This is a genomic window from Delftia sp. BGA-UO-ETr-SB1 (assembly GCF_059567865.1).
Genome location: NZ_JCAQOW010000005.1, coordinates 111,054 through 167,343, shown reverse-complemented (window position 1 = coordinate 167,343; position 56,290 = coordinate 111,054). Strand labels below are relative to the sequence as shown.

Genomic DNA, 56,290 nt, shown 5'->3' with positions numbered 1-56,290 from the left:
TGCTGACAGCGGGTTCTCGGGAAGATCGGGCCTGAGAGCCATGTTCAGCGGTTGGTCCCCGTCAATAGTTAACTAGTATTGGCCGACGGGGCAATTGCCAGCAAAGCGGGCGATTATACGCGAGACGAAAGCGATCTGACAAATCACGCACAAGGCAAGGCCTGCGCGCACGCATACCCGCTGGCCCAGGCCCATTGGAAGTTGTATCCGCCCAGCCAGCCGGTGATGTCCACCACCTCGCCGATGCAGTACAGGCCGGGCTGTGTCTTGCATTCCATGGTCTGTTGCGAAAGCGCACGCGTGTCCACGCCGCCCAGCGTCACTTCGGCCTTCTTGTAGCCTTCGGTGCCGGTGGGCACGATCTCCCAGCGCGACAGGCGCTCGGCCAGCTGGTTCAGGGCCTTGTCCGAGGCTTCGGCAATGGGGCGCTGCCAGGCCGCGTCCTGCTGTACCCAGGCATCGGCCAGGCGCGAGGGCAGCCACTGCGCCAGTTCGTTGGCGATGAGCTTGCGCGAGCGCGACTTGGCCTTGAGCAATTCGTCCTGCAGGTCCACCTCGGGGGCGAGGTTGATGCACAGGGGCGTGCCGGGCTTCCAGTAGCTCGAGATCTGCAGCACGGCGGGACCGGACAGGCCGCGGTGCGTGAACAGCAGGTCTTCCATGAAGGCCATGCGCTCTTTCTTGCTGCCGGTGCTGATCTCCACGGGCAGGGCCAGACCCGCGAGCTGGGCGTAGGGGGCCCAGGCATCGCCGTCGAAGGTCAGCGGCACCAGGCCCGGCGTGCGCTCGACCAGGGGCAGGTCGAACTGCTGGGCCAGGCGGTAGCCGAAGTCGGTGGCGCCGATCTTGGGAATGGACAGCCCGCCCGTGGCGATGACCAGGCTGGGCGCCTGCACGGCGCCACGGCTGGTCTGCAGGCGGTACTGGCCTTCCGCATGCGCGACGGAATCGACCTTGCAGGGCTGCCAGCGCTGCACGCCGCCGGCCTGGCATTCGGCCAGCAGCATGGCGATGATGTCCTCGGCCGAGCGGTCGGCGAACAGCTGGCCCTTGTGCTTTTCATGGTGGGCAATGCCGTGCCTGTCCATCAGCGCGATGAAGTCGGACGGCGTGTAGCGCGACAGGGCCGAGCGGCAGAACTGCGGGTTGCCGCCCACGAAGTGCTTGTGCGGCGCACGCACGTCCAGATCGCGGTTGGTGAAGTTGCAACGGCCGCCGCCCGAGATGCGGATCTTCTCGGCCACCTTCTCCGCGTGGTCCAGGAGCAGCACCGACAGGCCCCGCTGTCCGGCCTGGGCCGCACAGAACAGACCGGCCGCGCCAGCGCCGATGACGATGGCGTCGAAAGAGAGGGAAGAGGTCACAAAAACGTCACTCGGGGGGCAAAAGGGCGCCCATTCTCGCGCACTTGTGCCAGCCCTTCGCGTGCCCTGTGAAACTGGCGTGTCCTGAAGCCAGGGACACCGAGGAAGGGCCTATGCCGGCCGCGCCGCCCCGCACCGAGGGTGTCGTCCCCCTCTGGGGGAAGGCGCGCAGCGACTCAGGGGGACCTAAAATCCAGCGATGAATTTCCCATCGCACCAGCTGAGCATGACCGTGCTCATGTCGCCCGACATGGCGAACTTTTCGGGCAACGTCCATGGCGGCGCCGTTCTCAAGCAGCTCGACCAGGTGGCCTATGCCTGCGCCAGCCGCTACGCGGGCCGCTATGTGGTCACGCTGAGCGTGGACCAGGTGATGTTCCTGCAGCCCATCCACGTGGGCGAGCTGGTGACCTTCCTGGCCAGCGTCAACCACACGGGCAAGTCGTCGATGGAAATCGGCATCAAGGTGGTGGCCGAGGACATCCGCACCCAGGTGGTGCGCCATGTCAACAGCTGCTTTTTCACCATGGTGGCGGTGGACGAGAACAAGCAGCCTGCGCCCGTGCCCACGCTGGTGCCGGCCACCGACGAGGAAAAGCGCCGCTGGCAGGCCGCGCTGATCCGCAAGGACCTGCGCCGCGAGCTGGCCCAGCGCTTCGAGCAAAGCCGCGTGACGGCCAGCAGCTCGGTCAAGCCGGGCTGAGCGTGGAGGGGGCGGCCGGTGGCCGATGCCAGGTGCCGGGCGCGCTGCCCTGCAACTCGTCCCGCACCTGCTCGATGACGCGCCTGAGGTCTTCCATGGAAGCCGGCTTGGACAGCACCTCGTCGGCACCGGCCTGCAGGTAGCGCAGGGCTTCGGAGGCCTCGGGACTGGCGGTCAGCGCAATCACGCGGCAGCGGCGCAGCTGGTTTTCGGCTTCCCGCCGACGCAGGCGCCGGATGAACTCGAAGCCGTCCATGATCGGCATGCGGCCGTCGGTGATGATGAGATCAAAGGACTCGACCAGGCAACGCGCCCAGGCCTCCTGTCCATCGCCGGCCAGCGAGATGCCGTGGCCCAGCGCGGTGAGCTGGCTCTTGAGCAGCTCGCGATTGAACATATAGTCTTCCACGGCCAGGATTCTGAGTTCGGGCTCGGCTGGGACTTCGGGCTGGGGCTCGGTGCCTGTATCGGCCTTTGCACGCAGCTCCAGGGGCGCGGGCATGAGCCGGGGCAATACTTCTTCGGCCGACGGCCTGTCGTCCGGCTCCACCAGCGGCAGGCTCAACCTGACCGTGAAGCGTGAGCCCCGGCCCGGCACGCTCTCCAGGGTGATGGTCCCCCCCATGTGCTCCAGCAGGCGGCGCGTGATGCTCAGGCCCAGGCCGCTGCCGAAGGCCTGGTCCTGATGGGCGCCCGGCACCTGCGAAAAGGGCTTGAACAGCCGGGCCTGGTCCTGCGGGGCAATGCCGATGCCGGTGTCCTCCACCTCCATCTGCAGCAGCAGGCGGTCATGGCGGGGGGTGCCTTGCGCGCGCAGGGTGACGCTGCCGCGTTCGGTGAATTTGATGGCATTGCTCAGCAGGTTGAACAGCACCTGCTTGAGGTGCAGCGGGTCGGCCGTCACGCTGTGGTCCACGCCCTTGCCAACCTGGGTGCGCAGCGACAGCCGCTTGCCGTGCGCCAGGCCCTGCAGCAGCGGGGCCATGTCTTCGATCAGAGGCCGCAGCGCCACGGGCTGGGGCGTGGAGTCGATGTGGCCCGACTCGATGCGGTGCAGGTCCAGCACATTGCCCAGCAGCAGCAGCATGCCCTGTGAGGCCTTGTGGGCCGCGGCCAGCGTATCGCGGTGGGGCAGGCCGAGTTTTTCGCGGTCCTGAGCCAGCTCCAGCAGGCCGATGATGGCGCTCAGGGGCGTGCGTATCTCGTGGCTGGTGGTGGACAGGAACAGGCTTTTGGCCCGGTTGGCGGCCTCGGCGCGCCGCTCGGCACGGCGCGTCCTGCGCATCTGGCGGCTCAGGTAAAAGCCCCAGACCAGGGAGGTGGCCGTGGCCAGCGCCAGCGCTGCCAGCAGCAGCAGCAGGCGCTGGCGGTGCTCGCGCCAAAAGCGCGTGCCGCTGCCGCTATCGCGCGGCGCCCACAGGCGCACGATTTCGGCCATTTCTTCGGGTGAGATGGACAGTTGGGCCTTCTCCAGAATGCTCAGAAGCTCGGGCTCGGCGGCATGCACGGCCAGGCTCACGGGGCGGGTGTAGTCCTCCAGGATCCCGGTGAGCTGCAACTGGTTGCCCAATTGCTGGGCGTTGGCATAGCGCGCTGCGTAGTCGTTGCCGACGAAGGCATCGCTGTCATCGGCCGCCACGCTGGCCAGGGCCTGGGCCAGGTCGGGATACAGCTGCAGCCGTATGCGCGGATGCTCGCGGCGCACCGTGTCTTCCAGGAAGAAGCCAGCCACCATGGCCACGCGCTTGCCCTCCAGTCCCTGCAGGTGGTGTATGCCCTTGTCGCGCTGTGTGCCCGCATTCGCCTCGGGCCGGGCCAGCACCACCACCGCGCTGCGCAGGTAGGGCGGCAGCAGCTTGATATCGGGCGATGCAATCGGCGGCGAGGTGTAGACGGGAGTGAGCAGGGCCTTGCCCGAGCCCAGAATGGCCTCGAGTTCGGTGTAGTTGCGTGCGGTCACGTAGTCGAACTGCAGGCCGGCTCGGTGGCTGATCAGGTCCAGGTAGTCGGGTCCTATGCCCTCGGCCTGGCGGTCGGCATTCAGCTTTCCCAGCGATCCCAGCGAGCTGTTGAGCACCACGGGAATGCGGGGATGGGCATCCAGCCACTGCTTTTCCGAGGGTGTCAGGGCCACGCGGTCGCTTCCCAGCAGCGGACGGCGGCTGCCGCTCCAGCTGTGCAGAATGTCGTCGCCATGCTGCAAGGTGATGGCGGGCAGTGCCTGGTCCAGATAGGCCTTCAGCTGCGTATCGTCATGCCGCACCAGCATGCCGAAGCCCCGGCTTTCTATGGGGGCAAAGCCCTGCACGCGCAGGTTGAGCAGGTAGTTGGCCTGGATCAGGTAGTGCACCGTGACCGTGTCGCCGACGAAGCCGTCGATCTCGCCCAGGCTCAGCGCCTCCAGCGCGCGGCGGGGTGTTTCATAGGTCAGCAGCTCGCTGAGAGGATAGGCGGCCGCAACCTGGGAGCGCAACAGCTGGTCGGGCGTCATGGCCAGCCGCGCGCCCCGGCGCTCCGCGTCGAAGGGCGCATGCGAGAGCGACACCAGCACGGGCTGGCTGGGCAGGTAGGGCACGCTCAGGGCCAGGTCGGCGCGTTCGGCCTCCAGCTCGGTGCCCTCGCAGGCCAGGTCGATCTCGCCGCGCCGCAGCGCATCGAGCACGGCCACGCGCGATCCATAGGTCTTGAAGCGCACCGGCGTGGGAAACAGTAGTCCCAGGTGGTCGGCCGTGATGCCCTGGAAGCGCTCGCCATCGATCATTTCCAGGGGAGGATGGTCGGGCAGGGAAATGCCCACGGTCAGCGGCCCGCGCGCCTGCAGCCACTGGCGGTGCGCGGGTGTGAGCCAGGGCTTTGCAGCGGCCGTGACGCGCGTGGCCAGCACCATTTCGGCGCCTCCAGCCAGGCCGGGCATGAGCAGGGCCATGCCCAGCGCGCAGCCGGCCAGCAGCGGCGACCACGTGCGCCGCCATGCGGACAGCCGTATCTGCGCAGCTGTGGAAGTGAAAATAAGGCCTGGTGTTTTCATGGAATCCCCCGATGGCGCTACCGCCGCCTGGCGGAGCTGACGGTCTGCCAAAACGGTCTAAACGCCGTTTCGGCAGCCAACAGGGGATTTTTAATGAAAACTAATGACTTTTATGAATCGATAGATTTTTGATTGCAGCAATCTCGCACTCAGGCGGCTGCAACCGCAGCGGTGAGCTGCGTCTGAGGTTCGGCCATTGCCCGTACGCCATGGATCACATCGCCAACGACGATGACGCTGGGGCTGCCCAGGCCCGTGTCGGCAATGCACTCCACCAGCGCGCCCAGCGTGGTCAGCGCGTGGCGCTGTTGTGGCAGGCTGGCGTGCTGGATCACGGCCACGGGCGTGGCTGCGGGCAGGCCATTGAGCAGCTCGGCGCGGATGTGCTCCACGCTGCTCACGCCCATGTAGATCACCAGGGTGAGCCGCGCATCGCGCGCGGTGGCGGCCAGCTGGCGCCAGTCGGTGCCGCTGTCGCCGGGCTTGGCGTGGCCCGTGATGAAGACCACGCCGTGCGCGCGGTCGCGGTGCGTGAGCGGGGCGCCCAGGCTGGTGAGCCCGGCCAGGCCAGCGGTGATGCCGTTGATGACCTGGACCTCGACGCCCGCTTCGCGCAGGTGCTCCACCTCTTCGCCGCCGCGCCCGAAGATGAAGGGGTCGCCGCCCTTCAGGCGCACCACGGTCTCGCCCTCCTGCACGGCGCTCAGCATGAGCTTTTCGATGAAGGCCTGGGGCGTGCTCTTGCAGCCGCCGCGCTTGCCCACGTAGACGATGCGCGCCGTAGGCGCGGCATGGGCCACGATGGCGTCGCTGACCAGGTCATCGACCAGCAGCACGGTGGCGGCCTGTATGGCCTTGAGGGCCTTGATGGTCAGCAGCTCCGGGTCGCCGGGGCCGGCGCCGACCAGGGTGCAGGTGCCGCGCCGGGCGGTGTTCGCGGGGGTGTGGGACGGGGTCGTCATGGCGGGGCTCCGTTTTTTCTGGGGTATTCAGCGAATCTGATCGGCAAGGTGGACGATGTGTTCCACCTGGCGTGTGAGCGCGGGCGGCACGGGCAGCCGGCCCGCGAGCACGTCTTTGGTGTAGCGCGCCGTGGTGTCCACGTCGATCTCGGCGGGCAGGCCCGGCACGTCGGAGGCGGTGCCGCTTTGCTGCTCGGCCAGCAGCTGGTGGGCGCCTGCCACAAAGCCGTCGTAGCGCGGCAGCCGGCGCGGGTCGGCCGCGACCTCGCCTTCCAGCCCGCGCGAGAGCAGGACATTCATGCCCAATGTCCCGAAGGTGCCGTGCAGCATGGGCAGGTACTCGGGATGGGTGTAGGCCGTCACCAGCAGGCAGGGGCCGTCGCAGGGCGCCAGCAGCTTGACCACGCTGTGGCCCGGGTTGCGCAGGCCGATGACCTCGCGCACGGACAGCAGGCGCGCCAGGGACGGGTGCAGATGTTCGGTATGGATATGGGCCACCTGGCCGCCGGCCAGGGCCTGGGGAGATGGCAGCGGCGCAATGCCCAGGGCCTGCAGCACATCGCTGGCCAGGATGCGGCGCGCCTCGGTGCGCATGCCGTGCAGCAGCACGGGCAGGCCTTCGCGTGCCAGCAGCAGGGCCAGCAGGGGCGTGAGCACGGGCAGGCGGCGCGCGCCGTTGTAGCTGGGCAGCACGATCACGGGGCGGCCATTGGCCGAGGCGGGAAAACGGGCGGCGCGCGCATGCACGGCGTCCAGGAAGCCGCTCATCTCCTCGACGGTCTCGCCCTTGATGCGCATGGCGATGCAAAAGGCCCCGATCTCCAGGTCGCTGACGCCGCCGTCCAGCACCTGGCCGAACAGGTCGGCCGCCTGCGGGCGCTCCAGCGCCTTGGCTCCGCGTGCGCCGCGGCCTATTTCCTTGATGTATTGGCTGATGCCCATGGCGTTGCAATCGTGGGTGGAATCCTGTGGGGGCATATTTTCCCGCAGGTTTCATTACTTTTCGCTATATATGCAAACCCGTTGTTCAATCGCCTCTTTCATGCGGCCTCCTGGCTCTTCGCCAGGGGGATGTGGCGCACCAGGCGCTTGAGCTCGGGCAGGCAGGAGCCGCAATTGGTGCCGCAGCGCAACTGGCCCTGCAGCGCGGCCAGGCGCGCGTCGTCGCTGCCCTCGCAGCGCGCAAGCGCGCCTGCGATGGCGGTCTCGTCCACATCGAAGCAGGTACAGACCTGGCGCGCACGCGGCTGGATGGCCAGCGGCGCCGAGCCCGAGGGCATGAGCAGCAGGCGGCCATAGTCCTGTGCCGGCACCTGGTCCTGCAGCAGGGTGGACAGCCAGCTGCCCGCGCGCGTGTCGCCGGCCAGCAGCAGGGCCGCGACCGTGGTGGACAGGCTGTGGCGGTCCAGCCGCAGCGCGCGGCTGTGCTGGCGGCGGCGGTCGGTGTAGCGCAGGGTGTCGGCGGCATCCAGGCCCAGCAGGGATTCGATCCGTGCGAGGACGGCCTCGCCCGGCGCCTCATGCGCGGCGGCGCGCAGCAGCACGCCGTGCCGGGCCCGGGCGGCGTCCTGCAGCGGGACGGCATTGCCGAAGGGCACGCAGCTGGCAAAGCCGAAGTGCGGCATGAGGGCGGACAACTGCTCGCGCACGGCCAGCACCCGGTCCTCGGGCAGCCAGGCCATGGCCAGCAGGGTCCAGGGCAGTTCGGCCTTTTGCAGCTTCACGGCCGTGTGCTTGAGTTCGGGCTGCTTGGAGCCGGGGCACAAGGCCGGTGTGGTCAGGGCGTTGATGCCGCCCATTGAAGTGCCGCCCAGGTACTCGCCGCCCCAGTGCATGGCCATGAAGAGCTGGGAGGGCGTCAGCGTGCCATCGGGCTGCACCGGCACCAGCAGGGCGCCGCGCCGGCTGCTCATCTGCACCAGGTCGCCCGCGCGCAGGCCGCGCTCGGCCATGTCCCGCGGGTGCATTTGCAGGCAGGGCTCGGCGGCATGGCCGAACAAGCGGCCCAGCTGGCCCGTGCGGCTCATGCCGTGCCACTGGTCGCGCAGCCGGCCCGTGGTCAGGCTGAAGGGATAGTGCGCATCGGGCGGCTCGGCCAGCGGCTGCCAGGGCAGCAGGGCAAAGCGTGCGCGGCCATCGGGCGTGGGAAAGCGGCCGTCTTCGTAGAGCCGTGCGCGGCCCTGGGCTGCGCCTTCGGGCAGCGGCCATTGCTGGGGGCCTTGCGCGTCCAGCAGATCCCAGGACAGGCCGGTGATGTCCAGGTCACGCCCGCGCGTGCTCTCGCGGTGCTCGTTCCAGATGGCCTGGGCGCCGGCAGCGGCGTCTTCGGTGTCGTAGGGAAAGAGGCTGGGCCGGCCCGGGCGCAGCCGTGCCTCCATGCGCCGCGCGCAGTCCACGGCAATGCGCCAGTCATGGCGCGCGGCGCCGGGTGCGGCCACGGCGGGGCGCACGCGCGAGATGCGCCTTTCGCTGTTGGTCACCGTGCCGATCTTCTCGCCCCAGGTGGTGGCAGGCAGAAGCAGGTCGGCGTAGGCGCAGGTGGCGGTGGTGGCAAAGGCCTCCTGCACGATGACGAATTCGGCCCGCTGCAGCGCGCGCCGCACCAGGGCCTGGTCGGGCATGCTTTGCGCAGGGTTGGTGCAGGCTATCCACAGCGCGCGGATCTCGCCCTCGGCGGCGGCCTCGAACATCTCCACGGCGGTCTTGCCGGGGCGGGGCGGCACGGCGTCCACGCCCCACAGTGCGGCCACTTCGGCGCGGTGGGCCGGGTTGGCCAGGTCGCGGTGGGCCGACAGCAGATTGGCCAGCCCGCCCACCTCGCGCCCGCCCATGGCATTGGGCTGGCCCGTGAGCGAGAAGGGTCCCGCGCCTGCGCGCCCGATCTGGCCCGTGGCCAGGTGCAGGCCGATCAGCGCGGCGTTCTTGGCCGTGCCGTTGCTGCTCTGGTTCAGGCCCTGGCAGTACAGGCTCAGCGTGGCGCCACGGGCGGCGCCGTCGCGTGCATCCCCGCCCAGCGCAAACCATTGCGCGGCCTGGAACAGATCGTGCCGGGGCAGGCCGCAGAGCTCGCCCACGCGCTCGGGCGTGGCCTCCCGCACCAGGGCCTGCAGGTCGGCAAAGCCGCTGGTGTGGCGCGCGATGTAGGCCTGGTCCAGCCAGCCTTCCAGTTCCATGATGTGCAGCATGCCGTGGAACAGCAGGGTGTCGCTGCCGGGGCGCAGCGGCAGGAAGAGGTCGGCCATGCCGGCCGTGTCGGTGCGGCGCGGGTCGGCCACGATGATCTTCATCTGCGGCCGCGCGGCACGCGCCTGCTCGATGCGCCGCGTGAGCACGGGATGCGCCCAGGCCGCGTTGCTGCCCGCGATGAAAAGGCAGTCCGCATGGTCCACATCCTCGTAGCAGGCCGGTGGCGCGTCGGCGCCCAGCGTGAGCTTGTAGCCGGCCACGGCGCTGCTCATGCAAAGGCGCGAATTGGTGTCGATGTTGTTGGTGCCGATCAGGCCCTTGGCCAGCTTGTTGAAGACGTAGTAGTCCTCGGTCAGCAACTGGCCGCTCACATACAGGCCCACGGCGTCGGGGCCGTGCTCCTGCACGATGGAGGCCAGCCTGCCGGCGGCCAGGTCCAGTGCGGCATCCCAGCCCACATCCTGGGGCGCCGCGCCGCGCGTGGCACGCAGCGCGGGCTGCAGCAGCCGCGTCTGCTGTGCCAGGGCGGGCGAGGCCGTCAGGTGCAGGGTGCTGCCCTTGGTGCACAGGCGGCCGTGGTTGGCGGGGTGCGCCGGATCGCCACGCACGCCCGTGATGCGCGCACCATCGCTTTCGATGAGGACGCCGCAGCCTACGCCGCAATAGGGGCAGGTGGATCGGGTTTCTTGCATGGTGGGCCTGGGGTGGATGAGGGAAGGGCAGGGCACGGGGGCGGGCGCCGTCACGCGCCGCTGGCCGGGTCGGCCTGGCTGGCCTTGCTGGCTTGGCTGGCTTGGCTGGCTTGACTTTCGCCGAACATGAGGCGGTCGCGCAGTTCCTGCACTGCCACGCCATCGCGCAACAGGCGGAAGTACCAGCCACCGTCCTCGGTGTCGCCATACAGGCAGGCGCCGACCAGCCTGTCACCGCGCAGCACCAGCTTGCGGTATACGCCCGCGCCGGGGTCGCTGAGCACGATTTCCTCCGTGCCCTCGTCGCCGCGGAAGTCGCCCGCGCTGAACAGATGGATGCCCGTGACCTTGAGCTTGGCCGAGGTCTGCGAGCCCGGATAGCGGCCGATGCCCATCTCCGCCAGGTGGTTGGCCAGCACCTTGCCCTGCTCGAACAGGGGCGCCACCAGCCCGTAGGCCACGCCCCGGTGCGCCGCGCACTCGCCCACGGCGTAGATGCGCGGGTCGGTCACGGTCTGCAGCGTGTCGCTGACCACGATGCCGCGCTGCACGTGCAGGTGCATCTGCTCGGCCAGCGTGGTCTCGGGCCGGATGCCCACGGCCATGACCACCAGCGAGGCCGGTGCCTCGCGCCCGTCCTGCAGGTGCACGCAGGCCACGCGGCCCTGGCCGTCGCCCGTCAGCGCCCGGGTCTGGGCCTGCATCAGAAAGCGCATGCCGCGCTCGGCCAGCGAGGCCTGCAGCAAGGCGGCGGCGGTCTCGTCCAGCTGGCGGTCCAGCAGGCGCTCGCCCGCATGCACCACGGTAACGTCCATGCCGCGCTTCATGAGTCCGTTGGCGGCCTCCAGGCCCAGCAGGCCGCCGCCGATGACCACGGCATGGCGGTGGCTGGCGGCCGCCGCGATCATGGCCTGGGTGTCGGCAATGTCGCGGTAGCCCAGCACGCCTTCCAGCTCGCGCCCGGGCACGGGCAGCATGAAGGGGCGCGAGCCCGTGGCCAGGATCAGCCGGTCGTACTCGGCGCTCACCGGCTGTCCGGCCGCGTCCACGGCGTGCACCACGCGGCGCGCCCGGTCGACTGCGTGCACGCGGCAGCCCGCATGCAGGGTAATGCCGTGCTGCGCATACCAGGACCAGTCGTTGAGGATGATCTCGTCTAGCTGCTGCTCGCCCGCCAGCACGGGCGACAGCATGATGCGGTTGTAGTTGGGGTGGGGCTCGGCCCCGAATACCGTGATCTCGTAGAGGTCGGGCGCGATCTTGAGCAGCTCCTCCAGCGTGCGCACGCCGGCCATGCCGTTGCCCACCATCACCAGCCTGGATTTTTTCATCGTGCCCCCGTTGCGGTTCGGAAAACAAAAAAGACGTCCCCACGCTGCGCGGCCGATGGCTGCGCGCGGGGTGACGCCTTTGTCCCGGGCCGTGGCACGTCGTTGCGCCTGGCCCTGCGGCCCTCCATGGCCACGCCCGGGATTTAGCAAGCTGCGTGCCAGGCCTGCTGCCCTGTGGCGACTGATCGCCCGGGGACGCGAGCCCGCGCGGCCGTGCCAGGCTGGTGCGCCGCATGCATCAAAGCGGTGCGCGTGCTATCGATACGGTCCTATCAGATGTCTGAATCCAATGGAGGTTTTGTTTTTATTTGTTTCAAATGTGGCGATTCGGGGTAAAAACTGTGAACTCCGGCCAGCGGTTCGCTGGGCCGGATGGGGCACGCAGGATTTTTCTTCTTCAAGGGAGGATGCCTATGAGAGTGAATCTGCCGGTCAGTACGCGCGAGTACTCGTTTCCCAAGGGCCAGACCCTGGTCTCCACCACGGACCTGAAGGGCCGCATCCTCTACTGCAACCCGATGTTCATCGAGGTCAGCGGCTACGAGCGCGAAGACCTGCTGGGCCAGCCCCACAACATGATCCGCCACCCCGACATGCCGGAGGAAGCCTTCCGCGACATGTGGGAGACCATCTCGGCGGGCCTGCCCTGGTCCGCCCCCGTGAAGAACCGGCGCAAGAACGGCGACTTCTACTGGGTCATGGCCAATGTCACCCCGCTGATGGATGGCGACCGGCCCTCGGGCTACATGTCCGTGCGCACCGAGGCCACGCGCGAGCAGACGGATGCGGCCGAGCGCCTCTACGCCACCATGCGCGCCGAGAAGGACGCCGGGCGCCGGGTCCACGTGCTGCGTGCCGGCCACCTGTTGCGCAACAACCTGCGCGGCCGCCTGGCCAACGCATTGAGCCTGGGCCTGGCCGGCAAGCTGGTGCTGATCTTCTTCATGGTGGTGGCGGCGGCCTTTGGCGCGGCGCTGGCGGGAGGGCATACGCTGGACGCATGGTCTGCGCTGGCCTGGCTGGCGGTCTGCATCTTCACGGGCCTGGCCGGGGCCTGGGCCTACCGGCTGACCGTGGCGCCGCTAGCGCAGATGGTGCTGCTGGCCAACCGCCTGGCGGCCGGCGACCTGACGCAGACCATACGCATCACGCGCAAGGACGTGGTGGGCGATCTGCAGAAGGCGCTGAGCCAGCTCAACGTGAACCTGCTGTCCATCGTGCGCGATGCGCGCGAGGAAAGCGACAAGATGCAGATCTCCAGCCGGGAAATCGCGCAGGGCAACCATGACCTGTCCGCGCGCACCGAAACCCAGGCGGGCAACCTGCAGCAGACGGCGGCCTCCATGGAGGAGATCACGGGCACCGTCAAGCACACGGCCGACTCGGCCCGCCAGGCCACGGACCTGGCCGCCCAGGCCAGCGAGGTGGCCGAACGCAGCAGCGGCGCCGTCGATGGCGTGGCCGCCACCATGAAGCAGATCCAGGCCGCGTCGGGGCGCATCGGAGAGATCACGCAGCTGATCGACTCCATCGCCTTCCAGACCAATATCCTGGCGCTGAACGCTGCGGTGGAGGCCGCGCGCGCAGGCGACCAGGGCCGGGGCTTTGCGGTCGTGGCGGCCGAGGTGCGCAGCCTCTCGCAGCGCACGCTGGCGGCGGCCAAGGAGATCCGCGAGCTCATCGACGACTCCGCCGCCAAGGTGCTGGACGGCAACCAGAGGACCGAGGTGGCGCAGAAGACCATGATCGAATCGCTGGATCTGGTGCGGCGCGTGAGCCTGCTGATCGGCGAGATCCACAGCGCCTCCAGCGAGCAGCTCAGCGGCATCTCGCAGGTCAACGCGGCCGTGGCGCATCTGGACAGCATCACGCAGCAGAACGCGGCCCTGGTCGAGCAGAACGCGGCATCGGCCATGGCCTTGCAGGCCCAGGCGCAGACCGTGTCGGAAACCGTGCAGGTGTTCCGGCTGGACGCCACGGGCCGCTCGCCTGCCGCAGCGGGCGATGCCGTGGCCCTGCGCCGCTCCATGAAGGCCCAGGCACAGAGCCCGGCAGGCGGCCAGGCACGCAGCCAGGCACGCAACCAGGTGCAGAGCCCGCCACAGATGCGGCAGGCGCGCGCGCAGCCGCAGAGGGTGCTGACCACGAGCTGACCCCTGCGGGTTCCTGCGGCCGCTGGAAAACATCGTTGACACTTGGACGCGGCGCCGTCATGTGCGCTGCGCAGGCTTGCGCATACCATGTGGCTTTGTGTTGACCGGGCGACCGGATGAAGGAACGACCATGAACTCCAGCTCTTCCCTGGCCGCCGAACTGATGGCCCAACTGCAGGGCGCGCCCATGCAGCAGATGGCGGACCAGATCGGCGCCAGCCCCGCCCAGACCGAAAGCGCCGTGGGCGCGGCCTTGCCCGTGCTGCTGGCCTCGCTGGGCCGCAATGCGGCCGATCCGCAGGGCGCGGCCAATCTCTTCGGCGCTCTGCAGCGCGACCATGGCGCGGCCAGCGGCGGCGCCGGTGGCGGCCTGGACCTCGGCGGCCTGCTGGGCTCGCTGCTGGGCGGCGGCGCAGGCGCGGGCGGCAATGCAGGTGGCGGGCTCGATGGCGCAGCCATCCTGGGCCACATCCTGGGCGGCAACCAGCAGCGCGCGCAGGACGGACTGGGCCAGGCCACGGGCCTGGGCAGCGGCGGCGCGGCCCAGCTGCTGCAGCTGCTGGCCCCCATCGTCATGTCCTTTCTTGCACAGCGCGTGAGCGCAGGCGGCATGGATGCCGGCGGCCTGGGCCAGGTGCTGGGCCGCGAGCATGCGCAGGCGCAGCAGCAGGGCGGCCTGGGTGGTGGTTTGCTGGGCAGCCTGCTCGATCAGGATGGCGACGGCCAGGTAGGTCTCAGCGATCTGATGAAGATTGGTGGCAGCCTGCTGGGCGGCCGCCGCTGAAATGATGCAACACCCCCTGAGCCGCTTCGCGGCTTCCCGTTGCACGGCGCCCCTCTCTCGCTTCGCGGGAGGGGAACGACGCCGTCGGCTAGGCGCCCCCGCCGCGAGGCGGCTCTTGCTCGGCGTCTCTCGCTTAGGTAGCGCCAGTCGTATGCGCTGCAGGCGGCTCTATTGCAGGACCAACGGATAGGTTGGGATCAGGGGAACGGGCAGGGCCGGTGCGTGTGCATACACGCGCTGGCCCTGTTGCTTTTTGGGCGCAGTTCGGATGACACTAGAACCGAATTGGCGAACGACTGAAAGGCACCCATGACAGCAGTTGCAGACATTCTCAAGTCCAAGGCCAGCGGCGCGGTGTACAGCATCGCGCCTACCGATTCCGTGCTCGACGCGCTGCGGCTCATGGCCGACAAGGGCATTGGCGCCCTGCTCGTGATGGAGGGCAGCGAGATCGCAGGCATCGTCACCGAGCGCGACTACGCGCGCAAGATCGCGCTGCTGGGGCGCACCTCGGGCGCCACCCTGGTGCGCGACGTGATGACGCGCGACGTGCTCTTCGTCGGCCCCACCCAGACCACGCAGGAATGCATGGCGGTGATGACCGAGAACCGGCTGCGCCACCTGCCCGTGGTGGACGAGGGCGGCAAGCTGCTGGGCCTGATCTCCATCGGAGACCTGGTCAAGGACATCATCTCCGAGCAGAAGTTCATCATCGAGCAGCTGGAGCACTACATCTCGGGCCGGCACTGAGCCGGGGCTCGGCCGGCCCGCAATGTGCAGGGCCTGGAAGGCGGCAGGACCGGCGAAGGTTCAGGCCGCCTTTTCCACATGCCCCTGGCGCGTATAGAGGAAGTCGATCACCGCCTTGCGGCACTCGCGGTAGCGGTCGTCCTCGGCCAGCGCCACGCGGTTGCGCGGCCGGGCGATGCCGACTTCCAGCACCTCGCCGATGGTGGCTGCCGGGCCGTTGGTCATCATCACGATCTTGTCGGACAGCAGCACGGCCTCGTCCACGTCGTGGGTGACCATGACCACGGTGCTTTGCGTGCGCGCCACGATCTCCAGCAGCTCGTCCTGGAGCTTGGCGCGCGTGAGCGCATCGAGCGCGCCGAAGGGCTCGTCCATCAGCAGCACCTGCGGCTCCATCGACAGCGCGCGCGCAATGCCCACGCGCTGCTTCATGCCGCCCGAGATTTCACCGGGACGCTTGTGCGCGGCATGGGCCAGGCCCACCAGCTCCAGCGCGGCCAGGGTGCGTGCCTTGAGCTGGGCGCGGCTTTCCGTGCGGCCATAGACGCGCTCCACGGCCAGGTGGATGTTGCCCTCGCAGGTCAGCCAGGGCAGCAGCGAGTGGTTCTGGAAGACCACGGCGCGCTCGGGCCCGGGGCCCTTGATCTCCTTGTTGGCGCACAGCAGCACGCCCGTGGTGGGCGTGGTCAGGCCCGCGATCAGGTTCAGCAGGGTGGACTTGCCGCAGCCCGAGTGGCCGATCAGCGAGACGAACTCGCCCCGCGCAATGGTCAGGTCGATATTGCGCAGCGCCGGAAACAGGCCCTTGGCGGTCTTGAAGCTCTGCTCCACGCCCTGGACCTCGATGAACTTGGACGATGCATTCATGCCTTCACCTCTTCGAACGTAAATGCCGTTGCCAGCTTGACCAGGGCCATCTCCAGCAGCAGGCCCACGATGCCGATCACGAAGATCGCGATGATGATGTTCTTGACGTTGAGGTTGTTCCACTCGTCCCAGACCCAGAAGCCGATACCCACGCCGCCGGTGAGCATCTCGGCCGCGACGATGACCAGCCAGGCCGTGCCCACGGCCAGGCGCACGCCAGTCAGCATGTAGGGCAGCACGGCGGGGAGCAGGATGGTGGTGGTGATCTTCCATTCGCTGAGGTTGAGCACGCGCGCCACGTTCATGTAGTCCTGGGGCACGCGCTGCACGCCCACGGCGGTGTTGATGAGCATGGGCCAGATCGAGCAGATGAAGATGGTCCAGATGGCCGCCGGGTTGGCGCCCTTGAAGACCAGCAGGCCGATGGGCAGCCAGGCCAGCGGCGATACCGGGCGCAGCAGGCTGATCAGCGGGTTGAACATGCGCGACAGGAAGTTGAAGCGCCCGATCACGAAGCCGGCCGGAATGCCGACCAGGGCCGCCAGGCCAAAGCCCACGGCCACGCGCTGCAGCGAAGCCAGCACATTCCAGCCCACGCCCTGGTCATTGGGGCCGTTGCGGTAGAACGGGTCGCTGAAAATCTCCACCGCCTGCTGCCAGGTCGCCAGGGGCCCCGGAATGCTCTGGCCCGAGCCTGCAGCCACCAGGGACCACACGCCCACCAGCAAACCCAAGCCGCACAGCGGCGGCAGCACGGCCAGCCAGAAGGCACGCGAGAGCGCTGCCCAGTCGCGCGGGGCGGCGGGTGCCCGGGCCTGGGGGGCCGGCGCGGCTGGAGCGGCGGGCCCTGAGACCTGCGCGGAGATCGGTGTGGAAGCGGCTGCCGGTGCGGCAGCGGATTCGGCCGGGAAGTGGAAGACGGCGCTGACCATGGTGTGTTCCTCTGTGGGGTGGGGCTTCAAAGGGGATCTCTCAGGCCTTGATGGCAAAGCTGTCTGCGTACTTGCGCGGGTCCTTGCCGTCCCAGACCGTGCCATCCATGAGCTTGCTGCTGCGCATCTCCGCCTTGGGCAGCGGGGCCTTGGCGGCGGTGGCGGCCTGCTGGTAGATGTCCAGGCGGTTGATGGAGCGGGCCACGCCCAGGTAGTCGGGGTGGTCCTTGAGCAGGCCCCAGCGCTTGTGCTGGGTCAGGAACCACATGCCGTCGGACAGGTAGGGGTAGCCCACGCTGCCGTCGCCGTAGAACTTCATGTGGTTGGGGTCGTCCCAGGTCTTGCCCATGCCGTCCTGGTAGCGGCCCAGGATGCGCTGGTTGATGGCATCCACGCCCGTGTTCACATAGGCCTTGCCGGCGATGGTCTCGGCCATGCGGGTCTTGTTGGCCAGGCTCTCGTCGATCCAGCGGCCGGCCTCGATGATGGCCGCCGTCACGGCGCGTGCCGTGTTGGGGTTCTGGCGTGCGAACTCGGCCGTGGTGCCCAGCACCTTTTCGGGGTGGTCCTGCCAGATGGACTGGGTGGTGGCGGCCGTGACGCCGATGCCGTCCATGATGGCGCGGTGGTTCCAGGGCTCGCCCACGCAAAAGCCGTCCATGTTGCCCACGCGCATATTGGCCACCATCTGCGGCGGCGGCACGGTGATGACCTTAGCATCCTTGAGCGGGTGGATGCCGTTGGCCGCCAGCCAGTAGTACAGCCACATGGCATGCGTGCCCGTGGGAAAGGTCTGGGCAAAGGTGTATTCGCGCTTTTCGCTGGCCATCAGCTTGGCCAGGCCCGCGCCATTGACGGCACCCTTGTCGGCCAGTTTCTTCGACAGCGATATGGCCTGGCCGTTGTGGTTGAGCGTCATCAGCACGGCCATGTCCTTCCTGGCGCCGCCCACGCCCAGGTGCACGCCGTAGACCAGGCCGTAGAGCACGTGGGCAAAGTCCAGCTCGCCGTTGACCAGCTTGTCGCGCACGCTGGCCCAGCTCGCTTCCTTGGAGGGAATGATCTTGACGCCGTACTTCTGATCGATCCCGAGCACCGAGGCCATCACCACGCTGGCGCAGTCGGTCAGCGGGATGAAGCCGATGCGCACCTCTTTCTTCTCTGGCGCATCCGAGCCGGCCGCCCAGGCGCCATGGTGGCCCAGCTGGGTGTAGAGCGCCGCACCGCCTGCCAGCGTGCCGGCCTGGCGCAGAAAGTCGCGCCGGGGCAGGGCCGGGCCGGCGGTGAGAGGGCCTGTGGTGGGCTTGGGGCTTGACGCCATGGCGGAACTCCTTCGATCGTCGGGAATGGAACACTTGCAAACGGGCCCTGTTCCAAGCAAAACGGCGTCCTCTCCAGCCGCGCTGCGCGGGGAGAGTGACGCCGTTGTCCTGGGGCCTTGAATCAAGACCGGGGTCCCGGCCGCCTTTGGCCGGGAGTTGCCAGAGTCAATGCAGAAAGCGTGCCAGGCCGTGTTCACAGGGGGCCATGCCGTCCATCGGCCTTGCCAGCCTCGCCGGGCCACCTTCTGGTGCGTTCCATGGCACCAAGTCGGTGCTGCACTGCAGCATGGCTCGCACCGGCCCGGCGTTCAATGCGCAGGTGGTAGGAGATCGGCCATGGAAAGCACGGCCTGCGCCACATCGGCCAAGCGGCGGTTCTGGTTCATGGCGGTCTGGCGCAGCAGCTTGTGGGCCTCGCCTTCGCTGAGCTGGCGCCGCGCCATCAGCAGGCCCTTGGCGCGTTCCAGCAGCTTGCGCTCCGTGAGCGTGGCGCGCACGGTCTCCAGCTCGGCCTGCATGGCCTGCAGGCGCTGCGACTGGTCCTGCACCAGGTCCATCACGGAACGGTCCAATTGCGGCCCCAGCCGTGCGGCCGGGGGCTGCAGCTCGCCCGGCGCCAGCGTGGCCGAGACCGGCGTGGTTGCCAATGCCTGCGGCGCCTGCAGCAGCGTCTGCAGGGCGGCGCGGGCATCGGCAATGCGGTGCTGGCATTGCTGCTGCAGCTCGGCCGTCAGGCGGGCCTCGACGGTCTGCAGCGCGTCCATGCGCTGCGAGCAGCTGTCGAACCAGGGCTCGGCCATCTCCACGGACAAAGGCGCGCCCGCCGTGGCCGTGCAGCCCACGCGGCGCAGCCGCTCGATCACGGCCAGCGTGGCGTCGGCCGCGCTGCTTTCTTGCCACAGGGCCAGGGAATGGGGCGGCGCGAACTCCGCAAAGACCTGAAAGCAGCGCTCCTGCGAGGCTATCAGGTGCAGCCAGTGCTGCTGGCGCGGCGCATCGCTCACGCCCGCGCCGAACGCAGCCACGCCCGTGGCGCGCTCCTGGCCCGCGAACTCCTTGCCCTGCATGAAGTTGAACAAGGCCACCAGCAGGCGCGAGATGCCGGGCTCGGGTGCGCTGTCCGCCGCCTCGAAGACCACGGCCAGCAGGCCGGCCACCAGATCGATATAGAGGGCCGTGGCCGCCTCCGGCGACAGCGCGCGGCTGGCGACGCGCTCACGCAGCGCGGGCAAGGCGTCCAGGCACTGCAGCACATGGGCGATGCGGCTGAACAGCCGCGCGCCATGGCCGGGGTGGCCGGTGAGTCCCGCACCACCGGGCTGCATGTCCACCAGCTCGAAGCCGTCGCGCGCCGCAGCGGCCATGCGGTCGCACTCGGCCATCTGCGCCAGCCTGGCCGGGCCGCCGCGCGCGCCTGCGCTGGCCAGAAAGACGTTGGACAGGCCGCGCTCCTTTTGCAGCGCATGGATGAGGCGGCTGAGCAGATCCACCAGGGCGCTGGTGCGCTGCAGTTGCTCCAGCTCGCCGATTTCGCACTGCCGCGCGGCCACAAGAAAGTTGAGAGCGGTTTTCATGGGAGCTTGGTCCTGTCTGCCTGCCTTGATGCAGTTTGCCTTGGTGCAAGGGACCTGGATGCAATTCCCATGCCGGGGCGTCGCGCGGTGCTTGCATGGGCACGGGATCGATGATTTGATAGAATTTTTTTAATGATTTGAAATTTTCGATACACAAACTGACGTGTAAGCGTGTCGAATGTTTGCAAAGCGAATGGGGCGGTATTTCAAGAAAAGCCCCGTTCATCCGGCGCACATGGCAGCGCAGACCACGGCATTGGGCTGCGCAATGCGGCAGTGAGGCTGAATCGGCATGAGTTTGAAATATCACGAGAAGATCGGTTTTTCCCCATGCATTGGCTGTTCATGACCGAGGGGGTGTCCCGGTGGATACCTGCGCGCTGGCGCGGCCCGACATTTGCGTGCTGGCTGGCTTCGCTGCTGCCCTGCATGGCGCAGGGTCAGGTGCTTGCGGCTGCCCAGGACGGCGTCGCGTCGGCGCAATTTGCCGATGAGGGCCTCTGGTTCGCTGGATGGCATGCCCTCGGCCCGTGGGGTGCCGGTGCGTTCGTGGCGTTCCTGCTGGTGTGCTCGGTGCTCTACATCCGCATGCGCTGCAAGGCGCAGCGCCTGACGCAGTCGCTCAAGCAGAGCAATGAGAAATTGCTGCGCGCCAATGTGAAGCTCAAGCGCATCGCCTTCCGAGACCCGTTGACCGGTACGGCCAACCGGGCGCTTTTCGAATACCGGCTGGGCCGCACGATTGCGCGCGCCGACAGCTCGGTGGAGCAGCCGGGGCCCTGCGGGCCGGTGCGCGTGGGCCTGCTGTACATCGACCTGGATGGATTCAAGCCCATCAACGATGTGGAAGGCCATGCCGCAGGCGATGCGCTGCTGTGCCAGGTGGCCGTGCGCCTGGGCCATATGACGCGCAAATCGGACACGCTGGCGCGCGTGGGTGGCGACGAGTTCGTGCTGCTGCTGGGCTGCCTGGCTTCGGTGGACGACGCCGTGGCCATGGCAGGCCGCGTGCAGAAGGCCTTGAGCCAGCCGTTCGACCTGCCAGGAAAGGCGGTCTCCATCAGCAGCTCCATCGGCGTGGCCATCTATCCCGACCATGGCAAGAAGGAAAAGCTCATGGCGGCGGCCGATGCCGCCATGTACACGGCCAAGCGTGCCGGCGGGAACACCTACGCCATCTTCAAGGAAAGCATGCGCCAGGGCGTGGTCGCGCAGTTCGACCTGCAGCAGGCCCTGCGCCGCGCCGTGGCCAGCCAGCAGCTGGTGCTGTTCTATCAGCCCAAGATCGATACCCGCACGGGCCGCATCCGCAGCGTGGAGGCGCTGGCGCGCTGGAACCACCCGCAGTTCGGCCTGATCAGTCCCCGCGTGTTCATCCCGCTGGCCGAGCGCTTCGGCCTGATCAGCGAGATCGGCGACTGGGTCATCGACGAGGCCTGCCGCCAGACCGCGCAATGGGCGCGCGAGCGGCGCTTCATGCGGGTGTCCATCAATATCTCGGGCTACCAGCTCTTTCAGACGCGGCTGGCGCAGTTCATCGCCGAGGCGATCGCAAGGCACCGCATCCGGCCCGAGCAACTGGTCTTCGAGATCACCGAGTCCGTGGCCATGGAGGACGACAAGACCACCATGGCCGTGATTGCCGAACTCACGGGCATGGGCGTGCAGATCTCCATCGACGACTTCGGCACCGGCTACTCCAGCCTGGCCCTGCTGCGCCAGCTGTGCGCCGACGAGGTGAAGATCGACCGCAGCTTTGTGCGCGACGTGGCCCTCAAGAGCGATGCGCGGGCGGTGGTCGATGCCATCGTGCGCCTGGCCCATGCGCTGGAGCTGCGCGTGGTGGCCGAAGGCGTGACCAACCAGCAGCAGCGCGAAGTGCTGCAGGCCCTGGGCTGCGACGAGCTGCAGGGCTTTTACTTCGCCCGCCCCATGGATGCCCAGGCACTGATCGCCAGCGAAATCTGGACCTCCGACGGCTTCGAGCCCGTGCGGTTCTCGCGCTCTTCGTACATAGACAACCTGTAGCGGAGCGCCGGCCGTGCAACTGCCCGCCTGCCAGGGGCCATTGAGGCCTGTGGCCGTGCGCCGCGCCCGCAGGTTCTACACTTCAGCCCCATGAGTTTGCTGATTCTGGGGATCGAATCCTCCTGCGATGAAACCGGCGTGGCCCTGGTCGAGGCCCCCGATGGCACGGGCGTGCCCACGCTGCTGTCCCATGCGCTGCACAGCCAGATCGACATGCACCGCGCCTACGGCGGCGTGGTGCCCGAGCTGGCCAGCCGCGACCACATCCGCCGCGTGCTGCCGCTGACCGAAAACGTGCTGGGCGAGTCCGGCCGCTCGCTGGACCAGGTCGATGTGATCGCCTTCACGCGCGGCCCCGGGCTGGCCGGCGCGCTGCTGGTGGGCGCGGGCGTGGCCTGCGCCATGGCTGCGGCATTGAACAAGCCCGTGCTGGGCGTGCACCACCTGGAAGGCCATCTGCTGTCGCCCTTCCTGAGCGCCGATCCCCCCGAATTCCCCTTCGTGGCCCTGCTGGTCTCGGGCGGCCACACGCAGCTGATGCGCGTGGACGGCGTGGGCAGCTACGCCATCCTGGGCGAGACCATCGATGACGCGGCCGGCGAGGCCTTCGACAAATCGGCCAAGCTCATGGGCCTGCCCTATCCGGGTGGCCCCGTGCTCTCGCGCCTGGCCGAAGGCGGCGATGCCCAGGCCTTCAAGCTGCCCCGGCCGCTGCTGCATTCGGGCGACCTGGACTTCTCCTTCGCCGGCCTGAAGACGGCCGTGCTGACCCAGGCGAAGAAGCTGGGCGATGACCTTGAGGCGCGCAAGGCCGACCTTGCCGCCAGCACGCAGGCCGCCATCGTCGAGGTGCTGGTCAAGAAGACCCTGGCCGCGCTGCAGCAGACCGGCATGAAGCGCGTGGTCGTGGCCGGCGGCGTGGGTGCCAACAGGCTGCTGCGCTCCCAGCTGGATGCGGCCTGCGCCAAGCGCAAGCTGCGCGTGCACTACCCCGAGCTGCACCTGTGCACCGACAACGGCGCCATGATCGCCATGGCCGCCGCCATGCGCCTGCAGGCGGGCCGGGAAGTGGCCAACAGGCACTACGCCTTCGACGTCAAGCCGCGCTGGCCGCTCGATTCGCTGGCCTGATTCTTCGGCCGCCTCTGCCTTCCCCATCACCGCGCTGTGCGGCGAGCCATCTCGATGCGCAGCCTGTGCCGCACAAAAAAAGCCCGGCATGTGCCGGGCTTTGAAAACGGGCTGTCACCTTGCTAAGAGGAGGGAAGAAAGGATGGTTGACAGCCCGGGTGCACAAACTCGATGACCGGATTTACTGGATGCTCAGCGTGGTGGCCTTGCTCTGCGGCTCCAGGCGGGCCAGGGACAGCGTGAGCACGCCGTTTTCCAGCTTTGCGCTGCTGGCGGCAGTGTCGATCTCATGGTCCAGCTCCCAGGCGCGCTGCACCTGGCGGGGCGCACCCTCGACGCTGGACAGACGGACCACGGCGCCTTCGATGCTCAGCTGCAGCTGCTCGCGGGACAGGCCGGGCACATCCAGCTGCAGCGTCGTGGCCTTTTCATCGCGCTGCACCTGCACCGACGAGGGAGAGTGGGCGGCGTTGCCCAGGGTGCCTTGCAGGAAGCGCTGCAGGGCCAGATCGGCGGCTTGGGGGTTGAAGGCGTTGCGGCGGAGAACAGGCGAGAAGATCATGGTGAAGTGGCTCCTATAAACTGCGCGGCTTCATCGAAGTTGTCGCCGCATGGAGCGTAGTTGAGCGGCGTTGAACGCATTTCAAGAGGGAAAAGCCATGAATAAATTGCGCCGCAAGGTCTTGAAAAGCGGTGCCATGGCGCTATTTGCGGCGCCCGCGCTGGCGGCCTGGGCCGCAAACGAACGCGGACAGCCCGTGCCCCCGCCGCGCGGCGAGCCCATACGGCTGGCGCTGATCGAAAGCCTGTCCGGCCCCTTTGCCAATACGGGCGAGGCCGTGTTCCGCAACCTGTTGTGGGCCACCGAGCGCGTGAATGCGCGCGGCGGTGTGCCACTGCCGGCCGCGCAGGGCGGCGCCCGGCCCCTGGCCATCGAACGCCATGACAGCAAGGGCCAGAACGAGGAGGCGCTGTCCGCGCTGCGCGCAGCCATCGACGGCGGTGCGCGCGTGGTCATGCAGGGCAATTCTTCGGCCGTGGCCGCCGTGCTGGTCGATGCCATTGCCAAGCACAACGAGCGCGATCCGGCCCGGCGCGTGCTGTACCTGAACTACTCGGCCGTCGATCCTGCGCTCACCAACGAGCGCTGCAGCTTCTGGCACTTTCGCTTCGACGCCCATGCCGACATGCGCATGGCCGCGCTGATGCAGGTGCTGCGCGAGGACGCGGCCGTGCGCAGCGCCTACCTGATCGGGCAGGACTACAGCTTTGGCCAGGCCGTGCTGCGCGAGGCACGGCGCCAGCTGGCCGCGCAGCGGCCCGATGTGGCCATCGTGGGCGACGAGCTGCACCCCGTGGGCCGCGTCAAGGACTTTGCGCCCTATGCCGCCAAGATCAAGGCCAGCGGTGCCCAGGCCGTGATCACGGGCAACTGGGGCAACGATCTGATGCTGCTGGTCAAGGCCGCGCGGGAGGCGGGTTTTGACGGCCGCTTCTACACCTTCTACGGCAATGCGCTGGGCGCGCCAGCCGCTTTAGGCGAGGCCGGCGTGGGCAAGGTGCTGGCCGTGGCCGACTGGCTGCCCAACGTGCCGGGCCCCGACAGCCAGGCCTTCTACAAGTCATTCCGCGAGCGCTTTCCCAGGCCTGCCGATGACTATGTGCACATGCGCATGCAGCTGATGATCGAGGCCCTGGCCCAGTCCATGGCGCGTGCGGGCAGCACCGACACGGTGGCCGTGGCGCAGGCGCTGGAAAGCGCGGACGTGACGCTGGCCGGGCGCAAGGGCCGCATGCGCGCGGCCGACCACCAGTTCCAGCAGGCGCTGGTGGTCGGTGTCATGGACAGGCAGGGCGCGCCCGGCGTGCCCTTCGATGTGGAGGGCTCGGGCTACGGCTTCCGCGTGGTGCGAGAAATCGAGGCGGCGCGTGCCGAGCAGCCTGCGATGTGCCGCATGCGGCGGCCCTGACGGCCTCGACGGTTTGGATGGCCGGATCAGCGGCCCATGGCCGCAGCGACTTCCTGGCCCAGTTCGATCACGGACAGCGCGTAGTAGCTGGACCAGTTGTAGCGCGTGATGGCATAGAAGTTCTCCGTGCCCGCGATGTACAGCGGCTGGCCCTGCGCGCCGTTCTCCAGCTTGACCAGGGCCAGCGGCCCTTGATGCGCCGCGCCGCTGCCCGGCAGCTGTACGCCGCGCGCAGCCATCTCGTCGGCCGTGAACTGGGGCAGGATGTCGGGCGCCAGCAGGGCGGCCAGGTCGGCGCCCTGGGCCTGCATGATCACAGGGTAGTGGGTGGGCATGCCGCTTTTCCAGCCATGCGCGACAAAGTAGTTGGCCACCGAGCCGATGGCGTCGGCCGCGCTGCCGAACAGGTCGATGCGGTCGTCGCCGTCGAAGTCCACCGCCCACTTCACCCAGCTGCTGGGCATGAACTGGCCCATGCCCATGGCGCCCGCGTAGCTGCCGCGCAGCGAGAACGGGTCCGTTGCGGCGCGGTGCGTGAAGCGCAGGAACTGCTCCAGCTCGCCGCGGAAGTACTCGGTGCGTGCCTGCGCGCGGGGGTGGGCTGCGGGGAAGTCGAAGCTCAGCGTGGCCAGGGCGTCGATCACGCGGAAGTTGCCCATCTGCTGGCCGTAGATGGTCTCCACGCCGATGATGCCGACGATGATTTCGGCCGGCACACCGTACTGCTTTTCGGCACGCGCCAGCGCGGCGGCATTGGCCTGCCAGAAACGGGTTCCGGCGCGTATGCGCACAGGCTCGACAAAGCGGCTGCGGTAGACGCCCCAGTTCTTGGCCGTGCCCTGGGCAGCCGGCGTCATCAGGCGGGGAACCTGGGGCAGAAAGTGCGCCTGGGCGATGGTGTCGCGCACCCAGTCCACCGGCAGGTCGTGGCGCATCGCAATGTCGGCGGCCATCTGCATGGCATCAGGCCGTTCTCCGTAGGGCGTGCTGCCCTGCACGGTCCTGGCCACGGCGGCGCCGCCTGCCGCCGTGGCGGCGGCAGCAGCGGCCGTGCGCTTTTTCGTGGAAGGTTTGGCCGTGGACTTGGTGGCAGTCTTGGCTGCGCCGGTCTGGGCGGGCGCCGGCTTGCTGGCCAGCGCGCCGCAGGGCAGGGCGGCGGCCGCGAGCAGCAGCAGGGCGGAAGGGATCAGTCGTTGCTTGGTCATGGTGTGCTTGTCGTGGGGCCGGCAGCGGCGGCTTGTGGCCGTGGCTGCGGAGTGCGTGGCCAGTCCAGCGCCCGCCATTGGCGTCGCAGGGCGGGCAGGCCGGGGGTATCGGGTGCGGAATTGGGTGCGGACTGGGGTGCGGATCGGGGGACGGATTGGGGGGCGCGTGCGTAGCGCTGGCGCTCCATGTCCAAAAGCCAGTCGTGCAGGGCCTTGGCGGCCGTGGCGTCGTCCTGGCCCCAGCGGTCCATGACCTGGGCTGCCAGCGCGCGCGGGGGCAGGCTGGCATCGGCATCCAGGCCGATGCGGCGCAGCCGGGCGCGGGTCCTGTCCATCAGGCGCAGCCATTCATCGCGGCTGCTGCGCTGGGCGCGGGCCATCCAGGCCAGCCAGGCCAGTGCGGCCACGCCGGCCAGTGCGCCCAGCAGGCGCAGCATGTCCACCCACGACGGCGACTGCACGCCCAGGTTCTTGAGCAGGTCCAGCTGGCGGCTTTGCGTGTAGTTCAGCACCCACTGGTTCCAGCCGTTGTTGACGGCCTCCCACACGGCGCGCATCTGCTGCAGCATGCCCACGCCCACGAAGTTGCCCACGGCGCCCGCAATGGCACCCTGGGGGGCGCGCAGGCGCTGGAACTCGCCCACGCGCGACGGAGCCACGGCGCCGGTGGGGTCGATGCGCACCCAGCCCTCGTCCGCCAGCCAGACCTCGGTCCAGGCGTGGGCGTCGGCGTTGCGCACGGTCCAGTAGCCATCGACAGGGTTGCGCTCGCCGCCCTGGTAGCCGGTGACGATGCGGGCAGGCACGCCCATGCCGCGCATCAGCACGGCGAAGGCCGAGGCGATGTGCTCGCAGAATCCCTGTTTGCTGTCGAACCAGAAGTCATCGGCCGTGTGCACGCTGTCCACCACGCCAGGATCCAGCACGTAGGTGTAGCCGCCCGTACGCAGGCGTTCCAGTGCGGCCTGTACCCAGGCGCGGGGCGGGGCGTCGGCCAGTTGCGGGTCGGCGCGCATCTGCCGCGCCAGCTCCAGCGTGCGCGGGTTGCTGCCCTGCGGCAGCTGGGTGTACCGGCGCAGGGCGCGGGTGGGCTGCAGCGGCCCGTAGCTGAACTTCACATGGCTTTGGGCGCTGATGCGCACCACGTCGGTGATGGGGCGCCAGGTCAGCCATTGCAGCTGGGGCGTCATGCGGGCGGTACCCATGCCCTGGGGCAGTTCGGGGGGCTGGGGCGTGGCGTCGAGCATGGTCAGCCAGGGGCGGCGGCTGGGCTCGATGGTCATCTGATAGCGCACGCCTTCACCCGATACGCGCAGCTGGGCGCCTTCCAGTCCGGCCTCCACATCCATTTCCCATTCCTGGCCATCGAAGCGCGACAGCACGGGCCCCCGGAAGTAGAGGGCGTTGGCCGGCGGCGGTGCGCCGTCGGGCGTATCGAAACGCAGGCGCAGGGCCACGTTTTCGTCCAGCACCAGCGAGGCCATGGAGCCCACGCGCATGTTTTCCGACAGGCCGCTGCGGCCGGCCAGGTCGTTGCTGGGCACACCCCACAGCGGCGCCATGCGCGGGAAGAACAGGAACAGCGCCACCATGACCGGCGTACCCCACAGCGCCAGCAGGGCTGCCGTGCGCAGCGCCTGTGTCAGCGGCGGGCGGCCGGCGGTCATGTGGGCATTGACCAGGGCCGTGAGCAGGCCCAGCAGGCCCAGCACCATGGCCAGGGCCAGCAGCAGGGACTGCGAGTAGAAGAAGTTGGCCAGCAGCGCGAAGAAGCCCAGGAAGAACACCACCATGGCATCACGCCGGGCGCGCAGCTCCAGCGTCTTGAGCGCCAGCAGCAGCACGATCAGGGTCACGCCCGCATCGCGCCCGATAAAGGTGCCGTGCGAGACCCAGGTGGCGCCCACGGCCAGCAGCAGCAATCCACCCAGCACCCAGCGGCCGGGCAGGGGCTGGCCGCGCCAGGCCATCAGGCCGCGCCACAGCAGCAGGCCGGCCACGAAGACCATGGTCCACCAGGGCGTGTGGGCGGCCTGGGGCATCAGCACCCAGGCGACCACGGCCAGCAGGAACAGGGTGTCGCGCGCATCGCGCGGCAGGGCGGCCAGGCGCTGGCGCCAGGTGGCCGCGGGCTGCGCAATGGCTTGGAAGGAGGAGGGCATGGACGTGCGATTCATGGGCAGGTCGCCAGGGCTTCCAGGCAGAGCGTGGCGTGGGCCGCGCCCTGGTCGGGGGCGATCTCGCGGCCGTCGGGCAGGCGCAGGCCCCAGGTCAGGTCCTGCTGGCGTGCGACCAGCACCCAGGCGGTCAGGCGGCTGAGGCGGGCCTCGGGGTCGGCCAGGCCGGTGGCCTTGGCGTCCAGCCACAGGCGGTGCTGCTGGGACAGCGGGCGGTCGCGGCTCACCAGCTGGTCACTGCCCGTGGCAAAGGCCTGGGCAGCCTTTTTCCAGACCACCAGCTTGAGTGCATCACCGCGCCGGTAGGCACGCACGCCATCGAACTCGTCGCCGTGGCGCGTGGAGGCCGCGCTGCGGCCACCGGCATCGGCACTGGCCGCAGGCAGGGGCGGAGGATTGTGTTCGGGCGCCGGGTAGATCCAGGCCTGGGTCTGCGCGCGCCACAGCGCCCAGACGCGGAAGGTGCCCAGCGGGTAGCGTGTGGCCGCCGTGATCGTGGGCAGCGATTGCAGGCCTCGGCGCAGTGGCGTGAAAGCCAGTTGCGCCGTGGTGCTGCCCTGTGCCGGGACATCGATCCAGGTCCAGTCGGTGGCCGCCGTATCGCCCTGCACGGCCAGGCCTATGCCCCAACGCGTGCTGCGGCGCGTGTTGTGCAGCACCACGTCGAAGCGGCAGGGCTGGCCGGCAAAGCTGCCGGCCGGAGGCAGCAGATGCAACGCCAGGCCGCGCAGATTGCCGTGGCCGACCACCATGCCCGCTGCCGCGCTGCCGGCCAGCAGGAACGTCAGCAGATAGCCCAGATTGAGCTGGTAGTTGATGGCGGCCACCAGCAGCACGCACAGCGTCAGCGCCAGGGCCCAACCTGCACGCGACGGCATGATGTAGACATTGCGCTGGGTCAGCTTCAGGCTGTCCGTGCGGGGCAGGCGGGCATGCCACCACTGGCGCACGCGCCGCGCGGGAGACCAGCGCTGGCGCAGCGATGCCCCCGGCTGGGGGGCGCCGGGCGAAGACGCGGGAGCGGCCGGCATCAGCGCAGCGCCACGGCGTCCAGCATGGCGCGCACCTGCTCCACGGCGCCCCGGCCGCTGGAGCCTATCGGCACCAGGCGGTGGGCCGCCGTCTGCGGCAGGATGGCCTGCACATCGTCGGGCGCCACGTAGTCGCGCCCTTCCATCAGGGCCACGGCCCGGGCCGCGCGCAGCAGCGCAATGCCCGCGCGAGGCGACAGGCCCTGTATGAACCACTGGCCCGAGCGCGTGGCTTCCAGCAGGTCCTGCACATAGTCGAGCAGGGCATCGCTGGCATGCACCTGCAGCACGGCAGCCTGCAGGTCCTGCAGCTCCTGCGTGGTCAGCAGCGGTGCCAGCGCGTCGGCCTGGGCGCGCCGGCCATTGCCGGACAGCAGGGATCGCTCGGCCGCGCGGTCGGGATAGCCCAGGCTGATGCGCATCAGGAAGCGGTCCAGCTGGCTTTCGGGCAGCGGGAAGGTGCCCAGCTGTTCCTGCGGGTTCTGGGTGGCGATCACGAAGAAGGGCTCGGGCAGGCGGTGCGTGCGGCCCTCGGCCGAGACCTGTCGCTCCTCCATGGCTTCGAGCAGGGCGCTCTGCGTCTTGGGGCTGGCGCGGTTGATCTCGTCGGCCAGCAGCACCTGGGCGAAAACGGGGCCCGGGTGGAAGACAAAGGTCTCGCTGGCGCGCTCGTAGATGGACACGCCGGTGAGGTCGCTGGGCATGAGGTCGGCCGTGAACTGCACGCGCGAGAACTGCAGCCCGAAGCTGTGTGCCAGCGCATGCGCCAGCGTGGTTTTGCCCACGCCGGGAACGTCTTCCAGCAGCAGGTGTCCCCCAGCCAGCAGGCAGGCCACACTGTCGCGGACCTGAGCCGGTTTCCCTACAACCACCGTGTTAAGCTGATCCAGAAGCGCCTTGATCTTGTGTGTTGCTTGCATGGCGCGACGTTATCCTAAAAAAAACATCGCGGAGACATCACTGTGGGCAAGACGGGTTATTTCACCCATAGGGAGTGCTGGCGGCATGAGATGGGGCCGGGGCACCCGGAATGCCCGGCCCGGCTCGACGCCATCGAGGACCGGCTGCTGGTGACCGGCGTGGCCGATGCGCTGGAGCGGCACGAGGCCCCCCAGGCCTCGCTGGCCGACATCGAACTGGCCCATGACCGCATGCATGTGGCTGCGCTGCAGGGCCTGACCCAGCGCCTGGTCGAGGAGCAGCAGGCCGGTGGCCCCGAGTACTCCCAGATCGACACCGACACCTCCATCAACAGCCACACCTTCTCGGCCGCCCTGCATGCGGCCGGCGCCGCGCTGGCGGCCACCGATGCGGTGATGGCCGGCGAGCTGGAGAACGCCTTTTGCGCCGTGCGCCCTCCGGGCCACCATGCCACGCGCCACCAGGCCATGGGCTTTTGCTTCTTCAACAACGTGGCCGTGGGCGTGAAGTACGCGCTCAGCCGTCACCACCTCAAGCGCGTGGCCGTGATCGATTTCGACGTGCACCACGGCAACGGCACGGAGGACATCCTCTCCGGCGACGACCGCGTGCTCATGTGCGGCATCTTCCAGCACCCGTTCTATCCCTTCAGCGGCGACCAGCACCCGGCCGCCAACATGGTCAACGTGCCGGTGGCCGCCTATACCAAGGGCATGGACATCCGCGAGATCGTCGAGATGATGTGGATCCCGCGCCTGGAGGCCTTCAAGCCCGAGCTGATCTTCATCAGCGCCGGCTTCGACGCCCACCGCGAGGACGACATGGGCCAGCTGGGCATGACCGAGCAGGACTTCACCTGGATCACCTCGCGCATCAAGGACATCGCGCGGCGCTTTTCCAAGGGGCGCATCGTCTCCTGCCTGGAAGGCGGCTATGTGATGGGGCCGCTTGCGCGCAGCGTGGAAGCGCACGTGCGCGTGCTGGCCGACCTCTGAACCGGATCTGGAGCACCATGAACGCGAGCACCCATCCTTCTGAAGCCAGCCCCCTGCTCGACGTGCAGCGCGACGCGCGCGGCGTCGTGCGCCTCACGCTCAACGACCCGCAGCGCTTCAATGCCCTGGGCGAGCAGATGCTCACGCAGCTGCAGCAGGCGCTGGACGACGTGGCGCGCGACGAGTCCGTGCGCGTGGTCGTGCTGTCTGCGGCCGGCAAGGCCTTTTGCGCGGGGCACAACCTCAAGGACATGGCGGCACATCCGCAGCTGGACTACTACCAGAAGCTGTTCGCCCAGTGCAGCCGCATGATGCTGTCCATCCACCGGCTGCCCGTTCCCGTGATCGCGCGCGTGCACGGCATTGCCACGGCGGCAGGCTGCCAGCTCGTCGCCCAGTGCGATCTGGCCGTTGCTGCGCAGGCGGCACGCTTTGCCACCAGCGGCATCCACTATGGCCTGTTCTGCGCCACCCCCAGCGTGCCGCTGGTGCGCAATGTGCCGGCCAAGCAGGCCATGGAGATGCTGCTCACGGGCGACTTCATCGACGCCCAGCAGGCGCTGGAGCAGGGCCTGGTCAACCGCGTGGTGGCCGATGAGGCGCTGGACGATGCCGTCGAGCACTTCGTGCAGTCCATCGTCAGCAAGCCCCGTGCGGCCGTGGCCATGGGCAAGGCGCTGGTCTACCGCCAGCGCGAGATGGGCATCGAGGCGGCCTACCAGCTGGCCGGCCAGACCATGGCCGCCAACATGATGGATGCCGACGCCCAGGAGGGCGCCCAGGCCTTCGCCGCCAAGCGCGAACCGGCCTGGAAGACGGGCCGCTGACCGACCTGCATGTAGGTCCCGGTCCGGTCGGCCTGTCCTGGATCTGGGCGATGATGGCGGCCTGCGCCCTTGCGGCGGAACGGCCCTGACCCATGGATATCTTCGACAAGCTCATCAACGACTTCCAAAGCTCCAGCGCCTGGCTGGAGTTCTCCGTGCTCATCGCCTGCCTGCTGCTGGCCTACGGCGCCATGCGCGGCCTGCATGCGCGCTACGGCCATCTCAACGATGGAAAGCCCTCCGTATGGATAGGCCGCCATGCGCTCGATGGCGCCCTGTTCCCGCTGCTGGCGCTGGTGCTGGTCTTCACCAGCCAGGAGATCCTGGCGCGGTTTTCCACGGTGTTCTGGCTGCGCGTGGCCGTGTCGCTGCTGGTGTCCCTGTCGGTGATCCGCTTCGTGGCGCGGGTGCTCAGCCGGACCTTCCCCCACTCCACCGTGGTGCGTCTGATCGAGCGCATCTTCTCCTGGCTGGCCTGGGGCGCGGCCGTGCTGCACAGCATCGGCCTGCTGCCGCAGGTCATGGAGGAGCTGGAGGCCCTGCAGTTCAACATCGGCAAGACGCCGGTCAGCCTGCTCAACCTGATCGAGGGCACGCTGTCGGCGGGCCTGATGATGGTGGCCGTGCTGTGGGTGGCAACGCTGTTCGAGCAGAAGGTCATCAACCAGTGGGTCAGCGACCTGTCCATGCGCAAGGTGGCCATGAACATCACGCGCAGCGTGCTGATCCTGGTGGGGCTGCTGGTGTCGCTGTCCATGGTGGGCGTGGACCTGACGGCGCTGTCCGTCATGGGCGGCGCCATCGGCGTGGGCCTGGGTTTCGGTATGCAGAAGATCGCCTCCAACTACGTCAGCGGCTTTCTGGTGCTGATCGAACGCGCGCTGCGCATCGGCGACAACGTGCGCGTGGATGGCTTCGAGGGCCGCATCACCGACATCCGCACGCGCTACACCATCATCCGCGCGCTCAACGGCCGCGAATCCATCGTGCCCAACGAGACGCTGATCACCCAGCGTGTGGAGAACCTCACCGGATTCGACGTCAAGTTCGGCCTGTCCACCAACATCGTCGTGGGCATGGACAGCGATGTGGAGCAGGTGCGCGGCATCCTGCTCGAAGCCGCAGCCGCGCAGCCGCGCGTGCTCAAGACGCCGGCGCCTTCGGTGGCTCTGGTCGACTTCGTCGAGCAGGGTCTGCAGTTCAGTCTCAGCTACTACATCAACGACCCGCAAAATGGCCAGGGCAATGTGCGCTCCGAGGTGAACCTCGCCGTGCTGCGCGGCCTGCGTGCCGCGGGCGTGAGCCTGCCGGTCCCCAAGCAGGTGGTACAGATCACCGAACGCGGGGGCGTGGTGGCTCAGGCAGCAGAGAAAAGCAGCTAGGATTATTCCTAGGTGCATACCCTGAATTCAGGCTGTTCCCCCGCAGGAAATCTCAAGGGTCGTGCTTAAAATGGCACGATCGTTCTTTTTTGTGAGCGCGCATGCGGCCCTCGGCCGTCAGGGAAACCTGCCGCAGCTGCTGCAGCGCCGCATACAATGATTTCGGTTTACGTAAACGTCAATCTATCAATCAATCAGGAGCCGCTGCAATGAAGGTTTTGGTCCCGGTCAAGCGCGTGGTGGACTACAACGTGAAGGTCCGCGTGAAGTCGGACGGCACGGGCGTGGACATCGCCAACGTCAAGATGAGCATGAACCCCTTTGACGAAATCGCCGTCGAAGAAGCCGTTCGCCTCAAGGAAAAGGGCGTGGCCACCGAAGTCATCGCCGTCTCCTGCGGCGTGGCCCAGTGCCAGGAAACCCTGCGCACGGCCATGGCCATCGGTGCCGACCGCGGCATCCTGGTGGAGACCACCGAGGAGCTGCAGCCCCTGGCCGTCGCCAAGCTGCTCAAGGCGCTGGTGGACAAGGAACAGCCCGGCCTGATCATCCTGGGCAAGCAGGCCATCGACGACGATGCCAATCAGACCGGCCAGATGCTGGCAGCCCTGGCCGACCTGCCGCAAGCCACCTTCGCCTCCAAGGTCGAAGTCGCTGGCGACAAGGTCAACGTGACCCGTGAAGTGGACGGCGGCCTGGAAACCCTGGCCCTGAGCCTGCCGGCCGTCATCACCACCGACCTGCGCCTGAACGAGCCGCGCTACGTCACGCTGCCCAACATCATGAAGGCCAAGAAAAAGCAGTTGGACACGGTCAAGCCTGAAGAGCTGAGCGTGGATGTGGCCCCGCGCCTGAAGACGCTCAAGGTGGCCGAGCCCGCCAAGCGCGGCGCTGGCGTGAAGGTGCCCGATGTGGCGACCCTGGTCAGCAAGCTCAAGAACGAAGCCAAAGTGATCTAAGGAAGACAGCGACATGACATCCCTCGTTATTGCAGAACACGACAACGCTTCCATCAAGAGCGCCACGCTCAACACCGTCACTGCGGCCCTGGCCTGCGGCGGCGACGTGCATGTGCTGGTGGCGGGCGAGAATGCCGGCGCCGCTGCGCAGGCCGCGGCCCAGATCGCTGGCGTGTCCAAGGTCATCCACGCCGATGGCGCCAGCCTGAAGGACGGCCTGGCCGAGAACATTGCAGCGCAAGTGCTGGCGATTGCTTCGAACTACAGCCACATCCTGTTCCCCGCCACCGCCAGCGGCAAGAACGCCGCGCCGCGCGTGGCCGCCAAGCTGGATGTGGCCCAGATCAGCGACATCACCAAGGTGGACAGCGCCGATACCTTCGAGCGCCCCATCTACGCAGGCAACGCCATTGCCACGGTGCAAAGCAGCGACAAGATCAAGGTCATCACCGTGCGCGGCACGGGCTTTGACGCAGCGGCCACCACGGGCGGCAGCGCCCAGGTGGAGCAGCTGGCAGCCGCTGGCGACAACGGCAAGAGCAGCTTCGTGGGCCGCGAGGTCACCAAGAACGACCGCCCGGAACTGACGGCTGCCAAGATCATCGTCTCCGGTGGCCGCGCGCTGGGCAGCAGCGAGAAGTTCCAGGAAGTCATCACACCCCTGGCCGACAAGCTGGGTGCCGCCATCGGCGCTTCGCGCGCTGCGGTGGATGCGGGCTATGCGCCCAACGACCTGCAGGTCGGCCAGACCGGCAAGATCGTGGCGCCGCAGCTGTACATCGCCCTGGGCATCTCGGGCGCCATCCAGCATTTGGCCGGCATGAAGGACTCCAAGGTGATCGTGGCGATCAACAAGGACCCCGAGGCACCGATCTTCTCGGTGGCCGACTACGGCCTGGAGGCCGACCTGTTCCAGGCCGTGCCGGAACTGGTGCAGGCGCTGTAAGCGGCTGAAGCTGAAAAATGAGGGGCACAGGCCCCTCTTTTTCCGTCATGGATTCCGGGATGGTCCGCTGGTCACGGCGCGCACCACCGACTACAACAACGGACTTGGCCGCCAGCCGGTGCTGGCGATGGCATGAACCGAGAGGGAGATTGAAATGAAGATGATGCGCTTGCGCCTGGCCCGCACGGCCGTGGCCTTTGTCTGTGGCGCCATGGCGCTGGCCGCCGAGGCCAACGCCTGGGTGGTGGGGCAGGTGGCACCCATGTCGGGAGCCGGTGCGACGCAGGGCCGTGCCTATGCCCAGGGCATGCGCCTGTACTTCGACCAGATCAACAAGGCCGGCGGCGTGCAGGGCCAGCCCGTGCAACTGGTCACCGTAGACGATGTGGGCCACCCCGAGGAAACCGTGGACAAGACCCGCAAGCTGCTGGACGAGTCCAAGCCCGTGGTGCTGGCCGGCTACTTCGGCAACCGCAACATGGCGGCGCTGCTGGACAGCAAGCTGCTCGACCAGTCCCAGATCTCCCTGGTGGGTTACCAGAGCACGGACACGCGGGTGCTGAGCAATCCCCAGATCTTCAGCACGCGCGCCAACCTGCCCGAGGAAATGGCCAAGATCGCCTCGCACCTGGCCACCGTGGGCATCACGCGCCTGGCCCTGCTGCATGACGAACGCCCGGATGCCAAGGCCGTGGCGGAACTCGTGGACAAGGCGATTGCGCCTTCCAAGGCCAAGCTGGTGGTCAGCGCCTCGCTGAGCACGGGCAAGGGCGCCATGGACAAGGCCGTGTCCCAGTTGCAAAAGGCCCAGCCTTCGGCGCAGGCCGTGATGGTGGTGGCCTCCAGCCCCGTGACCTCGGCCTTCGTCGAGGCGTACCGCATGGCGGGTGGCACGGCCCAGATCTACGCGACGTCCGAAGCCGATATCGAGCAACTGGCCAAGCGCCTGCCCGTGGAGTTCATGAGCGGCCTGTCCATTGCCCAGGTCGTGCCCAGTCCCTACAAGGTGACCATGCGCCTGAACAAGGAGTTCAGGGACGCGGCCACCGCTGCCGGCAAGTCGCTGACCGTGCCGGTCAGCTACGCCATGATGGAAGGCTATGTGAACGCCCGCGTCATCGTGGAGGCCATGCGCCGCACCCAGCCGCTGACGCGCGACAAGCTGGCCGCTTCGCTGCGCGGCCTGGACGCCTTCGATCTGGGCGGCTACTGGGTTACCTATCGTCCGGGCTCGCAGGCGGGCTCGAAATTCGTGGATTTGTCCATCGTCAACGCATCGGGCCGCGTCACGCAATAACGCAGCAATGCAGTAGTGCTGTGGCGGCGCGCCCGCTGTCCCAGGTCGCCGCGCGCTGCGCGCCGGCGGTCCAGGCTCTGTTCAGGAAGGTTCAACAATGACTTACTCGGCTCCCCTCAAAGACATGCTGTTCGCCATGGAGCATCTGGCGCAGATCGACCAGGTGGCGCAGTTGCCCGGTTTCGAGGAGGCTGGCCTGGAGACGGCCCAGGCCGTGCTGGAGGAATGCGCCAAGCTGTGCGAAGGCGTGGTGGCACCTCTGAACCTGCCGGGCGACGTGGCGCCTTCCAGCCTCAAGGACGGCGTGGTCACCACCACGGCGGGCTTCAAGCAGGCCTTTCGCCAGTACGCCGAAGGCGGCTGGCAGGGCCTTCAGCATCCGCAGGATTTTGGCGGCCAGGGCCTGCCCAAGACGATTGGCGCGGCCTGCGTGGAAATGCTCAACAGCGCCAACCTGAGCTTTGCGCTGTGCCCGCTGCTGACCGACGGCGCCATCGAGGCCCTGCTGACGGCCGGCAGCGATGAGCTCAAGGCCACCTATCTCGAGAAGCTGGTGACCGGCGAGTGGACCGGCACCATGAACCTGACCGAGCCCCAGGCCGGCTCCGACCTGGCCCTGGTGCGCACCAAGGCCGATCCGCAGCCCGATGGCAGCTACAAGGTCTTCGGCACCAAGATCTTCATCACCTATGGCGAGCACGACATGGCCGAGAACATCGTCCATCTGGTGCTGGCCCGCGTGGCCGGGGCGCCCGAGGGCGTCAAGGGCATCAGCCTGTTCGTGGTGCCCAAGTTCCTGGTCAACAAGGATGGCTCGCTGGGCGCGCGCAACGATGTGCACTGCGTGAGCATCGAGCACAAGATGGGGATCAAGGCCTCGCCCACGGCCGTGCTGCAGTACGGCGACAACGGGGGCGCCATCGGCTATCTGGTTGGCGAGGAGAACCGCGGCCTCGAATACATGTTCATCATGATGAACGCGGCCCGCTACGCCGTGGGCGTGCAGGGCATTGCCGTGGCCGAGCGCGCCTACCAGCACGCCGTGGCCTATGCCCGCGAGCGCGTGCAAAGCCGCCCCGTGGACGGCAGTGTGAAGGCTAGCGCCACCATCATCCACCACCCCGATGTGCGCCGCATGCTCATGACCATGCGTGCCTACACCGAGGGCTGCCGCGCCATGGCGGCCACGGCCGCCGCGGCCTACGACGCATCCCACCACCATGCCGACGCCCAGGTGCGCGAGGCCAATGCGGCCTTCTATGAATTCATGGTGCCCCTGGTCAAGGGCTACAGCACCGAGATGAGCCTGGAAGTCACCAGCCTGGGCGTGCAGGTGCACGGCGGCATGGGCTTCATCGAGGAGACGGGCGCCGCCCAGTACTACCGCGACGCCAAGATCCTGACCATCTACGAAGGCACGACCGCCATCCAGGCCAATGACCTGGTGGGCCGCAAGACGGCGCGCGATGGCGGCCAGACCGCGCTGGCCATTGCGGGCCAGATCGAGAAGACCGAGGCCGAGCTGGCCGCCAGCGGCACGCCCGAGGCACTGGCCGTGGCCCGCCAACTGGCCGCTGCGCGCCAGGCCTTCGTGGAGGCGGTGCACTTCGTCTCGGGCCAGGCCAAGGCCGAGCCCAATGCCGTGTACGCCGGCAGCGTTCCCTACCTGATGCTGGCGGGCAACCTCGTCGCAGGCTGGCAGATGGGCCGCGCCCTGCTGGTGGCCGAGCAGCTGTTGCACAAGGGACAGGACGAGGCCTTCATGCGCGCGAAGATTGCGACGGCGCGCTTTTATGCCGAGCACATCCTCGTCAAGGCGGCGGGCCTGCGCGATGCCATCGTGCACGGCGGCGACAGCGTGATGGCACTGCCCATGGACGCCTTCTGACCCGGCGCTCCCGCACGGCACAACGCAGACAAAGACACCGAGAACCAACGGAGACAACGCATGTCCAAGCTTCCCCCGGCGCTGAAGAAACTGGCCCTGCCAGTGATCGGCTCGCCGCTGTTCATCATCAGCAACCCCAAGCTCGTGATCGCCCAGTGCCAGGCCGGCATCGTGGGTTCCATGCCCGCGCTCAACGCGCGCCCGGCCGAGCAGCTCGAAGACTGGCTGGCCGAGATCACCGAGACCCTGGCCGCCTGGGACAAGGCCCATCCGGACCGGCCCTCGGCGCCGTTCGCCATCAACCAGATCGTGCACAAGAGCAATGACCGGCTCGAGCACGACATGCAGATGTGCGCCAAGTACAAGGTGCCCATCGTCATCACCAGCCTGGGTGCGCGCGAGGACGTGAACCAGGCCGTGCACAGCTGGGGCGGCGTGGTGCTGCACGACATCATCAACAACAAGTTCGCGCACAAGGCCATCGAAAAGGGGGCCGACGGCCTGATCGCCGTGGCGGCGGGCGCGGGCGGCCATGCGGGTGTCAAGAGCCCGTTCGCGCTGATCCAGGAAATCCGCGAATGGTTCGACGGCCCCGTGGCGCTGTCGGGCTCCATCGCCTCGGGCGGTGCCATCCTCGCGGCCCAGGCCATGGGTGCGGACTTCGCCTATATCGGCTCGGCCTTCATTGCCACGCATGAGGCGCGTGCGCACGACGCCTACAAGCAGGCCATCGTGGACGGCACCTCCGATGACATCGTCTACAGCAACCTGTTCACGGGCGTGCACGGCAACTACCTGGCGCCGTCCATCCGTGCGGCAGGCCTGGACCCCGACAACCTGCCCGAGTCGGACCCCAGCAAGATGAACTTCGGCGGCGACGCCAAGAAGGCCTGGAAGGACATCTGGGGCTGCGGCCAGGGCATTGGCGCCATCCGCGAAGTCACGGGTGCGGGCGAGCTGGTGGAGCGTCTCAAGCGCGAATACAACCAGGCGCGCGACCGCCTGCTGTCCACGCCGTAAGGTCGGGGAGTCCAGGACGGGCTCTTCTCCTACCCTGCCAGACGGCGCCTTCGGGCGCCGTTTTCTTTGGGTATTACCCACGCTGTGCGGGTCCGGTTCTCGAAGTTGTTTGCGCAAAACCCCTTGCGCACGCTTGACTGCTTCACTCGGCTTCCCCCTACGAGCGACTTGCCTGGAGCAAGTTTGTTTAGAATTCTTTGCGTAATTTCAGTAAATACTGAAATTACAGAATAAATGAACAAACCTTGTACCCCGTCATTGCCTGAGTTCCACCAGCTGGCGCGTCGTCCGATGGCGGGTACGGGGCGCCTGGTGCTGGCCTCGCTGCTGTGGCTGCCCCAGGCGCTGCTGCTGGCGCTGGTCGTGCAGTCCATGGCCGATGGCGCGGGCGCGGGCGTGGAGCCACTGTGGCAGCTTGCGGCAGGCGTGGCACTGCTGGGCGGATTGCGCGCCTGGTGCGATGCCAGCGGCACACGCCGCGCCAACCTGCAGGCGCGCAGCCTGGTGAGTGCGCTGCGCGCGCAGGTGCTGCGCACGCTGGCGGGCACCTCGCCGCTGGACCGCCAGCGCGCGGCCTCGGGCCAGGCGGCCAGCGCCATGGCCGAGCAAGCCGAGGCCATCGTGCCCTGGCTGTCGCGCTACCAGACCGCCATGTGGCGCGTGCGCACCGTGCCGCTGGTGATTGCGCTGGCCGTGGCCAGCCAGAGCTGGGTGGTGGCGCTGATCCTGGTGGTGGCCGCACCGCTGATCCCGCTGTTCATGGCCATCGTCGGCTGGCGCGCCAAGGCGGCCAGCCAGGCGCAGATGCTGGAGCTGGGCGGCATGAACGCCTTCCTGCTCGACCGGCTGCGCGGCCTGTCCACCCTGCGCGCCCTGGGCGCGGTGGATGCCACGGCGCAGCGGCTGCGCGCCAATGCCGAATCCCTGCGCGAACGCAGCATGCGCGTGCTGCGCATCGCCTTTCTGTCCTCTGCGGTGCTGGAGCTGTTCTCGGCCCTGGGCGTGGCCATGGTGGCCGTCTACGTGGGCTTTCACCTGCTGGGCCATCTGCCCTTTGGCAGCTGGGGCCAGACACTGAGCCTGGGCCAGGCGCTGTTCGTGCTGCTGCTGGCGCCCAGCTTCTTCGATCCCCTGCGTGAGCTGTCTGCCGTCTGGCACGACCGTGCCAGCGGCGAGGCTGCGCTGCAGGCCCTGGGCGAGCTGGGCCGCGATGCGCAGCCGCTGCCCGGCGCGCTGAGTGCGCCCGGCAGGGCGGCCGGCCAAGCCTGCGCCCTGCACCTGGAGCAGGTGCGGCCCCAGGCGCCAGGCGGCGCGGTCACGCTGCCGGCGCTCACGGTGGACGTGCGGCCTGGCGAGCATGTGGCGCTGTGGAGCCCCAGCGGCAGCGGCAAGTCGCTGCTGCTGGCGCAGATTGCCGGCCTGCTGCCTGTGGCCGAGCCTGGGCGCATCCATATCGATGGCCAGCTGCTCGACGGCGAATCGGCCGGCCGGCTGCGCGCGCGCATGGCCTGGATGGGGCAGAGCCCGCATGTGTTCGCCGGCTCGGTGGCCGAAAACCTCCGGCTGGGCCGCCCGGGATTCACCTTCGGCGAACTGCGCCAGGCCCTGCGGCTGGCCGGGTTGGGCAAGCTGGCCGAGACCCGGCCCGGCGCCACGCTGGGTGAGGGCGGAGCCGGCCTGTCGGGCGGCGAAATCGTGCGCCTGGCACTGGCGCGCCTGGCCTTGTCGCGCGATGCAGGCCTGCTGCTGGTCGATGAACCCACGGCCCACCTGGACCCGGCCACGGCCGCCCAGGTCACCGATGCCCTGCTGCAGCTGGCACGCGGGCGCACGCTGATCGTCGCCACCCACGATGCCGAACTGGCCGCCGCCATGCACCGCGTGGTGGAGCTGGCGGGCCATGCCGCCCCGCAGGAGCTGGCCGCATGAAGCCCCGCTCCACCCTCTGGCCCGTGCTTGCCGCCCTGGCGCGCATGGCGCCCCGGCGCCTGTGGCTGGGTGGCGCGCTGCTGGCCCTGCTCACGGTGCTCATGGGCATGGCGCTGCTGGGCCTGTCGGGCTGGTTCATCACGGCCACGGCGCTGGCCGGGCTGGTGCCGGCCACGGCCATCGTCTTCGACGTCTTCATGCCCTCGGCCGGCATCCGCCTGCTGGCCCTGGGCCGCACGGGCACGCGCTATGCCGAACGGCTGGTCACCCATGACGCCACCCTGGCCGTGCTGGCCGCCCTGCGCGAGCGGCTGCTGCGCAGCTGGGCCACGCCCGCCGCCGCCCTGAGCCTGCGCCTGCGGCCCGCGCGCCTGCTGCAGCGGCTGACGGCCGACGTGGATGCGCTGGACAGCCTGTACCTGCGCCTGTTCGTGCCCTTGCTGGCCGCCACGGGTGCCACGCTGATGGCCGCCCTGGCACTGGGCCTGATGCGCTGGTGGCTGGGCATGGCCTTGGCTGCGTGGCTGCTGGCCACGGGCCTGGGCAGCGCCCTGTGGCTGGCCCGCAGTGCGCGCCGGCCCGCCGTGCGCCGCGCGCTGGCGCTGGAGTCCCTGCGTGCCCGCACGGCCGACCTGGTGGCCGGGCAGGCAGAGCTGGCCATGGCCGGCACCCTGGCCGCGCATTGCGAACGCATTGCCGCCCTGGACGCCCGCGTGGCCGAGGCCGACGCCGAGCTCCACGGCCTGGAGGCCCGAACCTCCTTCGTGCAGGGCCTGTGCGGCGCCCTGGCCCTGGCCGGTGTGCTGCTGGGCGTGGGCTGGCTGGCCGAGGCCGGCCTGCTGGGCGCCCCCGTGGCCGCGCTGGCCCTGTTGCTGGCGCTGACGGCCATGGAGCCCTTTGCTGCGTTGCGCCGTGGCGCGCTGGAGGCCGGCCGCAGCTGGCTGGCCGCGCGCCGGCTGGCGCCCGCCCTGCGCGATGGCGCTGCGCAAGGCGCCTGCGAACCGGCTGCGCCCAGGCAAGGCTTGGCGGTTGAGCTGGAGCAGGTCGTGGCACCCCGTGCCGCCGTGCTGGCCCAGGACATCCGTATCGCCGAAGGCGAGCGTGTCGCCCTGCTGGGCGCCAGCGGCGCGGGCAAGACCACGCTGCTGTCCCTGATGGCCGGCGAGCTCCAGCCGCTGGCCGGCGCCGTGCGTGCCCGGCGCTGCACCTGGATGACGCAGCGCACCGAACTGTTCGAGGACAGCCTGTGCGACAACCTTTTGCTGGCTTGCCCCGAGGCCGCCGAGGACACGCTGTGGGCGGCGCTGGAAATCGCCGGGCTGGCCGGCGATGTGCGCGCCATGGCGCAGGGCCTGGACACGCGGCTGGGCGAGGGCGGGCTGGGCCTGTCCGGCGGCCAGGCACGGCGCCTGGCGCTGGCGCGGCTGCTGCTGAGCCCCGCGCGCTGCTGGCTGCTGGACGAAGTGACCGAGGGCCTGGATGCACGCACGGCCGCCGACCTGCTGGTGCGGCTGGACAGTGCAGCCCAGGGCCGCACCCTGGTGCTGGCCACCCACAAGCTGCGGGAGGCGCAACTGGCCGACCGGCTGCTGTGGGTGGAGCAGGGCCGCGTGGTGTCCGAGGCGCTGCGCGGCACACCGCCGTTCGAGGCGGCCCTGGCGCGCCTGCGGCAGGACGGCTGATCAAGGATTTCACCAAGTACCCCCGAGAGAAAGGATCTCACCATGGACCTCGACATCGTCGATCTATCGCGGCTGCAGTTCGCGGTAACGGCGCTCTACCACTTCCTGTTCGTGCCGCTGACCATCGGCCTGGCCGTGATCATCGCCATCATGGAGACCGTCTACGTGATGACGGGCCGCACCATCTGGCGCGACATGACGAAGTTCTGGGGCACGTTGTTCGGCATCAACTTCGCCATGGGCGTGGCCACGGGCATCGTGATGGAGTTCCAGTTCGGCATGAACTGGAGCTACTACAGCCACTACGTGGGCGACATCTTCGGCGCGCCGCTGGCCATCGAGGGGCTGATGGCCTTCTTCCTCGAAGCCACCTTCGTGGGCCTGTTCTTCTTCGGCTGGGACCGCCTGAGCAAGGTCGGCCACCTGGTGACCACCTGGTGCGTGGCCCTGGGCTCGAACTTCTCGGCGCTGTGGATCCTGATCGCCAACGGCTGGATGCAGAACCCCGTGGGCGCGGCGTTCAACCCGCAGACCATGCGCATGGAGGTCACCGACTTCTTCGCGGTGCTGACCAACCCCGTGGCCCAGGCCAAGTTCGTGCACACGGTCTCGGCCGGCTACGTGACGGCAGCCATCTTCGTGCTGGGCGTCTCGGCCTGGTATCTGCTCAAGGGCCGGCACATCCAGCTGGCGCGCCGCTCCATGACGGTGGCCACCTCGTTCGGCCTGGCCGCCGCGCTGTCGGTGGTGGTGCTGGGCGATGAAAGCGGCTACCTGTCGTCGGAGCACCAGAAGATGAAGCTGGCCGCCATCGAGGCCATGTGGGACACCGAGCCCGCACCGGCCGCCTTCACGGCCTTCGGCTTCCCCGACAAGGCCGCACGCGAGACGCACTACGCCGTGCACATTCCCTGGGTCATGGGCCTGATCGGCACGCGCTCGCTGACCACCGAGATCCCTGGCATCAACGACCTGGTCCAGCGCACCGAGCAGTACATCCGCAACGGCATCGAGGCCTATGGCGCGCTGGAGGCCATCCGCGCCGCCGGCCCCACGGGCCAGGTGCCGGCCGAGGCCAAGGCCGTCTTCGAGGACAAGGGCGGGCAACTGGGCTACGCGCTGCTGCTCAAGCGCTACGTGGACGACCCGCACCAGGCCACGGACGCGCAGATCGCCCAGGCCGCCTGGGACACCGTGCCGGCCGTGGGGCCGCTGTTCTTGGCCTTCCGCATCATGGTGGGGCTGGGCATGTTCTTCATCGCGCTCACGGCCGCGTTCTTCTGGCTGTCGGTGCGGCGCAAGCTGGACGCCCATCCGTGGATGCTCAAGCTGGCTGTGATCGCCATTCCCCTGCCCTGGATTGCGGCCGAGTGCGGCTGGATCGTGGCCGAGGTGGGCCGCCAGCCCTGGATCATCGAAGGCGTGCTGCCCACGGCGCTGGCCGTGTCCAACCTGGGCGCGGGCACGCTGCTGCTGACGATTGCAGGCTTCATCGCCATCTACTCCGTGCTCTTCGTCATCGAGATGAAGCTCATGGTGAAGGCCATCCGCAAGGGACCGCAGGAGGAAAGCGCACCGCACCTGACCACCTACTTCCCTCTGATGCAAAAACTCGCCCGCGGGCAATGACCAAGGGAGATTGTCACCATGATTCTTCACGAACTGATCAGCTACGACATCCTGCGCCTGCTGTGGTGGGGCCTGCTGGGCGTGCTGCTCATCGCCTTTGCCGTCACCGATGGCTTTGACCTGGGCGCTGCCGCGCTGCTGCCGCTGGCGGCCAGGACCGATGTGGAGCGCCGCGTCGTCATCAACTCTCTGGGCCCGGTCTGGGAAGGCAACCAGGTCTGGCTCATCCTGGGCGGCGGCGCCATCTTTGCGGCCTGGCCGCAGCTGTACGCGGTCTCGTTCTCGGGCTTTTACCTGGCCATGTTCGCGGCCCTGGTGGCGCTGATCCTGCGGCCCGTGGCCTTCAAGTTCCGCAGCAAGCGCGAGGAGCCGGCCTGGCGCGCGCGCTGGGATGCCGTGCTGTGCATGGCCGGCGTGGTGCCCGCGCTGATCTTCGGCGTGGCACTGGGCAATGTGCTGCAGGGCGTGCCCTTCCGCCTGGCGCCCGACATGCGCATCTACTACGAGGGCACGTTCTTCGGCCTGCTCAACCCGTTTGCGCTGCTCGCCGGCCTGGTCTCGCTGTGCATGCTGCTCATGCATGGTGCGTCCTGGCTGGTGTTCAAGACCGAGGGCGATGTGGCCGCGCGCGCGCGCCGCTTCGGCATGGTGGCTGCCGTCGCCACCACGGTGCTGTTCGCGGCGGCCGGCGTGTGGCTGGCCGCGCTCAATGGCTACCGCATCACCAGCGAGATCAACACCACCGGACCGTCCAATCCGCTGTTCAAGACGGCTGCGCTGCAGGCGGGCGCCTGGTTTGCCAACTACCAGGCCCGGCCCGTGCTCTGGGCCGTGCCGGCCATCGGCCTGCTGATGCCGCTGCTGGCGGCGCTGGGCCTGTGGCTGCGCCGCGAGTGGCTGGCCCTGCTGTCCAGCGGCCTGGGCATCGCCGGCATCATCGCCAGCGTGGGGGCGTCCATGTTCCCGTTCATCCTGCCCTCGTCGCTGAACCCGCAGCACAGCCTCACGGTCTGGGACTCTTCGTCCAGCCATGTGACGCTGTTCATCATGCTGGTGTGCGCGCTGATCTTCGTGCCCCTCATCGTGGCCTACACCAGCTGGGTCTACAGCGTGCTGCGCGGCAAGGTCGACCCGATGTCCATCATCGAGGGCCGTGGCCACTCGTACTGATCCACCGAATCAAGAAACGACAGTCAACGTCAAGAAAGGACACAACACCATGTGGTACTTCGCCTGGTTGCTCGGCCTGCCGCTGGCGGCCGCCTTCGCGGTGCTCAACGCGATGTGGTACGAACTGATGGACGACGAGGCCACGCGCCGCGAACTCCTGGCCCGGGAGAAATAAAGCTCCCCCTGAGGCGCTTCGCGCCTTCCCCCTCTCTCTTCGGGAGGGGGACGACACCCTCGCTGCGGGGGCGGCCCTTGCTCGGTGTCCCTCGCTTTGGGCTACGCCAGTTTTTGCACGCGCTTACCGCTAATGAAGCATTGCTGTAAACACAATGAGCTCCCTCGGGAGCTCATTTTTGTACGCAGGCTTGCCAGGTTCAATCGTCGGTGTCGTTCGCCTTGGCGCGGCCCTTGCCGCCCGTGATGCGGTCCTTCAGATCCAGCAGCCGCGTCACGGCCGTGCCCATGCCCATGAGCTGCATGGCGGTCTCGGGCGACAGGCGCTGCACGTCGTCGAACCAGTTCATGAGCCGGTCGATCAGCTCGTACATGTCGCGCATGCGCTGCTGGGCGTAGCGTTCCTCTTCGGTGGTGACTTCCTCCAGCATGGCGGCGCGCAGCATGGACTGGGTGGGCTCGATCTCGCGGCGGCGGCGTTCCTCGGCCAGGCGGCGGAAGATTTCCCAGACATCCTGCGGCGCCTCGAAATACTCGCGCCGGTCGCCGGGCTGGTGGCGCAGCTGCACCAGGCGCCAGGCCTGCAATTCCTTGAGCCCCATGCTCACGTTGGAGCGCGAGAACTCCAGCGTCTCGGCGATCTGGTCGGCATTGAGCGGCTCGGGCGAAAGAAACAGCAGAGCGTAGATCTGGCCTACCGTGCGGTTGATGCCCCAGCGGCTGCCCATCTCGCCGAAGTGCGAGACGAACTGCCGGTTCAACGCCGGAAGAGGTTTGGATTGCGTCATGGCATGCATTGTGCCTTCGCGTGCCGGCATGTCCTGGGCGGCTTGGAAAGCGGTGCGTCAGCTTTCTGCAAGACGCGGTCAAAAGGCGCACAATGGCGCCTTTGCGGGCTTGCGGCCAGGCGGCCCGGGCCCAGCGCCTCCCGCTTACCGACCCGTTCGCAGATTGCAGATTGCCCCATGTCCCACGCTAGCCGCAGTGCGCTGATCGACTGCACCAAGGGCCTGGCCTGTGCCGCCATCGTCTGGCACCACCTGGCCTTCTACGGCCCCATGTCCGATATCGCCCATCCGGCCGCGCCGGACCTCATCGACTGGCTCTATGAATATGCGCGCATGGCCGTGCAGATCTTCCTGGTGCTGGGCGGCTACCTGGCGGCAGCCAGCATGGCGCCGCAAGGCCACGGCCAGCACAGCGATCCGTGGTCGCGCATCGGGCGCCGCTTCGTGCGTCTGGTCGTGCCCTATGCGGTGGCGCTGGTCGTGGCCATCGTGGTCTCGGCCGCCGTGCGGCCCTGGTTCGACCATGCCTCGGTGTCGGGCGAGCCCGATCTCTGGCAACTGGTGGCGCATGCGCTGCTGCTGCAGAACATCGTGGGCGAGGAGTCGCTGTCTGCGGGCGTCTGGTATGTGTCCATCGACTTCCAGCTTTTTGCGCTGACGGCGCTGCTGCTGGCCGGCACGCGCTGGGGCGGTGCCTTGCTGCGCCGCCGCTTTGGCGGCGACGCCCTGTCACGCTGCTGGCCCTGGACGCTGAGCGTGGCGCAGGCGCTGGTGGTGATCGGCGTGGCGGCCTCGCTGCTGGGCTTCAATCTGGATGCGCAATGGGATGTGTGGGCGCCGTACTTCTTTGGCGCCTACGGCCTGGGCATGCTGGCCTACTGGGCCGCGCATGCGGACAAGTCCTCGACGGCCTGGAGCTGGTCCCTGCTGATCGTGGCCCTGGTCGTGGCGGCGCTGGCACTGGAGTGGCGCGACCGCATCGCGCTGGCCGGTGCCACGGCGCTGGCCCTGGTCGCGGCCATGCGCAGCCCCGCGTTTGCCCAGGCACAAGGCTGGGCGCCGCTGCGCCGGCTGGGCAAGATTTCGTACTCGGTGTTTCTCGTGCACTTCTCGGTCTGCCTGCTGGTCAATGCCGTGGAAAGCCATTTCTGGCCACATTCCATTCCCGCCGCCCTGCTGGGCATGTGCACGGCCTTCGTGCTGTCGATTGCGGCCGGCCATCTGCTGTACGAGCGCGTGGAGCGCCACGTTCCCAGCTGGCACATGGCGCTGCGCTGGCAGGCGGGCCTGGTGGGCACCGGCCTGATCGCGGCGTTTCTGGCAGGCCTGCGCTGAGGCGCCGTGCGTCAGTCCACAAACAACAAAGGCAGCCGGTTGGCTGCCTTTTTCGCTTCACGCCGGTCGGCGTTCAACGGTGCAGCTCGCCTGCGCTTTCCGGCTGGAACTCGATGGCATCCACGCGCACGGTGACCTGGCCCGAGGGACCGGCCATGCGCGACTGGTCGCCCACGCTCAGGCCCAGCAGGGCAATGCCCACGGGCGCGAAGACCGACACCTTGTCGGAGCTGCCATCCATCTCCTTGGGATAGACCAGGGTCAGCGTATTGGACTTGCCCGACTCCAGCAGCGTGAAGCGCACGGTGGAGTTCATGGTCACCACATTGGGCGGCATTTCCTTGGGTTCGAGCACGTCGGCGCGGTCCAGCTCGGCCTCGAGCGCGTCGCGGCCGGGGAAGGCGGGTTGCTTGTCCAGCAGGGCCTCGATGCGCTCCAGGTCCAGGGACGAAAGAATGATGTGGGGCTTGCGCTCCATGGTGTTGGCTCCCTTGTGTGCTTGCGCCGTGGCTGCAGTGAAGGGCAGCGGCGCCCAAACGGACAAAAGCCCGGGCAACGCGGTTGTCCGGGCCAAGGCATCTTCAGAAAAGAGAAAAGCACCAAGTTGGTGCGATAGGCCCATTGTGCAGGCCCGTGTGGGTTCTGCCAAGCGAACCCGCACGGTGCGGTGCGGATTGGCGTGGGCACTTGCCAAGCCGGCAAAACCCACTTCGCAACTGCAGGCATGCGGGGAGTGCTTGTTGGTATGACTGTATTTTTATACAGTTGCCCCATGCTGCCCAGTCCTCCCACGCCTCATCACGACACGGCCCGGGTGCCCCTGCACGCCATCAAGGGCCGGGGCGCAGCCAGCCAACTGGCCCACCGCTTCACCACCGACCCGCGCGAGGCCTTTGACGACGGCTGGGGCAGCCTTGAGGCGCCTGCCGAAGGCGAGGAAGCCGCGACCCTGCGCACCGAACTGCGCTGGGAGCAGGCCCGCTCGGCGCTGAGCCGCCACCAGTCGCCCGACCTGCCGTTTCACATGGGGCTCAATCCCTACCGGGGCTGCGAGCATGGCTGCATCTATTGCTATGCCCGGCCCACGCACAGCTACCTGGGCTGGTCGCCAGGGCTGGACTTCGAGACCCGGCTCATCGCCAAGCAGAACCTGCCCGAGCTGCTGCGCGCCGAGCTGTCGCGCGCCAGCCATGTGGCCGCGCCCGTGATGCTGGGCTCGGTCACCGACTGCTACCAGCCCATAGAGCGCGAGCTGGGGCTGACGCGCCGCCTGATCGAAGTGCTGGCCGAGGCGCGCCACCCGTTTTCCATCGTCACCAAGGGCAGCGGGGTGGAGCGTGACCTGGACCTGCTGGCCCCGCTGGCGCGCCAGGGCCTGGCCTCGGTGCACATCACGCTGACCACGCTGGATGCCGATCTGGCACGCCACCTGGAGCCGCGCGCCGCCGCGCCGCACCGCCGGCTGCGCAGCATCCGCGCGCTGACCGAGGCGGGCGTGCCCGTGGGCGTGAGCCTGGCACCGCAGATTCCCTTCATCAACGAAGACCTGGAGAAGGTGCTGGAGGCGGCCGCCGACGCAGGCGCGCGCCACGCCTTCTATGCCGTGCTGCGCCTGCCCTGGGAAGTGGCGCCGCTGTTCGAGCAATGGCTGCAGGTGCACTACCCCGACCGCGCCCGCCGCGTGATGGAGCGCGTGCGCGACCTGCACGGCATCCAGGGCGAGCAGCGCGAGGCCGGCCGCGTGTACAACGCCGAGTTCGGCCAGCGCATGAAAGGTACCGGCCACTGGGCCGAGCTGCTGCGCCAGCGCTTCGCCCTGGCCTGCCGTCGGTACGGGTTCAACCGCGAGCCGCTGCGGCTCGATTGCAGCCTCTACCACCCGTCGCTTTTGCTGCCGCAGCGCAGCTTGTTCTGAGAGCCTGCGTGCCAGGCACAGGTCAGGGCATGGTCCGCTAGCGGGAATCGATCAGCTCGGACAAGGCGGCTGCCAGCGGGGAGCGCACCGAAGAGCGCAGCCACACCATGCCCACTTCGCGGGACGGGCTCGGAGGGGGCAGCGGCCATCGGCGCGTTCTGGCATCCGGCGGTCCCAGCACGGGCCAGTCCGGCAGGATGGAGACACCGAAGCCTTCCGCAACCAGCTGTGCGATCTGCTCGATGCCGTCCAGCTCGAAGCGCACTTTCGGCTTGATGCCGTGGCCCCGCAGGTATTCATCCGCCATTTTTCCTGCCACCACCTTGCGGTCGTACTGGATGAAGGGCTCGCGTGCGGCCGTGAGCAGCGGATCGCGCACCTTCATGTCCCGGGGCGCGAGAAGAATCAGCGCCTCGCTGCGCATCAGCCGCCATTCGCAGGTCTTGGGCATGGCGAAGGCCGGGTGCACAATGATGGCCGCATCCAGATGGCCGGCCTGCACCTGGTCCAGCAGCAGTGAGGAGGTGCCGGGTTCGATGTAGACGCGCACGGCCGGATGGGCGCTCATCCACCGGCGCAGCAGCGGGGGCACCAGGCCCATCAGCGCCGTGGGCGTTGCCCCCAGCCTCAATGGGCCTGCGGGAAGCTCGGTGGCCGATGCGGCCGACCTCAGGTTCTCCACGGATTTGAGCACCTCCCGCGCATGCTCCACGATCCGGGCGCCAACGACGGTGGGCCGTACCGTCCGGCCCACCCGCGTGAGCAGTGCGCAGCCCACGTCGGCCTCCAGCGCACGCATCTGCTGGGCCACGGTGGTGGGCGGCAGGTCCAGCCTGCGCGCGGCGTCGGCCATCGAGCCGCAGTCCACGACGGCAATGAAGCTCTGGAGAAAGCGCGAATCCATGCGACGCATTTTGCGTCATCTGAACCATGGGACACCATCTTTGTTGCGGATCTCCTGAAGCGCAAAGTTCGCTCGTTCCCGCTTCCAAACCATGTCAGGAGAGCTCATGCCCCTCATCGAATCCATTGAAGTCTGCGTTGCCCGCGTACCGCTGGACAAGGTCACCTATCTGTCGAACCGCACCGTGGTCGACCGCCACTACGGGCTGGTCAAGGTCCGCAGCAGCGACGGCGTCGAAGGCATCGGCTTTTGCTATGTCGGCAATGCGGCGGGCGAGCTGTTCCGCGTCGCGGTCGAGCAGCTGCTCGGTCCTGTGCTGCTGGGCCGCGAGTCCCTGGCCGTCGAAGGGCTGTGGAAGGAGATGTACCAGGAGGCGCTGCTGCAAGGCCGCATGGGCACCGTGATGCGCGCACTCAGCGCTCTCGACATTGCGCTGTGGGACCTCAATGCCCGCACCGCCCAGTTGCCTTTGCACAAGTACCTGGGCGCGGTGGAGCTGGACACGGTGCCGGCCTATGCCAGCGGCGGCTACTACGTGGACGGCAAGACCGCCGGCCATGTCGGCGAGGAGATGGCCGGCTATGTCGAGCTGGGTTTCAAGGCGGTCAAGATGAAGACCGGCCGCTGGTCGCCCCAGGGCGAGGAGTCGCGCGTGAAGGCGGCGCGCGAAGCCATCGGCCCGGACGTTGAGCTCATGCTGGACTGCAACAACGGCTGGGTGGACACCGTGCAGGCCATGCAGTACCTGCGCCGCATGGAGGCATACGACCCCTATTTCATCGAGGAGCCGTTCAGCCCCGACGATGTCGAAAGCCACGCCCGCCTGGCAAAGCTCACCCGCATTCCCGTGGCCACCGCGGAAATCGGCTATGGCCGCTGGTACCACAAGCATCTGCTCGACATGGGCGCTGCATCCATCCTGCAGACCGACGCCGCAGTCTGCGGAGGCATCACCGAGTGGAAGCGCATTGCCGCCATGGCGGCGGGCTATGGGCTGCAGATGTGTCCGCACTGGTTCCACGATGTGCACGCGCCGCTGGTGGCCGCGACCCCCAATGCGCGCTATGTCGAGTTCTTCTGGGATGACCAGGTGCTGAACTTCCGCCGCCTGCTGGACCGCCAGCTGGCGCAGCAAAAGGGCCGTGTCGTGCTGCACCAGACGCCGGGGCTCGGCTTCAATTTCGACGAGGCGCAGGTGTCCCGGTTCGGCCGCTGGACCTCGGTGGCGTAAGACCGCCGCCAGCCCATCATCCAAGGAGACAAGCCATGCAACGCAGACAGTTCCTGACCTCGGCCGCCGCAGCCACCGCCCTGCATGCCCATCCGGGCTTTGCACAGGCCAGGCCGCCAGCGGGCCCGGTCAAAATCCTCGTCGGCTTCTCGGCAGGCGGCGGCACGGACATCCTGGCGCGGATCGTCGCCAACCGGCTCAACCAGCTGTGGGCCATTCCCGTCATCGTCGAGAACCGGCCAGGCGCGGCGGGGCTGATTGCCGCTGCCGAGGCCGCCAGGGCCGCGCCCGATGGGCAGACGCTCATGATGGGCCACATCAATGCGCTGGGCATTGCCCCTGCGCTCAACCCCAGGCTCGGCTTCTCGCCGGAGCGGGACTTCTCCGCCATCGCCCTGGTGGGCCAGACCCCGCAGGTCCTGGTTGCCAGCCCCAAGGCTTCCGCCACCATGCAGGGCCTGCTGGCCGCATTGAAGCAAAAGCCGGGGGAGGTCAGCTTCGGTTCCTCGGGCACGGGCTCGGCCCAGCACCTTGCGCTGGCGCTGTTCGAGCAGACTGCGGCGGTGTCCGCGCTCCATATCCCGTACAAGGGCGCGTCGAACGTGATGACGGATCTGCTGGGCGGCCAGATCGACTACGCGTTCGAGGGAATGACCACGGCGGCGCCCTTCATCAAGGGCGGAAAAGTCCATGCCGTGGCTCAGACGGGTGTGAAGCGCGCCAAGGCCTTCGCGGAGATTCCCACCGTGGCGGAGCAGGGCTATTCCGGGTTCAACGCGAGCATCTGGTTCGGCCTGGTGGGCCCCGCAAGAATGCCCGCCGATCTGGTGGCCCGCATCAATGCGGACGTCAACCGCATCCTGGCCATGCCCGATGTGGTGGCCAAGCTCGAAGAGTTCGGCGCAGAGGATGGAGGGGGGACGCCGCAGCGCTTTGACGCCTTCATGCGCGATGAACGGGCGAAGTGGGCCCGGCTGATTCAGGCGCGCGGAATCAGGGTGGAGGGCTGAGGCGGGTGCCGAGGTGGCCCGGCGCGGCCCTCAAATCGCCTCCAGAAAAGACCTCACCAGCAGGCTGTCGCTGCGCTCGCGCATGCAATAGACATAGGTGGTGGTGCTGGCCGGGTCGCCCGCGATGCGCAGCGGGCGAAAGCGCGGGTCGGGGATGAATTCGGCTTCGGACACGGCGCCCAGTCCCAGGCCGCGCGCCACGGCTTCGCGTATGGCTTCGCGGCTGCCGATCTCCAGTTCGGTGCGCGGCTGCACTCCGGCGGCCTGCAGCACCGATTCCAGCGCGGTGCGCGTGGTCGAGCCGTGCTCGCGCAGCAGCAAAGGCTGGCCCTGCAGTTCGGACAGCGCGATTTCGCTGCGCCGCGCGAAGGGATGGGCCACATGGGCGAACAGCACGATGGCGTGGCGCGCGTACTCGCGTGCCAGCAGCTCCGGGCGGTCGTAGAGGCCGGCGAGCACGGCCACGTCGGTGTCGTAGCGTTCCAGGTCGGCCAGCACCTGCTGCGAGTTGCCCATGCGGATGGACAGCTGCATGCCCGGGTGCCGTGCGCGGTAGGCGGCCACCATTTCGATCACATGGAAGGGCCCCACGGCGCCGATCTTGAGCTCGCCCTGGTGCAACTGCCCCGAGTCGCGCAGGAAGAACTCGGCCTCGGCCTCCAGCGCCATGATTTTCTGCGCCATGGGCAGCAGTCTGGCGCCTGCGCCCGTGAGCGTCATGCGGTAGCCGCGGCGGTGGAACAGCTCGATCTGGCTTTGGCGCTCCAGCGTGGCGATCTGGGTGGAGATGGTGGGCTGGCTCACGCCCAGTGCGCGGGCGGCGGCGCTGAGGCTGCCGTGGTGGGCGACGGCGATGAAGGCGCGGTAGCGGGCGTTGCTCACGAAAGTCGGTATCTCAAGGTTTTGTCTATGGATGCTGTCAAAACCGATTCTGAAACTTTCACATGGCAGAAATATGTCGCTCCTAGCATTCAGCCATCCCCACCCGCCTGGCGATTTGGCCGGCGATTCACGGATCCACCGATCTGCCGATGTGCCTGACCTGATGCAAAGGAACGCTCCCATGAAGATGAACCGCAAGACCTGGCTGCGCCATGCCGGCGCCGTGCTGGCCCTGGCCGCCACCGCCGCCACCGCTACCACTGCCGCCTTTGCCCAGAGCGCCGAGCTGCGCGTGGGCCTGATCCCCTCGGAGGACGCGCAGGCCATGATCCGCGCCAGCCAGCAGGTCATGGACCAGCTGGCCACCCGCACCGGCATGAAGGTGCGGCCCTTCGTGGCCAATGACTACAACGGCGTGATCGAGGCGCTGCGCTCCAACAAGATCGACATCGCCTTCCTCGGCCCGTTCTCGTACGTGCTGGCCAGCCAGGTGGCGGGCGCCGAGGCCTTTGCCGTGGCCGTGACCAAGAAGACGGGCAAGAGCGCGTACCACAGCATGGTGATCTCCCGCAAGGACAAGGGCCCGGCCAGCGTGGCCGATCTCAAGGGCCGCAGCTTTGCCTTTGTGGACCCGACCTCGGCGTCGGGCCACCTGTTTCCCAAGGCCGGGTTGATGGCCGAGGGATTCGATGCGGACAAGGGCTTTTCGCGCGTGATCTTCTCGGGCTCGCACGACGCCAGCATCATGGCCGTGGCCAACGGCAAGGTGGATGCGGCGGCCGTGGCCGACCGCATCTTCGACTCGGCCGTGAGCAAGGGCCTGGTCAAGCGCGAGGACTTCCAGATCGTCTGGCGCTCCCAGCCCATTCCCGAGTCGCCCATGACCTGGCGCAAGAACCTGGACGCCGGCACCAAGCAGAAGGTGGCTGCGGCCCTGGCCGAGGTCAAGGACCTGCCCTGGGGCGACCAGGGCGTGCTCGACGGCTTCGCGGCCACGGATGACAAGGCCTACGACGTGGTACGCCAGACGGCCAAGGCGCTCAAGCTCGACCTCGGGAGCATGAAATGATCCGCATCCGCCAATTGCGCAAGAGCTATGGCAGCAACCATGTGCTGCATGGCATCGACCTGGATGTGCAGCCCGGCGAGTTTGTCGTCATGCTGGGCCTGTCGGGGGCCGGCAAGTCCACGCTGCTGCGCTGCATGAACGGCCTGGCCCGCGCCGACAGCGGCACGCTGGAGGTGGGCGGCATGGACCTGATGCTGGGCGGCGGCAGGCACAGCCGGCGCGAGCTGGCTCGCCATGTGGCCATGGTCTTCCAGCACCACAACCTGGTGCCGCGCCTGTCGGTGCGCAAGAACGTGCTGACCGGGCGCCTGGGCCAGACCGGCACCCTGGCCTCGGTGCTGCAGCTGTTCCGCGAAAGCGATATCCGCCTGGCCGACCAGTGCCTGGAGCGCGTGGGCCTGGCCCACAAGGCGCTGGAACGCACCGAGGCGCTGTCGGGCGGACAGATGCAGCGCGTGGGCATTGCCCGCGCGCTGGCCCAGCAGCCCCAGGTCATCCTGGCCGACGAGCCCGTGGCCAGCCTGGACCCCAAGACCGCGCGCAGCGTGCTGCAGTACCTGCGCGATGCCACGCGCGAGCTGGGCATTGCCGTGGTCTGCAACCTGCACCAGGTGGACTACGCGCGGGAGTTCGGCGACCGTGTGCTGGGCCTGGCCCAGGGCCGCATGGTCTATGACGGATCGCCGCAGGCGCTGGACGAGGCCGCGCTGCAGGCCATCTACCATGCGCAGCCCACTGCAGGGCAAGGCGCAGGGCAAGGAGCACGGCAGGGCGCAGAGCCGGACACACCTCCGGGCACGGCGGCCATAGGGCCTGCCGGCCTGCATGCGCAGGCGCCGGTGCCTGCCTCGTGGATGCGGGCCAGCGTGCCCGCAGGAGGACTGTGATGACCAGCGCCAATTCCTGGAGCCCCGAGCCGCGCGACCGCTGGCAATGGACCGCGCCGCGCCCCCACGGCGCCCTGGGCTGGACAGGCTATGCGGCTGCGGCCCTGGCCATCGCCTGGGTGCTGCACTGGAGCGCGGGCGGCGCGCAGATGAGCTGGGGCGAACTGGCGGCAGGCATGCCCCAGATCGCGGATTTCGTGGCGCGCTCCGTGCCGCCGGACTGGAGCATGCTGCCGCGCCTGATGGCGCCCGCGCTGGAG

The 56,290-nt window shown here is 68.3% G+C and carries 46 protein-coding genes (1 of these 46 running past the window's edge); 27 read left to right on the top strand and 19 right to left on the bottom strand.

Features of this window, described 5'->3' with window-relative positions; genetic code table 11:
- Positions 1–143: 143 nt before the first annotated feature.
- On the bottom strand, positions 144–1,364 hold the full coding sequence (locus tag AC57B5_RS10895; protein WP_492385473.1) for an aminoacetone oxidase family FAD-binding enzyme: 1,221 nt from the start codon (positions 1,362–1,364) through the stop codon (positions 144–146).
- A 199-nt stretch (positions 1,365–1,563) separates the two neighbouring features.
- Here AC57B5_RS10895 and AC57B5_RS10890 point away from each other — a divergent pair, with 199 nt between their 5' ends.
- Positions 1,564–2,067 (top strand): acyl-CoA thioesterase, encoded by a 504-nt coding sequence (locus AC57B5_RS10890; protein ID WP_013803479.1) that lies wholly within the window; start codon positions 1,564–1,566, stop codon positions 2,065–2,067.
- On the opposite strand, the gene AC57B5_RS10885 is transcribed toward AC57B5_RS10890, so the two are convergent.
- From AC57B5_RS10885 to AC57B5_RS10865, 5 genes are all read right to left on the bottom strand, one after another.
- Positions 2,054–5,095 carry an ATP-binding protein gene (locus AC57B5_RS10885; protein WP_496399503.1) on the bottom strand — a complete coding sequence of 1,014 codons (3,042 nt, stop codon included), beginning with the start codon at positions 5,093–5,095 and terminating at the stop codon, positions 2,054–2,056. The two genes, AC57B5_RS10890 and AC57B5_RS10885, sit on opposite strands and share 14 nt — an antisense overlap.
- A gap of 149 nt (positions 5,096–5,244) precedes the next feature.
- Positions 5,245–6,057: a uroporphyrinogen-III C-methyltransferase gene (gene cobA / locus AC57B5_RS10880; protein ID WP_496399502.1), complete on the bottom strand. Its 813-nt coding sequence runs from the start codon at positions 6,055–6,057 to the stop codon at positions 5,245–5,247.
- A 27-nt stretch (positions 6,058–6,084) separates the two neighbouring features.
- A complete protein-coding gene (gene ybiB / locus AC57B5_RS10875; protein WP_496399501.1) occupies positions 6,085–6,999 on the bottom strand; it encodes a DNA-binding protein YbiB in 915 nt (304 codons plus the stop codon).
- Positions 7,000–7,097: 98 nt separating this feature from the next.
- Positions 7,098–9,935, bottom strand: coding sequence for a nitrate reductase (locus tag AC57B5_RS10870; protein ID WP_496399500.1), 2,838 nt, complete (start codon positions 9,933–9,935; stop codon positions 7,098–7,100).
- A 50-nt stretch (positions 9,936–9,985) separates the two neighbouring features.
- Entirely contained in the window at positions 9,986–11,266 is a 1,281-nt protein-coding gene (locus tag AC57B5_RS10865) for an NAD(P)/FAD-dependent oxidoreductase (protein ID WP_013803474.1), read from the bottom strand.
- A 413-nt stretch (positions 11,267–11,679) separates the two neighbouring features.
- Here AC57B5_RS10865 and AC57B5_RS10860 point away from each other — a divergent pair, with 413 nt between their 5' ends.
- From AC57B5_RS10860 to AC57B5_RS10850, 3 genes are all read left to right on the top strand, one after another.
- Positions 11,680–13,419: a methyl-accepting chemotaxis protein gene (locus tag AC57B5_RS10860; RefSeq protein WP_496399499.1), complete on the top strand. Its 1,740-nt coding sequence runs from the start codon at positions 11,680–11,682 to the stop codon at positions 13,417–13,419.
- Positions 13,420–13,549: 130 nt separating this feature from the next.
- A complete protein-coding gene (locus AC57B5_RS10855) occupies positions 13,550–14,203 on the top strand; it encodes a DUF937 domain-containing protein (protein WP_198821657.1) in 654 nt (217 codons plus the stop codon).
- 309 nt (positions 14,204–14,512) lie between these two features.
- The gene (locus tag AC57B5_RS10850) at positions 14,513–14,953 is read left to right on the top strand and encodes a CBS domain-containing protein (protein ID WP_012204294.1); all 441 of its coding nucleotides are present in this window, start codon (positions 14,513–14,515) and stop codon (positions 14,951–14,953) included.
- 60 nt (positions 14,954–15,013) lie between these two features.
- Here AC57B5_RS10850 and AC57B5_RS10845 read toward each other — a convergent pair whose 3' ends face one another.
- The 4 genes from AC57B5_RS10845 to AC57B5_RS10830 form a co-directional block, all read right to left on the bottom strand.
- A complete protein-coding gene (locus tag AC57B5_RS10845) occupies positions 15,014–15,820 on the bottom strand; it encodes an ABC transporter ATP-binding protein (protein ID WP_013803472.1) in 807 nt (268 codons plus the stop codon).
- Entirely contained in the window at positions 15,817–16,752 is a 936-nt protein-coding gene (gene ntrB / locus AC57B5_RS10840) for a nitrate ABC transporter permease (protein WP_496399498.1), read from the bottom strand. Before ntrB ends, AC57B5_RS10845 begins: the two co-directional genes overlap by 4 nt.
- Before the next feature lie 40 nt (positions 16,753–16,792).
- On the bottom strand, positions 16,793–18,073 hold the full coding sequence (locus AC57B5_RS10835) for a CmpA/NrtA family ABC transporter substrate-binding protein (RefSeq protein WP_496399497.1): 1,281 nt from the start codon (positions 18,071–18,073) through the stop codon (positions 16,793–16,795).
- A 309-nt stretch (positions 18,074–18,382) separates the two neighbouring features.
- Positions 18,383–19,648, bottom strand: a complete 1,266-nt coding sequence (locus AC57B5_RS10830; RefSeq protein ID WP_099752629.1) for a nitrate- and nitrite sensing domain-containing protein — start codon at positions 19,646–19,648, stop codon at positions 18,383–18,385.
- Between the two features lie 330 nt (positions 19,649–19,978).
- Here AC57B5_RS10830 and AC57B5_RS10825 point away from each other — a divergent pair, with 330 nt between their 5' ends.
- Together AC57B5_RS10825 and tsaD are read left to right on the top strand one after the other, a co-directional pair.
- Positions 19,979–21,676 carry a putative bifunctional diguanylate cyclase/phosphodiesterase gene (locus tag AC57B5_RS10825; RefSeq protein ID WP_496399496.1) on the top strand — a complete coding sequence of 566 codons (1,698 nt, stop codon included), beginning with the start codon at positions 19,979–19,981 and terminating at the stop codon, positions 21,674–21,676.
- A gap of 90 nt (positions 21,677–21,766) precedes the next feature.
- Positions 21,767–22,807: a tRNA (adenosine(37)-N6)-threonylcarbamoyltransferase complex transferase subunit TsaD gene (gene tsaD / locus AC57B5_RS10820; RefSeq protein WP_012204300.1), complete on the top strand. Its 1,041-nt coding sequence runs from the start codon at positions 21,767–21,769 to the stop codon at positions 22,805–22,807.
- 181 nt (positions 22,808–22,988) lie between these two features.
- Here tsaD and AC57B5_RS10815 read toward each other — a convergent pair whose 3' ends face one another.
- On the bottom strand, positions 22,989–23,369 hold the full coding sequence (locus AC57B5_RS10815) for an Hsp20/alpha crystallin family protein (RefSeq protein ID WP_034391459.1): 381 nt from the start codon (positions 23,367–23,369) through the stop codon (positions 22,989–22,991).
- A 97-nt stretch (positions 23,370–23,466) separates the two neighbouring features.
- On the opposite strand from AC57B5_RS10815, the gene AC57B5_RS10810 reads away from it, so the two are divergent.
- Positions 23,467–24,777, top strand: a complete 1,311-nt coding sequence (locus AC57B5_RS10810; protein ID WP_496399495.1) for a branched-chain amino acid ABC transporter substrate-binding protein — start codon at positions 23,467–23,469, stop codon at positions 24,775–24,777.
- 26 nt (positions 24,778–24,803) lie between these two features.
- Here AC57B5_RS10810 and mltB read toward each other — a convergent pair whose 3' ends face one another.
- From mltB to AC57B5_RS10790, 4 genes are read right to left on the bottom strand one after another with little or no spacing between them, the layout of a single operon-like run.
- Positions 24,804–25,982 carry a lytic murein transglycosylase B gene (gene mltB, locus AC57B5_RS10805; RefSeq protein WP_496399494.1) on the bottom strand — a complete coding sequence of 393 codons (1,179 nt, stop codon included), beginning with the start codon at positions 25,980–25,982 and terminating at the stop codon, positions 24,804–24,806.
- Positions 25,979–28,159 (bottom strand): transglutaminase TgpA family protein, encoded by a 2,181-nt coding sequence (locus AC57B5_RS10800; RefSeq protein ID WP_496399493.1) that lies wholly within the window; start codon positions 28,157–28,159, stop codon positions 25,979–25,981. Before AC57B5_RS10800 ends, mltB begins: the two co-directional genes overlap by 4 nt.
- Positions 28,156–29,190, bottom strand: a complete 1,035-nt coding sequence (locus tag AC57B5_RS10795; RefSeq protein WP_096915691.1) for a DUF58 domain-containing protein — start codon at positions 29,188–29,190, stop codon at positions 28,156–28,158. Before AC57B5_RS10795 ends, AC57B5_RS10800 begins: the two co-directional genes overlap by 4 nt.
- Entirely contained in the window at positions 29,190–30,110 is a 921-nt protein-coding gene (locus AC57B5_RS10790; RefSeq protein ID WP_141829304.1) for an AAA family ATPase, read from the bottom strand. Before AC57B5_RS10790 ends, AC57B5_RS10795 begins: the two co-directional genes overlap by 1 nt.
- A 90-nt stretch (positions 30,111–30,200) precedes the next feature.
- Between AC57B5_RS10790 and AC57B5_RS10785 the strand changes: the two genes are divergently transcribed.
- The 13 genes from AC57B5_RS10785 to cydX all read left to right on the top strand — a co-directional run bounded on the left by AC57B5_RS10785 (position 30,201) and on the right by cydX (position 46,010).
- Positions 30,201–31,106 (top strand): histone deacetylase family protein, encoded by a 906-nt coding sequence (locus tag AC57B5_RS10785; protein ID WP_049801441.1) that lies wholly within the window; start codon positions 30,201–30,203, stop codon positions 31,104–31,106.
- 17 nt (positions 31,107–31,123) lie between these two features.
- The gene (locus AC57B5_RS10780) at positions 31,124–31,933 is read left to right on the top strand and encodes an enoyl-CoA hydratase (protein ID WP_141829302.1); all 810 of its coding nucleotides are present in this window, start codon (positions 31,124–31,126) and stop codon (positions 31,931–31,933) included.
- A gap of 92 nt (positions 31,934–32,025) precedes the next feature.
- The gene (locus AC57B5_RS10775; protein ID WP_063326775.1) at positions 32,026–33,315 is read left to right on the top strand and encodes a mechanosensitive ion channel family protein; all 1,290 of its coding nucleotides are present in this window, start codon (positions 32,026–32,028) and stop codon (positions 33,313–33,315) included.
- Between the two features lie 209 nt (positions 33,316–33,524).
- The gene (locus AC57B5_RS10770) at positions 33,525–34,274 is read left to right on the top strand and encodes an electron transfer flavoprotein subunit beta/FixA family protein (protein ID WP_496399492.1); all 750 of its coding nucleotides are present in this window, start codon (positions 33,525–33,527) and stop codon (positions 34,272–34,274) included.
- A 13-nt stretch (positions 34,275–34,287) separates the two neighbouring features.
- Positions 34,288–35,220 (top strand): electron transfer flavoprotein subunit alpha/FixB family protein, encoded by a 933-nt coding sequence (locus tag AC57B5_RS10765; RefSeq protein WP_013803459.1) that lies wholly within the window; start codon positions 34,288–34,290, stop codon positions 35,218–35,220.
- Between the two features lie 154 nt (positions 35,221–35,374).
- Positions 35,375–36,517: an ABC transporter substrate-binding protein gene (locus AC57B5_RS10760; protein ID WP_013803458.1), complete on the top strand. Its 1,143-nt coding sequence runs from the start codon at positions 35,375–35,377 to the stop codon at positions 36,515–36,517.
- A 97-nt stretch (positions 36,518–36,614) separates the two neighbouring features.
- Entirely contained in the window at positions 36,615–38,405 is a 1,791-nt protein-coding gene (locus tag AC57B5_RS10755; protein WP_013803457.1) for an acyl-CoA dehydrogenase, read from the top strand.
- A gap of 60 nt (positions 38,406–38,465) precedes the next feature.
- A complete protein-coding gene (locus AC57B5_RS10750; RefSeq protein WP_012204314.1) occupies positions 38,466–39,425 on the top strand; it encodes an NAD(P)H-dependent flavin oxidoreductase in 960 nt (319 codons plus the stop codon).
- A 291-nt stretch (positions 39,426–39,716) separates the two neighbouring features.
- Positions 39,717–41,354: a thiol reductant ABC exporter subunit CydD gene (cydD, locus tag AC57B5_RS10745; RefSeq protein WP_496400103.1), complete on the top strand. Its 1,638-nt coding sequence runs from the start codon at positions 39,717–39,719 to the stop codon at positions 41,352–41,354.
- On the top strand, positions 41,351–43,036 hold the full coding sequence (locus tag AC57B5_RS10740) for an amino acid ABC transporter ATP-binding/permease protein (RefSeq protein ID WP_496399491.1): 1,686 nt from the start codon (positions 41,351–41,353) through the stop codon (positions 43,034–43,036). Before cydD ends, AC57B5_RS10740 begins: the two co-directional genes overlap by 4 nt.
- A gap of 42 nt (positions 43,037–43,078) precedes the next feature.
- The gene (locus AC57B5_RS10735) at positions 43,079–44,665 is read left to right on the top strand and encodes a cytochrome ubiquinol oxidase subunit I (protein ID WP_496399490.1); all 1,587 of its coding nucleotides are present in this window, start codon (positions 43,079–43,081) and stop codon (positions 44,663–44,665) included.
- A gap of 18 nt (positions 44,666–44,683) precedes the next feature.
- The gene (cydB, locus tag AC57B5_RS10730) at positions 44,684–45,835 is read left to right on the top strand and encodes a cytochrome d ubiquinol oxidase subunit II (RefSeq protein ID WP_496399489.1); all 1,152 of its coding nucleotides are present in this window, start codon (positions 44,684–44,686) and stop codon (positions 45,833–45,835) included.
- A 49-nt stretch (positions 45,836–45,884) separates the two neighbouring features.
- Positions 45,885–46,010: a cytochrome bd-I oxidase subunit CydX gene (gene cydX / locus AC57B5_RS10725; RefSeq protein ID WP_012204319.1), complete on the top strand. Its 126-nt coding sequence runs from the start codon at positions 45,885–45,887 to the stop codon at positions 46,008–46,010.
- Positions 46,011–46,209: 199 nt separating this feature from the next.
- Here the strand turns inward: cydX and AC57B5_RS10720 are convergent, their stop codons facing one another.
- Entirely contained in the window at positions 46,210–46,806 is a 597-nt protein-coding gene (locus AC57B5_RS10720) for a GbsR/MarR family transcriptional regulator (protein WP_496399488.1), read from the bottom strand.
- A gap of 168 nt (positions 46,807–46,974) precedes the next feature.
- Here AC57B5_RS10720 and AC57B5_RS10715 point away from each other — a divergent pair, with 168 nt between their 5' ends.
- A complete protein-coding gene (locus AC57B5_RS10715) occupies positions 46,975–48,132 on the top strand; it encodes an acyltransferase family protein (protein ID WP_496399487.1) in 1,158 nt (385 codons plus the stop codon).
- A gap of 73 nt (positions 48,133–48,205) precedes the next feature.
- Here AC57B5_RS10715 and rnk read toward each other — a convergent pair whose 3' ends face one another.
- Entirely contained in the window at positions 48,206–48,610 is a 405-nt protein-coding gene (gene rnk / locus AC57B5_RS10710; RefSeq protein ID WP_013803451.1) for a nucleoside diphosphate kinase regulator, read from the bottom strand.
- A 294-nt stretch (positions 48,611–48,904) separates the two neighbouring features.
- Between rnk and AC57B5_RS10705 the strand changes: the two genes are divergently transcribed.
- Positions 48,905–50,047: a PA0069 family radical SAM protein gene (locus AC57B5_RS10705; RefSeq protein WP_496399486.1), complete on the top strand. Its 1,143-nt coding sequence runs from the start codon at positions 48,905–48,907 to the stop codon at positions 50,045–50,047.
- Between the two features lie 37 nt (positions 50,048–50,084).
- Here AC57B5_RS10705 and AC57B5_RS10700 read toward each other — a convergent pair whose 3' ends face one another.
- Entirely contained in the window at positions 50,085–50,951 is an 867-nt protein-coding gene (locus tag AC57B5_RS10700) for a LysR family transcriptional regulator (protein WP_496400102.1), read from the bottom strand.
- A 106-nt stretch (positions 50,952–51,057) separates the two neighbouring features.
- On the opposite strand from AC57B5_RS10700, the gene AC57B5_RS10695 reads away from it, so the two are divergent.
- Both AC57B5_RS10695 and AC57B5_RS10690 read left to right on the top strand, forming a co-directional pair.
- Positions 51,058–52,182, top strand: coding sequence for a mandelate racemase/muconate lactonizing enzyme family protein (locus AC57B5_RS10695; RefSeq protein WP_496399485.1), 1,125 nt, complete (start codon positions 51,058–51,060; stop codon positions 52,180–52,182).
- 35 nt (positions 52,183–52,217) lie between these two features.
- Complete coding sequence (locus tag AC57B5_RS10690; protein ID WP_496399484.1) at positions 52,218–53,192, top strand: Bug family tripartite tricarboxylate transporter substrate binding protein; 975 nt, start codon at positions 52,218–52,220, stop codon at positions 53,190–53,192.
- A gap of 30 nt (positions 53,193–53,222) precedes the next feature.
- Here AC57B5_RS10690 and AC57B5_RS10685 read toward each other — a convergent pair whose 3' ends face one another.
- Positions 53,223–54,074 carry a LysR substrate-binding domain-containing protein gene (locus AC57B5_RS10685; protein ID WP_043823861.1) on the bottom strand — a complete coding sequence of 284 codons (852 nt, stop codon included), beginning with the start codon at positions 54,072–54,074 and terminating at the stop codon, positions 53,223–53,225.
- Between the two features lie 181 nt (positions 54,075–54,255).
- On the opposite strand from AC57B5_RS10685, the gene phnD reads away from it, so the two are divergent.
- The 3 genes in view from phnD to phnE are tightly spaced (each overlapping or abutting the next) and all read left to right on the top strand, a layout consistent with a single transcriptional unit that may run on beyond the window.
- On the top strand, positions 54,256–55,143 hold the full coding sequence (gene phnD / locus AC57B5_RS10680) for a phosphonate ABC transporter substrate-binding protein (protein ID WP_013803445.1): 888 nt from the start codon (positions 54,256–54,258) through the stop codon (positions 55,141–55,143).
- Positions 55,140–56,030, top strand: coding sequence for a phosphonate ABC transporter ATP-binding protein (gene phnC / locus AC57B5_RS10675; protein WP_496399483.1), 891 nt, complete (start codon positions 55,140–55,142; stop codon positions 56,028–56,030). Before phnD ends, phnC begins: the two co-directional genes overlap by 4 nt.
- A protein-coding gene (phnE, locus tag AC57B5_RS10670; protein ID WP_013803443.1) for a phosphonate ABC transporter, permease protein PhnE crosses the window boundary here: on the top strand, positions 56,030–56,290 show its beginning. The gene runs 585 nt beyond the window's last position; 261 of the gene's 846 nt are visible here — the first part of the coding sequence; it begins with the start codon at positions 56,030–56,032; the stop codon falls past the right edge of the window. Before phnC ends, phnE begins: the two co-directional genes overlap by 1 nt.

What these genes read in the sequence shown, in the direction of transcription:
- AC57B5_RS10785 (WP_049801441.1), top strand. Translation starts at nt 30,201, where the DNA reads ATGGGGCCGGGGCACCCGGAATGCCCGGCCCGGCTCGACGCCATCGAG.
- AC57B5_RS10790 (WP_141829304.1), bottom strand. Translation starts at nt 30,110, where the DNA reads ATGCAAGCAACACACAAGATCAAGGCGCTTCTGGATCAGCTTAACACG.
- AC57B5_RS10715 (WP_496399487.1), top strand. Translation starts at nt 46,975, where the DNA reads ATGTCCCACGCTAGCCGCAGTGCGCTGATCGACTGCACCAAGGGCCTG.
- AC57B5_RS10825 (WP_496399496.1), top strand. Translation starts at nt 19,979, where the DNA reads ATGCATTGGCTGTTCATGACCGAGGGGGTGTCCCGGTGGATACCTGCG.
- AC57B5_RS10760 (WP_013803458.1), top strand. Translation starts at nt 35,375, where the DNA reads ATGAAGATGATGCGCTTGCGCCTGGCCCGCACGGCCGTGGCCTTTGTC.
- mltB (WP_496399494.1), bottom strand. Translation starts at nt 25,982, where the DNA reads ATGACCAAGCAACGACTGATCCCTTCCGCCCTGCTGCTGCTCGCGGCC.
- AC57B5_RS10795 (WP_096915691.1), bottom strand. Translation starts at nt 29,190, where the DNA reads ATGCCGGCCGCTCCCGCGTCTTCGCCCGGCGCCCCCCAGCCGGGGGCA.
- phnC (WP_496399483.1), top strand. Translation starts at nt 55,140, where the DNA reads ATGATCCGCATCCGCCAATTGCGCAAGAGCTATGGCAGCAACCATGTG.
- cydD (WP_496400103.1), top strand. Translation starts at nt 39,717, where the DNA reads ATGGCGGGTACGGGGCGCCTGGTGCTGGCCTCGCTGCTGTGGCTGCCC.
- AC57B5_RS10835 (WP_496399497.1), bottom strand. Translation starts at nt 18,073, where the DNA reads ATGGCGTCAAGCCCCAAGCCCACCACAGGCCCTCTCACCGCCGGCCCG.
- AC57B5_RS10720 (WP_496399488.1), bottom strand. Translation starts at nt 46,806, where the DNA reads ATGCATGCCATGACGCAATCCAAACCTCTTCCGGCGTTGAACCGGCAG.
- AC57B5_RS10850 (WP_012204294.1), top strand. Translation starts at nt 14,513, where the DNA reads ATGACAGCAGTTGCAGACATTCTCAAGTCCAAGGCCAGCGGCGCGGTG.
- AC57B5_RS10815 (WP_034391459.1), bottom strand. Translation starts at nt 23,369, where the DNA reads ATGATCTTCTCGCCTGTTCTCCGCCGCAACGCCTTCAACCCCCAAGCC.
- cydX (WP_012204319.1), top strand. Translation starts at nt 45,885, where the DNA reads ATGTGGTACTTCGCCTGGTTGCTCGGCCTGCCGCTGGCGGCCGCCTTC.
- rnk (WP_013803451.1), bottom strand. Translation starts at nt 48,610, where the DNA reads ATGGAGCGCAAGCCCCACATCATTCTTTCGTCCCTGGACCTGGAGCGC.
- cydB (WP_496399489.1), top strand. Translation starts at nt 44,684, where the DNA reads ATGATTCTTCACGAACTGATCAGCTACGACATCCTGCGCCTGCTGTGG.
- AC57B5_RS10740 (WP_496399491.1), top strand. Translation starts at nt 41,351, where the DNA reads ATGAAGCCCCGCTCCACCCTCTGGCCCGTGCTTGCCGCCCTGGCGCGC.
- AC57B5_RS10865 (WP_013803474.1), bottom strand. Translation starts at nt 11,266, where the DNA reads ATGAAAAAATCCAGGCTGGTGATGGTGGGCAACGGCATGGCCGGCGTG.
- AC57B5_RS10765 (WP_013803459.1), top strand. Translation starts at nt 34,288, where the DNA reads ATGACATCCCTCGTTATTGCAGAACACGACAACGCTTCCATCAAGAGC.
- AC57B5_RS10885 (WP_496399503.1), bottom strand. Translation starts at nt 5,095, where the DNA reads ATGAAAACACCAGGCCTTATTTTCACTTCCACAGCTGCGCAGATACGG.
- ntrB (WP_496399498.1), bottom strand. Translation starts at nt 16,752, where the DNA reads ATGGTCAGCGCCGTCTTCCACTTCCCGGCCGAATCCGCTGCCGCACCG.
- AC57B5_RS10735 (WP_496399490.1), top strand. Translation starts at nt 43,079, where the DNA reads ATGGACCTCGACATCGTCGATCTATCGCGGCTGCAGTTCGCGGTAACG.
- phnD (WP_013803445.1), top strand. Translation starts at nt 54,256, where the DNA reads ATGAAGATGAACCGCAAGACCTGGCTGCGCCATGCCGGCGCCGTGCTG.
- AC57B5_RS10775 (WP_063326775.1), top strand. Translation starts at nt 32,026, where the DNA reads ATGGATATCTTCGACAAGCTCATCAACGACTTCCAAAGCTCCAGCGCC.
- AC57B5_RS10800 (WP_496399493.1), bottom strand. Translation starts at nt 28,159, where the DNA reads ATGAATCGCACGTCCATGCCCTCCTCCTTCCAAGCCATTGCGCAGCCC.
- AC57B5_RS10845 (WP_013803472.1), bottom strand. Translation starts at nt 15,820, where the DNA reads ATGAATGCATCGTCCAAGTTCATCGAGGTCCAGGGCGTGGAGCAGAGC.
- cobA (WP_496399502.1), bottom strand. Translation starts at nt 6,057, where the DNA reads ATGACGACCCCGTCCCACACCCCCGCGAACACCGCCCGGCGCGGCACC.
- AC57B5_RS10855 (WP_198821657.1), top strand. Translation starts at nt 13,550, where the DNA reads ATGAACTCCAGCTCTTCCCTGGCCGCCGAACTGATGGCCCAACTGCAG.
- AC57B5_RS10690 (WP_496399484.1), top strand. Translation starts at nt 52,218, where the DNA reads ATGCAACGCAGACAGTTCCTGACCTCGGCCGCCGCAGCCACCGCCCTG.
- AC57B5_RS10695 (WP_496399485.1), top strand. Translation starts at nt 51,058, where the DNA reads ATGCCCCTCATCGAATCCATTGAAGTCTGCGTTGCCCGCGTACCGCTG.
- AC57B5_RS10870 (WP_496399500.1), bottom strand. Translation starts at nt 9,935, where the DNA reads ATGCAAGAAACCCGATCCACCTGCCCCTATTGCGGCGTAGGCTGCGGC.
- AC57B5_RS10755 (WP_013803457.1), top strand. Translation starts at nt 36,615, where the DNA reads ATGACTTACTCGGCTCCCCTCAAAGACATGCTGTTCGCCATGGAGCAT.
- AC57B5_RS10860 (WP_496399499.1), top strand. Translation starts at nt 11,680, where the DNA reads ATGAGAGTGAATCTGCCGGTCAGTACGCGCGAGTACTCGTTTCCCAAG.
- AC57B5_RS10770 (WP_496399492.1), top strand. Translation starts at nt 33,525, where the DNA reads ATGAAGGTTTTGGTCCCGGTCAAGCGCGTGGTGGACTACAACGTGAAG.
- AC57B5_RS10705 (WP_496399486.1), top strand. Translation starts at nt 48,905, where the DNA reads ATGCTGCCCAGTCCTCCCACGCCTCATCACGACACGGCCCGGGTGCCC.
- ybiB (WP_496399501.1), bottom strand. Translation starts at nt 6,999, where the DNA reads ATGGGCATCAGCCAATACATCAAGGAAATAGGCCGCGGCGCACGCGGA.
- AC57B5_RS10780 (WP_141829302.1), top strand. Translation starts at nt 31,124, where the DNA reads ATGAACGCGAGCACCCATCCTTCTGAAGCCAGCCCCCTGCTCGACGTG.
- AC57B5_RS10830 (WP_099752629.1), bottom strand. Translation starts at nt 19,648, where the DNA reads ATGAAAACCGCTCTCAACTTTCTTGTGGCCGCGCGGCAGTGCGAAATC.
- tsaD (WP_012204300.1), top strand. Translation starts at nt 21,767, where the DNA reads ATGAGTTTGCTGATTCTGGGGATCGAATCCTCCTGCGATGAAACCGGC.
- AC57B5_RS10750 (WP_012204314.1), top strand. Translation starts at nt 38,466, where the DNA reads ATGTCCAAGCTTCCCCCGGCGCTGAAGAAACTGGCCCTGCCAGTGATC.
- AC57B5_RS10700 (WP_496400102.1), bottom strand. Translation starts at nt 50,951, where the DNA reads ATGGATTCGCGCTTTCTCCAGAGCTTCATTGCCGTCGTGGACTGCGGC.
- AC57B5_RS10890 (WP_013803479.1), top strand. Translation starts at nt 1,564, where the DNA reads ATGAATTTCCCATCGCACCAGCTGAGCATGACCGTGCTCATGTCGCCC.
- AC57B5_RS10810 (WP_496399495.1), top strand. Translation starts at nt 23,467, where the DNA reads ATGAATAAATTGCGCCGCAAGGTCTTGAAAAGCGGTGCCATGGCGCTA.